Genomic DNA, 56,917 nt, shown 5'->3' on the forward strand with positions numbered 1-56,917 from the left:
TCGCGCTGGCCGTCGCCGCCCTGGGTCGATGGAAGCCCTACAAGGGCCGGGGTCAGCGCGAACGCATACATCTTGATGCTGTTGAAGTGGGCATGACGCTGGATCTGATCGACGACAGCTACAACGCCAACCCCACGTCGATGGCGGCGGCGCTGGACGTGCTGGCCGCAGCCCCGGTGACCAACGATATCGGGCGTGTCTCGCGCGGGCGGCGGATCGCTTTTCTGGGCGACATGAAGGAATTGGGGCCGGATGAGATTGCCCTGCATGCTGGTCTCGCGCACTTGCAGGCGATGCAATCGCTGGACGTTGTGCATTGTATCGGACCCCTCATGCGATCGCTCTACAATGTTCTGCCCGAGGCGCAGCGCGGGGCGTGGTTCGAGACCGCCGAGGAGGCGCTGCCGGGTCTGAAACGCAGACTCGACAGTGGCGATGTGGTGCTGGCCAAGGGGTCGCTGAGCATGAAGCTGGGTCTCATCGTTGACGCCATCCGCAAAATGGGACATGCCCCGCTGGATGTGGAAGAAGGATAATCGATGCTTTACTGGCTCACGCTGCTGTCGGACGGGGGGGATTTTTACAACCTCTTTCGCTACATCACCTTCCGCGCTGGCGGCGCCTTTCTGACGGCCTTGGTATTTGGGTTCCTCTTTGGCAAACCGCTGATCGCCGTGCTGCGCAAGCGTCAGGGCAAGGGCCAGCCCATCCGCGACGACGGTCCCGAGACGCATTTCGCCAAGGCGGGCACGCCGACCATGGGTGGTCTGCTGATCGTTGGGGCGCTGGTGACCTCCACGGCGCTCTGGGCGCGGCTCGACAACCCCTTTGTCTGGATCGTGCTCTGCGTGACGCTCAGCTTTGCCGCTATCGGCTTTGCCGATGACTACGCCAAGGTGTCAAAGGGCAACCACAAGGGCGTTCCGGGCAAGGTGCGGCTGCTGTTGGGGTTCGTCATCGCCGGGATTGCAACCTATTGGGCCATGTCGATACATGCCTCAAATGATGTCGAACTTGCGGCGCGGGTGGCGGAGTATGATCCGCTCGCCGGGCGGCTTGCCCTGCCTGTGTTCAAGGATGTGTTGATCAATCTGGGGATGTTCTTCATCCCCTTCGGCATGATTGTAATCGTTGGGGCGGCCAACTCGGTGAACCTCACCGACGGGCTGGATGGGCTTGCCATCATGCCGGTCATGATCGCGGCCAGTACACTGGGTGTCATTGCCTATGCGGTGGGCCGGGTCGATTTCACCGAGTACCTCGATGTGCACTATGTGCCCGGCACCGGCGAGATCCTGATCTTCTGCGCCGGTCTCTTCGGCGGCGGCCTCGGGTTTTTGTGGTACAACGCGCCCCCGGCAGCCGTTTTCATGGGTGACACCGGCAGCCTTGCTCTGGGCGGTGCTTTGGGTGCCATCGCCGTCAGCACCAAGCACGAGATCGTGCTGGCCATCGTCGGCGGGCTTTTCGTGGTCGAGGCGCTGTCGGTGATCATTCAGGTCCTCTATTTCAAACGTACCGGGAAACGCGTTTTCCTGATGGCCCCGATCCATCACCACTATGAGAAAAAAGGATGGGCCGAGAGCACCATCGTGATCCGCTTCTGGATCATTTCCCTGATCCTGGCGATGATCGGGCTGGCCACGCTGAAAGTGCGTTGACCGACTCGTTATGAACAGAAGTCAGCCGCCGGCTGGGTCTTCTATATCGGCTTAGCGCTAGTAGCCTTGCGATATCCGCTGGCGTGCGGTGACCCCTGTCAGCCCAAAGCGGACCAATGTCCTCTGACGAGAAGTGTAGTCGCCGCCTACACTGTTCTGATCTTTTAAGCCAGAGTCCCTTGCTTAAGCGAATTGCGCGTCAGTCATTTCGCGCCAGTCTTTTAAATTTTGCTGGCTAAGGATTGAATAATCCAGTGTCAGGCACCTTTTGAGCAGTAAGCTTCGACGTAATCGCGTAAATCATTCGCGATAGTTTCTCGGTCAGGAAGCGGAATAAACAGGTTCAGTGTCAGGTTTTCGACCGATTCAAATTTTTTCCCATCCCGCCTTTCTGAGTATGTATGCGCTTTCATATCTTCGAGCGGACGAAAGATACTGCCAAAGCCATACGCATATAGTTCAACTAGATAAAGACCACGGAACTCGCTTTGCTCAATTCGCCCGACCCGAGTTAGATCGATTGTCAAGATCTGCAGCTTTACACCAATTGGCTGCGGGTCCGGAGAACTATATTCAGTTTCCATTTGGAGTTCACATCCATTAAGTGTGGTTGAAACTTCTTTGACACGTTCCAAGTCGACGCCAACGCGTTCGGTCCAAGACAGCATTTGTTCTATTCGTGCAACCTCATCGGCGGAGGCTCTTTCTAACGCAACGAATGTCGTGCAAACTATTAGTGCTGGAAAGGTCATCAGCCTGAGAGCTGATTTCAAAAAAGAACTCAATGACAGTGCGAATTGGCGAGACACGTTTGGACCAATTTTTCTCAAATGAAATCTATCCTGATGGCTCCAAGCTGGAACACACTCTTTTTGTAAGACTACAAACATTCGCTCAAGCAGTTGGCCTTGTACTTGGCATTTCAAAATCATAGTCGCCGTATCCCGATCCTCCGAAAAACCGATCTGCGTGGACTGTATCGTCTCCCGCTATCACATGACAGATTACACGTGTCGTCTCGCTCATACTTCCTGTTTGGCCAAGCTGAGCTTTAAGGTCTGCTGTCGGGAAATTGTACACACTTTGCAAAGTCTGCTTCCTGCGCAAGCCAGACATCGGTCTCGATAGGGCATCGGCTGTCCACCGCGTCATTCACTCCTTAGCGCCCCCGGCGTGCGCCGCGTTAACCGGCTTGCCCCCGGACGCTCCGGGCGGCAATGTCTCCGAAACGTGAAGGGAGAGCCGTGCGTGATTCCGGTTGTAGGTGTGCAAGGTCAGAAAGTTGCCGTTCTGGGGTTGGGTCGCTCGGGGCTGAGCGCCGCGCGGGCACTGGCGGCGGGCGGGGCGACGCCGCTTTGCTGGGATGACAACCCAGGCGCCAGGGAGCGCGCCGAGGCGGAGGGGTTCACGTGCCAGCCGTTTCGTACGGCGGCTGATTTTGACGATATCGCACGGCTGATCGTCAGCCCCGGCATTCCGCATCTCTACCCCACCCCGAACCCGGTTGTTGCGGCGGCGCTGTCGGCGGGGGTGCCGGTCGACAATGACATTGGTCTCTTCTTTCAGTCCTTTGCGACGCACGCGTGGAACGGGTTTGATGTGGCGCCACGGGTTGTGGCGGTCACCGGGTCGAACGGGAAATCCACAACCTCCGCATTGATCCACCATATTCTGTCGGAGGTTGAGCGTCCCTGTCAGCTGGCCGGGAACATCGGGCGTGGCGTCCTTGATCTGGAGCCGCCCATTGACGGCGAAGTTGTCGTGCTGGAACTCTCCAGTTACCAGACCGAGCTGGCGCGCAGCCTGACGCCGGACATCGCAGTGTTTACCAATCTCTCACCGGATCATCTGGACCGGCACGCGGGGATGGGGGGGTATTTTGCCGCCAAGCGGCGGCTCTTTTCCGAAGGCGGGCCGGACCGGGCGGTGATTGGCGTGGATGAACCCGAGGGACAGTATCTGGCCGGACAGCTCTCCGAGGGGCGCAGGGATGACCGGGTCATCCGCGTCTCTGTCGCTGGAAAGCTGACCGGGCCGGGGTGGCAGGTCTTTGCGCGCAAGGGTTTTCTTTCGGAGTACCGCAAAGGCAAACAGGTGGGGTCCATCGATCTGCGCGGGGTTCCAGGGTTGCCGGGGGCCCATAACCACCAGAATGCCTGCGCGGCCTATGCCGTTTGTCGGGCGTTGGGGTTGGCGCCGAAGGTGATCGACGCGGCCTTCCACAGTTTCAGCGGGTTGCCGCATCGCAGCCAGTTGGTTGGAGAAAAGGACGGCGTGCGTTTTGTCAACGACAGCAAGGCCACGAATGTGGACGCGGCGGCCAAGGCATTGTCGGCCTTCGAGCGGGTGCGCTGGATCTGCGGCGGGTTGGAAAAAGAGGGCGGGTTGGCGGAGCTTGGCACCGCGTCCTCGGTGCGCAAGGCCTATGTGATTGGTCGGGAAGCAGCGTCCTTTGCCATGCAGCTGCCGATGGAGGCCGAGGTTTGCACCACGATGGAAAAGGCGGTGGCCTGTGCCGTGGCCGAGGCGGAAGAGGGGGATGTTGTTCTTTTGGCGCCTGCGGCGGCCAGTTTCGATCAATATGACAACTTCGAGCAGCGCGGTGACGATTTTGTGGCTGCGGTTCGGGCTTATCTCTGAATTCTTTGCTTTTTTCGGACGTTGGGCTGCCTCCGGCGGGCATATTTTCAGAACAATGAAGGCTCAGGCATTGAGCGCCCGTGCTGCGGCCATGGCTGATGACCACGCCCATTGAAAGTTGTATCCACCCAACCAACCGGTGACATCGACCGCTTCGCCAATGAAATAAAGTCCGCGCACTGACTTTACCTCCATCGTCTGGGCGGAGAGCGCATCGGTATCGATACCGCCCAGCGTAACTTCCGCCGTGCGGTAGCCTTCGGTGCCGGTGGGTTTCAGCCGCCAGTCGGACAGGTTGTTGCAGATGCTGCCGAGGTGCTGGTCGGACTGGTCCGCGAGGTTGCCCGTCAGGTCGATTTCGTGCGCCAGATGCTCCACCAGACGCGCGGGCAGGTGGGCCGCCAGTTCCGTGGTCAGGTTGCGCCGCCCCGACTGTTTACGCTGACTGCGCAGTCTGTCCATGAGGTCAACATCCGGCAACAGATTGACGGAAACCTCGTCACCCTCCCGCCAATAGGAGGAAGCCTGCAATATGGCCGGGCCGGAGAGGCCCCTGTGGGTGAAGAGCAGGGCTTCGTCAAAGCTCTGGTGGCCAGCCGTCACCCGGGCCTTAGCGGACACCCCGGCAAGGTTGGTGAACCGCTCCTTGGCGAAGGTAAATGGGACCAGCGCGGGGCGGGTTTCGGTAACCGGCAGGCCGAATTGCGCCGCCAGATCATAGGCAAGGCCCGTGGCGCCCATTTTCGGGATGGATTTCCCGCCAGTGCAGACCACGAGGTTCTTGGCGGTGATCTGCGTTGTGGTGCCGTCTGTGTCCAGGATGAATGTGAACCCATCCGGGGATTTTGCAAAACCCTGTGCCGTGGTTTGCAACCGCAGATCGACGCCGTTTTGCTGCATCAATCCCCGGAGCATCGCGATGATCTCCTTGGCTGAGGTGTCACAAAAGAGCTGTCCCAGCGTCTTTTCATGCCAGGCGACGCCGTGACGATCCACCAGATCGATGAAGTCCCATTGCGTGTAGCGGGCCAGTGCGGATTTGGCGAAATGCGGGTTGCCGGACAGGAACGCGCCGGCGTCCGTATGGAGATTGGTGAAGTTGCATCTTCCGCCGCCGGAGATGCGGATTTTCTCCCCCGGTGACCGCGCGTGATCCACCAGCAGAATGCGCCCTTTTGCGTGGGCGGCACACATCATGCCAGCGGCACCCGCGCCTATGATTGCCGTATCAATCTGCATCGCCGCCAACTGGCGTGAAAACCGAGCAATGGCAAGCCTTGAGGCTGGCGTTGCGAATGATTTCGCGCTACTGTGACGCCAGCAGACCCCGAAAAGGGGCGCATCGAGGCAGTATAGTAAGTCAAGGCAGGCACCCATGACGGAAATGGTCTATGGCGCAGTTCCGGTTCGCGATGGTGAACCGATCCTTCCCAAATGGTGGCGGACAATCGACAAATGGGCGATGTCCTGCATTCTGATGCTCTTTGCCGTAGGGCTTTTGCTGGGGCTCGCGGCGTCCCCGCCACTTGCTGCTAAGAACGGGTTCGAGCCGTTTCACTATGTGCAGCGTCAGGCGGTTTTCGGCATGTTTGCCCTGGTGGCGATGATCATCACCTCCATGATGTCGCCCGTTCTGGTGCGGCGTCTGGCGGTCCTGGGCTTTATCGCCGCCTTTGTCGCCCTTGCTTTGCTGCCCTTTTTCGGCACCGATTTCGGTAAGGGGGCCGTGCGCTGGTACGGGCTCGGGTTTGCCTCCGTGCAGCCCTCTGAGTTCCTGAAACCCGCCTTCGTGATCGTGGCGGCCTGGATGATGGCCGCCTCGACGGAGCTGAACGGTCCGCCCGGCAAGACCTGGTCGCTGGCGCTCTGCGTCGCGATTGCGTCGATGCTGGTGCTGCAGCCTGATTTCGGTCAGGCCTGTCTGGTGCTGTTCAGCTGGGGTGTGATGTATTTCGTGGCCGGTGCGCCGATGGTGCTGCTGGTGGGCATGGCGGCGCTGGTCGTCTTTGGGGGCACGCTGGCCTATTCCGGGTCAGAACATTTTGCGCGGCGCATTGATGGGTTCCTGTCGCCGGAAATCGATCCGCGTACGCAGCTTGGCTATGCCACCAACGCCATTCAGGAGGGCGGCTTTTTCGGCGTCGGCGTGGGCGAGGGGCAGGTGAAATGGTCGTTGCCCGATGCGCATACCGACTTCATCATCGCGGTGGCCGCAGAAGAATACGGGTTGATCCTCGTGCTGGTGATCATCGCGCTTTACGCCACGGTGGTCGTGCGGTCGCTGCTGCGGCTGGTGCGCGAGCGGGACCCCTTCATCCGCCTTGCGGGCACCGGGCTTGCCTGCACGCTAGGCGTTCAGGCCATGATCAACATGGGTGTCGCGGTGCGCCTGCTGCCTGCCAAGGGCATGACATTGCCCTTCGTCAGCTATGGCGGGTCTTCGGTCATTGCCAGCGGCATCGCCGTGGGCATGCTGCTCGCCTTCACGCGGACACGACCGCAGGGCGAAATCAGCGATCTGCTGTCACGCGGGCGCGCCCCGTGAGCGCGCAACCGCTCCTGCTGATCGCCGCAGGCGGTACCGGCGGGCATATGTTCCCCGCCCAGGCGCTGGCCGAGGCGATGTTGCATCGCGGCTGGCGGGTGAAGCTCAGCACCGATGCGCGCGGTGCGCGGTATACCCAGGGCTTCCCGCATTCCACCGAGATCGAAGAGATCAGCAGCGCCACCTTTGCGCGGGGCGGGTTGCTGGCCAAGGCGGTGGTGGCCCCGCGCCTTGTGCTTGGGACGCTTGCCTCGATCTGGGGCTTCATGCGGGACAAGCCAGCCGTGGTTGTGGGGTTTGGCGGATATCCGACGATCCCGGCGCTCTCTGCGGCCCATCTGATGAAACTGCCCCGGATGATCCACGAACAGAACGGCATTCTGGGCCGGGTGAACAAGGTCTTTGCTCCCCGCGTCGATGCCATCGCTTGTGGGACGTGGCCCACCGACCTGCCCGAGGGCGTCGAGGGTCAGCACACGGGTAATCCGGTACGGCGTGCCATTCTTGATCGCGCGGAGGCCGGGTACATCGCGCCGGGTGACTATCCCATGGAACTTTTGGTGATCGGCGGCTCGCAAGGGGCGCGCATCCTCAGTGATGTGATCCCACCCGCCATCGCCGCGCTGCCAATGCAGATGCTGCGCAACATCCGGGTGAGCCATCAGGCGCGGGAGGAAGATCTGGAGCGGGTCGCGGGTTTCTACGCCGAACACGGGATCAACGCCGACGTGCAGGTTTTTTTCAACGATGTGCCGCGTCGCATGACCGAAGCACAGCTGGTGATCAGCCGGGCAGGGGCGTCATCCGTGGCTGATCTGTCGGTCATCGGGCGCCCGTCCATCCTCATCCCCTATGCCGCGGCAACAGGCGATCACCAGACCGCCAATGCCCGCGGATTGGTGCAGGCGGGCGGGGCGATCATGATCCCGGAAAGCCGTTTGAACGTAGATGCCGTTGCGGAACATATCCTGACGGTGCTGGACAATCCGGATGCCGCCATGCACATGGCGCGCGCCGCTGCCGGATTCGGCAAGCCGGACGCCACGGAGGCACTGGTGGAGATGGTCGAGCAGCTGGCAGAAAAAGGGCAAAGCACATGAGCGCAGCAACCAAACTGCCCGGCGACGTCGGGCCTATCCACTTTGTTGGCATTGGCGGCATTGGCATGTCGGGCATCGCCGAGGTGCTGCTGAATCATGGTTATACCGTGCAGGGCTCTGATCTCAAATCCTCCCCGATCACCCGGCGGCTCGAAGAGTTGGGCGCGCATGTCTTTGAAGGGCAGCGCGCCGAGAACATCGCAAATGCCGAGGTTGTCGTGATCTCCAGCGCGATCAAACCCGGCAATGCCGAACTTGATGCCGCGCGGTCGCAGGGTCTGCCAATTGTCAGACGGGCGGAGATGCTGGCGGAGCTGATGCGCCTGAAATCCAACATCGCCGTGGCGGGCACCCACGGCAAGACGACGACGACGACGATGGTGGCAACGCTGCTCGATGCCGGTCAATTCGACCCCACGGTGGTGAATGGCGGGATCATCCACGCCTATGGCTCCAATGCGCGGGCGGGCGAGGGCGAATGGATGGTGGTGGAGGCCGACGAGAGTGACGGCACCTTCAACCGGCTGCCCGCGACCATCGCCATCGTCACCAACATCGACCCCGAGCACATGGAGCATTGGGGCGATTTCGACACGCTGCGGCAGGGGTTTCTGGATTTCGTCTCCAACATCCCGTTCTACGGGGTCGCGGTCTGCTGCACCGATCATGCAGAGGTGCAGGCGCTGGTGGGCAAGATCACCGACCGCCGCGTCGTGACCTATGGGTTCAATGCGCAGGCCGACGTGCGCGCAACCAATCTCACCTATAAAAACGGCATCGCGCATTTCGATGTGGCGCTGCAGGCCGAGGATATCCTGATCGAAGGCTGCACCCTGCCGATGCCGGGGGATCACAATGTCTCCAATGCGCTTTCCGCGATTGCCGTGGCCCGACATCTGGGCATGAAAGGCGAGCAGATTCGCGACGCGTTAGCCAAGTTTGGCGGCGTTAACCGGCGCTTCACCCGCGTGGGCGAAGTTAGTGGCGTGACGATCATTGATGACTATGGCCACCACCCGGTTGAAATCGCTGCGGTGCTGAAAGCGGCGCGGCAGGCGACCGACGGCCGCGTGATTGCCGTGCACCAGCCGCACCGCTACACGCGGCTCTCTGGTCTTTTCGATGACTTTTGTGCCTGTTTCAACGACGCCGACGTAGTCGGCATTGCCGAAGTCTACGGTGCCGGGGAGGACCCCATCGAGGGCGCCAGCCGAGATGATCTGGTCGCAGGCCTTATTCGTCACGGTCACCGCCATGCCCGTGCCGTCGTCGGCGAAGACGATCTGGAACGGCTGGTGCGCGAACAGGCGCGGCCCGGGGACATGGTTGTCTGCCTCGGTGCCGGTACCATCAGCACATGGGCCAATGGCTTGCCCGACCGTCTGCGCAAAGGGGCCGCCTGATGCTGCTCTGGGTCTGCATCGCGTGGGTCTTCGCCTCCGCCCTGGTGGCGATGCTGCCGATGCGCCATCAATACATCCCCGGTGTGGCTCTCCTGATCGCCGCCCCTGGCCTGATCCTCTGGATCGGCTTTGACGTCAGCTGGTGGGCTGCGGCCCTCGCGCTTTTTGCTTTTGTATCCATGTTTCGTAATCCGCTGCGTTATTTTCTGGCCCGGGCCCGTGGCGAAAGACCGGAGATCCCGAAATGAGCTTCCCCCTCATTCTGGCCGCGCTCTGGGCCGTGGTGGCCAATGTACTGGCCATGACCCCCAGCAAGGACCACCATTGGCGCAACGCCTATATGTTGATCGCCATCGGCATTCCGATCGTGGGCTATGTCACGTGGTTGCATGGGCCCTGGCTCGGCTTGCTGGTCATGGCGGGCGGGGTGTCGGTGCTGCGCTGGCCGGTGATCTATCTGGGGCGCTGGATCAAACGCCGGACCTTGCGTTAGGCTCCCACCATGACAGATATGCCTGACGTCCGCGGCCGCCTGACGCCAAACCGGTCCCTGAGCGATCTGACATGGCTGCGCGTCGGAGGGCCGGCGGACTGGCTTTTTCAACCTGCCGACCTGCAGGACCTGAGCGACTTTCTGGCCGCCTTGCCACGTGAGATTAACGTTTTCCCCATGGGTGTCGGCTCCAACCTGATCGTGCGCGATGGCGGGTTGCGCGCCGTGGTGATCCGTCTTGGGCGTGGCTTCAACGGGATCGAGGTGACGGACGGCCTTGTGATCGCCGGGGCCGCCGCTCTGGATGCCCATGTAGCAAAAAAGGCTGCGGATGCCGGGCGCGATCTGACGTTCCTGCGGACAATTCCGGGCAGCATCGGCGGTGCAGTGCGGATGAATGCGGGCTGCTATGGCAGCTACACGGCGGATGTGCTGGTCGAAGCGCAGGCCGTGACGCGTGAGGGTGAGATCATCACACTGCGGCCAGACGATCTGCGCTTTGCCTACCGTCAGAGCCAGGTGCCCGAGGGCTGCGTCCTGACACAGGCCACGTTTGCCGCCCACAAGGGCGATCCCGCAGAATTACACGCGCGCATGGCTGATCAGATCGCCAAGCGTGACGCAACCCAGCCCACGAAAGACCGCAGCGCCGGGTCGACCTTTCGTAATCCGGCGGGGTTTTCGTCCACCGGGCGGGCGGATGACGTGCATGATCTCAAGGCGTGGAAAGTCATTGACGATGCTGGCCTGCGCGGGGCGCAGCTTGGCGGCGCCCAGATGAGCGAGAAACACTCCAATTTCCTGATCAACACCGGGGGCGCCACCGCGGCGGATCTGGAAGGATTGGGGGAAGCGGTGCGAAAAAAGGTTTACGCCCAAAGCGGTATCACGCTAGAATGGGAAATCATGCGCGTGGGCGAGAATTAAGGTTTCCTTAACCACGATCCCGCCAGACTGCATGCAGAAAAAACGACGGTGAACCGGCGCAAAAGTCGGACCAAAACAACGAAGAACGGGCCCCAGAGGTCTGGTAAAGAGGCACCAAGTGGGTCAGTCGAGCAGGACACCCCAACGTGTGGCGGTATTGATGGGCGGCCCTTCGGCTGAGCGCGAAGTGTCTCTGTCAAGTGGGCAAGCCTGTGCTGCCGCGCTGCGGGGAGAAGGATTTGAGGTGATCGAGGTCGATGCGGGCCGCGATCTCTGTACCGTTCTGGCGGAACTCAACCCGGATGCTGTTCTGAATTGCCTGCACGGGCGCTGGGGCGAGGATGGCTGCGTGCAGGGGCTGCTGGAGTGGATCGGCATGCCCTATTCCCATTCCGGTGTGCTGTCTTCTGCCCTGGCTCTGGACAAACAACGCAGCAAGGCGGCCTTTGCCGCGGCGGGTCTGCCGACGGTCCCCAGCATTCTGGTCCCCTCAGCCGAGGTGCGCAGCCGCCATGTCATGCCGCCGCCCTATGTGGTGAAGCCCAACAACGAAGGCTCGTCTGTCGGCATCTATCTTGTGCATGAAGACAGCAACGGCCCGCCGCAACTGGCAGCAGACATGCCGGAACAGGTGATGGTCGAGGCCTTCGCGCCGGGGCGTGAGTTGACGACCACCGTTCTGGGGGATCGGGCGCTGACAGTCACGGATATCCTGACCGATGGTTGGTACGACTACGATGCGAAATACAAACCCGGCGGGTCGCGGCACGTGGTGCCTGCGGACGTGCCGAAGGAGATTTTTGACCTCTGCATGGACTATGCCCTGCGGGCGCACAGCACGTTGGGATGCCGGGGCGTGAGCCGCACCGACTTCCGCTGGGATGAAAGCAAGGGCACGGCGGGGCTGATCCTGCTGGAAACCAATACGCAGCCCGGTATGACCGCGACGTCGCTGACACCGGAGCAGGCGCAGGCCTGCGGTATGAGCTTTGGGCAGCTTTGCACCTGGATGGTGGAGGATGCCTCATGCGATCGCTGATGTCTCGCAAGCCGGGACCTTGCGATCCCGCACCCTCCCGCTGGGCTTGGCGGATGCAGCGGCTGATGCTCACGCCCGCATTCCTGCTGATGTTGCGTGCAGGCGTGCCGATGGCGCTGACATTCGGGGCCGCCACATGGTGGCTGTCCGAGGACGCCAACCGCCAGATGATCCGCGACACGGTCGCCGAGGCCCGCGCCAGTTTCGAGACGCGGCCTGAATTCATGGTGCAGCTGATGGCGATTGACGGCGGCGACGATGCACTTGCACAGGACATTCGCGAGATCGTGCCGCTGGATTTCCCGATCAGCTCTTTCGACCTCGACCTGACCGATATCCGGAACACGATCGCCGGGCTCGCGCCGGTCAAGACGGTGGGCGTGCGCATCCGTCCCGGCGGGGTGCTGCAGGTCGATGTCACACCGCGTACGCCGGTTGCCATCTGGCGCAGCCGCGAGGGCCTGACCCTGATCGACATCACCGGCGCGCATTTGGGCAAACTTGACAAGCGCATGGATCGGCCTGACCTGCTGGTCATCGCGGGCGAGGGCGCGGAAGGCGACGTGAAAGAAGCGCTCAATCTCTACCGGGCGGCCGCCCCTCTTGGGGTCCGGTTGCGCGGCATCGTGCGCATGGGTGCGCGTCGCTGGGACGTGGTGCTGGACCGGGGTCAGCGGATTCTGCTGCCGGAGCAGGGGGCGGTTGAGGCGCTCGAACGGGTGATTGCACTGGACGCGGCCGAGGATGTGCTCGGGCGTGATGTGGTGCGGGTTGATATGCGCCTTGGCACGCGCCCGACGGTGCAGATGAGCGAACAGGCGGCCACGCTGTGGTGGGAAATAAAGAAGGTTTCGGGGCAGTAGGAATGATGGACTTATACGAAAGCCAGCGCCAGATGCGCAACATGCGCAAAGCGGCCATGCAGCGCGGTGTGGTGGCCATTCTGGACGTGGGCAGCTCCAAAATCTCCTGTCTTGTGCTGCGCTTTGACGGCACCGGCGATCTGGGTGAAGAGGGCGAAATCGGGTCGCTCGCCGGGCAGTCGCAGTTCCGGGTGATCGGTGCGGCCACCACCCGTTCGCGCGGCGTGCGTTTCGGCGAGATCCACGCCATGCAGGAGACGGAGCGGGCCATTCGCACCGCCCTGCAAGGCGCGCAGAAGATGGCGGGCATCCGGGTCGATCACGTCATCGCCTGCTTTGCCGGGGCCGATCCCCGGTCTTACGGGCTTGATGCTCAGGTCGATCTCGACGGGCAGGCAGTGGATGAACAGGACGTGGCGCGGGCGCTTGCTGCCTGCGATGTGCCTGACTACGGCGTGGGTCGTGAAGTGCTGCACGCGCAGCCGGTGAATTTCGCGCTGGATCATCGCTCGGGCCTCAGCGATCCGCGCGGCCAGCTGGGCAATGCACTGTCTGTCGATATGCACATGCTGACGGTCGATGGCTCGGCGGTGCAGCACCTGGCGCATTGCATCAAACGCTGCGATCTGGAACTCGCAGGCATCGCCTCGTCGGCCTATGTCAGCGGCATCGCGGCGCTGGTGGAGGATGAACAGGAGTTGGGTGCCGCCTGCATCGATCTCGGCGGCGGCGCCACGGGCGTGTCGATCTTCATCAAGAAGCACATGATCTTTGCGGATACCGTGCGGATGGGCGGGGATCATGTGACGGGTGACATTTCCATGGGCCTCCAGGTGCCCATGTCCATGGCCGAACGGATCAAGACCATGCACGGCGGTGTGCATGCGACCGGTATGGACGACCGTGAGATGATCGAGATTGGCGGCGACACCGGCGACTTCGAACATGACCGTCGCACCGCCAGCCGTGCCGAGGTCATCGGCATCATGCGTCCCCGTGTCGAGGAAATTCTCGAAGAGGTGCGGGCCCGTCTGGACGCGGCCGGGTTTGATCATCTGCCCAGCCAACAGATTGTGCTGACAGGTGGGGGCAGTCAGATACCCGGACTCGACGGGTTGGCCAGCAAGATCCTTGGGCAACAGGTGCGTCTGGGCCGTCCTCTGCGGGTGCACGGGCTGCCGCAGGTCGCGACCGGCCCCAGCTTTGCCTCGGTGGTTGGCCTCACACTTTTCGCCGCCCACCCACAAGACGAGTGGTGGGATTTCGATATCCCGGCGGAACGCTATCCGAACCGGTCACTCAAACGCGCGGTCCGCTGGTTTCGCGATAACTGGTAAGGGCACGGCAATACGAATCACGGTGACGTAGCCCATGCGCTATGGTACCTTTCAAGCAAGGCCCGCGAGAGGCCCCAAGGCGACCGAGCAGTCGTCAGACATTGTGAGAATTGGCGCGCGAGTCGCGCATCGGGTGCTTCGCACCCGACCGAATCCTTTACGCGTTTTCTAGTGTTGGTTGCGCGCTGTTGCGCGACATCTTGCCAAAGACTACCGCTAGCAGGGGTTTGACGCCGTTTTCAGCCCATATTTTGTGTCGAAATGATGTTTTTTACGTGACGCTTCGGCGCTCAAAGGGTAGTGTCAGCCCTGAATAGGCACCAAAAACACCCGTGAATGCGGGGCAGCAGCACAGGCGGATTGTATTATGACCCTTACTCTTTCGATGCCCGGACAGGCGGACCTCAGACCTCGTATTACCGTGTTTGGCGTGGGTGGTGCCGGTGGCAATGCGGTCAACAACATGATCGAGAAAGAGCTGGATGGCGTCGAGTTCGTCGTGGCCAACACCGATGCGCAGGCGCTGCAGCAAGCCAAATCCGACAATCGCGTGCAGTTGGGCATCAAGGTCACCGAAGGTTTGGGGGCCGGTGCGCGTGCTTCTGTCGGGGCTGCTGCCGCTGAAGAGAGCATCGAGCAGATCGTTGACCATCTTGCCGGTGCGCATATGTGTTTCATTACCGCCGGTATGGGCGGCGGCACCGGCACCGGAGCGGCACCGATCATCGCGCAGGCTGCGCGCGAATTGGGTGTGCTGACTGTTGGTGTTGTGACCAAGCCCTTCCAGTTCGAAGGCGCCAAGCGGATGCGCCAGGCCGAAGATGGCGTCGAAGCGCTGCAAAAGGTTGTCGATACGCTGATCATCATTCCGAACCAGAACCTCTTCCGTCTGGCGAATGAAAAAACCACCTTCACCGAAGCCTTCTCCATGGCGGATGACGTTCTGTATCAGGGCGTGAAGGGCGTGACCGACCTGATGGTGCGTCCGGGCCTGATCAACCTCGACTTTGCCGACGTGCGCGCCGTGATGGACGAGATGGGCAAGGCGATGATGGGCACGGGCGAGTCAGATGGCGAGGATCGCGCGGTTCAGGCGGCCGAGAAGGCAATTGCGAACCCGCTGCTGGACGAAATCAGCCTGCGCGGCGCAAAGGGTGTGCTGATCAACATTACCGGTGGTCACGACCTGACCCTCTTCGAACTGGACGAGGCAGCCAATCGCATCCGCGAAGAGGTGGACCCGGAGGCCAACATCATCGTCGGCTCCACGCTGGATACGGACATGGGCGGCCTGATGCGTGTGAGCGTTGTTGCCACCGGTATCGACGCAACGGATGTGAACACGGAAATTCCCGTGCCACGCCGGTCTTTGTCGCAGCCGCTGAAACCTGCCGTGGTTGCTGAAGAAGAAGCGCCCGCGCCAACAGCGGCGGTCATGGCCATGCCGGAGCCGCAGGAAAGTGTTGTAGCAGAGGCGGCGGAAGAGCCGATGCTGTTTGAGTCGCTCGAAGCAGAGCAGACGGCGGCTGAAGGCAGAGGCGAAGATATTTTTTCTCGCGATGACGACGATGATCTTCCGGCACCAGCCTATCAGCCTCAGGTCGCGGCTTTTGAGCCCAACCGCGTCGATACGCCAGCGGAACCAGAGGCCTTCGTTGCCCCGCGCGCACCGACACCCGGCACTCCGTCGCCCGAAGCAATGGCCCGTTTGCGCGCTGCGGCTCAGAAGGCGAGCCCACAGCAGGCACATCGCCCTGCGGAAGCGCCGGCTGCTGCACAGGAGGAGCGCCCTCGCTTCGGGATCAATTCGCTGATTAACCGGATGACGGGCCATGGTGAAGGCGGTGCACAGCCAGCCCCGCGTCAGCAGCCCCCGGTACAGCAGCGGACGGCAGAACCGGCCCCAATGCCGCAGGAGCAGGCCGATCCAGATCAGGAACGCATCGAAATTCCCGCGTTTTTGCGCCGTCAGGCCAACTGATCTCTTCACGAATTTGCAAAAACGGGTCGCTTCTTTGCGGCCCGTTTTCTTTTGTAATCAGCATCTTAACGTGGTGCAGGCGCCTTTGTGCCTAAATGTAACAGATGTGTTTCAGTCCGTTGCAAAGATTGAGTTGAGCCTCATAGGTTCAATCCATAGGTACGGGTTCAACAGGACCGGAGGGTCCGTGGGTTTTGTGGGGCTATTGTGCAGACTACGATCAAATCAGCGATCAGCTTTTCGGGCTGTGGCCTTCATACAGGTCACAAGGCGACGGTCACGATCAGACCGGCGACCGCAGAGCATGGCATCTGGTTTTCCCGCACAGACGTCGCCGTCGGGGATCGCCTGATCCCCGCACGCTGGGACGCCGTTCTGCGTTCCCCTCTCTGCACAAAGATTCAGAATGCAGCCGGTCTGCAGGTTTCTACTGTAGAACACATCATGGCGGCGCTCGCGGGTTGCGGCGTGCACAATGCGCTGGTTGAAATTGACGGTCCGGAAGTGCCGATCCTGGATGGTTCCGCCGTGCCCTTCGTGCGCGGCATCATGCAGCGCGGTCTGCGGACACTACCCGCACCGGTGCGGGCGCTGGAAGTTCTGAAAACTGTGACCGTAACTGATGGCGAAGCGTCTGCGACGCTGGCACCTGCGGACACGTTGCAAATCGACTTCGAGATTGATTTCGCCGATGCGGCAATCGGTCACCAGAAAAAGTCGCTGGTGATGAACAATGGCAGTTTCGCGCGCGAACTCTGCGATAGCCGCACCTTCTGCCGTCAGGCGGATGTGGACGCGATGCGCGCGAACGGTCTGGCGCTCGGTGGAGCACCAGGCGAGAACGCGGTTGTTTTCGATGGTGATCGTGTCTTGAGCCCGGGCGGATTGCGGCACAGGGATGAACCTGTACGCCACAAAATGCTGGATGCTTTGGGCGATTTGGCATTGGCCGGTGCACCACTGATCGGGCTGTATACCGGGGTGCGTGCAGGGCACTCTCTGACCAACACGTTGCTGCGCAACCTTTTCGCGACACCGGGCGCAGTGCGCATGGTGGTCTGCGACAAGACCGTGGCATCGCGCCTGCCGGGCTACGGCCTGATCTGGGACGAGATTCCAGCCGTCGCCTAACCCGATGACGCGCCTCTTCATTCCCGGTGGTGCCTTTTCTCAAGCAAGCTTTATAAGACGTGCGCGCACAAAGGGCGCAATGGGCGTTTTGCACAGGAAATTTCTGTGCTAGGACCTCTCAGAGTTCGCGCAAATTGCGTCGTGCGGGGGTACGGAATAAAGGTGGCAGAGCATGAGTAAGCTTGGGTCGCGAAAGCGGGTAATCACGGCACTGCTGGTGGCGGCAACGCTGGCGGCATGCGGCGGCAGGGACTCGGGGCGCTCGGGTGGTAACTTTTTCAACCCCGAAGAGATTCCGCTGGAGACCTATTCAGCAGAGCAGATTTTTGAACGCGGCGAGTTTGAATTGAACCGCAGCAGGCCTGATGATGCCGCCTTCTTCTTTTCCGAAATCGAAAGGCTTTATCCCTATTCCGACTGGGCCCGCCGCGCGCTGATCATGCAGGCGTTTTCCTATCATCGGGATCAGGACTACCCCAACAGCCGGTCTGCGGCGCAGCGGTTCATCGATTTCTACCCCGAGGACGACGATGCGGCTTATGCACAGTATCTTCTGGCGCTCAGCTACTATGACCAGATTGATGAGGTCGGGCGGGATCAGGGGCTGACGTTTCAGGCCCTGCAGTCGCTGCGCGAAGTGATCGAGCGTTACCCGGATAGCGACTATGCCCGCTCCGCAATCCTGAAATTCGACCTCGCCTTTGACCATCTGGCAGGTAAGGAAATGGAAATCGGGCGCTACTACCTGCGCCGGAATCACTATACGGCGGCGATAAATCGCTTCCGGGTGGTGGTTGAGGATTTCCAGACCACCACCCATACGCCCGAAGCTTTGCACCGGTTGGTGGAAGCCTATTTGTCGCTGGGGCTGACCGATGAAGCCCAGACGGCGGGCGCCATTCTGGGCTTCAACTACCGCTCCACCGACTGGTACGAGGACAGCTTTGCGCTGCTGACCGGGCAGGGGTTGACGCTGGAGGCCGCCGGAGACAGCTGGTTGCGGCAGGTGTATCGCCAGACGGTGAAGGGCGAATGGCTCTGATCCGACAGCCATGACAAGCGGGGCGATATATGCTGCGCGGGCTTGATATCTCCGACATGTTGATCATCGACCGGCTGGAACTGAGTTTCCAGCCGGGTCTGAACGTTCTGACCGGCGAAACCGGGGCGGGTAAGTCAATCCTCTTGGATTCCCTGGGCTTCGTACTGGGCTGGCGCGGCCGTGCCGATCTGGTCAGGCAGGGCGCGGCGCAGGGCGAGGTGACGGCCTGGTTCGATCTGCCTGACGGTCATCCTGCGCATGCGGTGCTCGAGGAGGCGGGATTGCCGGGGGGAGACGAGTTGATCCTGCGCCGGATCAATACCTCGGAGGGGCGCAAGACGGCCTGGGTCAATGACCGGCGCTGCTCGGGTGATGTGTTGCGGCAGCTCTCGGACACTTTGGTGGAACTGCATGGCCAGCATGACGATCGGGGGCTGCTGAACCCGCGGGGGCATCGACTGATCCTCGACAGTTTTGCCGGGCTGGAGGCGGCCATCACAAAATGTCGCGCGGCCTGGGCGGAGAAGGGCAAGGCAGCAAAGGCGCTGGCGGTAGCAGAAGCCGCCATGGCCGCAATCCGCGACGAAGAAGAGTTTTTGCGTCATGCAGTTGCCGAGCTGGATGCTCTGTCGCCCGAGCCGGGAGAAGAGGCCACGCTGGACGTGCGTCGCAGGACCATGCAGGGGGCCGAGAAAATCCGCAGCGATGTGATCCGCGCGCATGAAATCCTGGGCCAGCAGGGTGCGGAAGCGGCGCTCAGCGACGCGTTGCGGTGGCTGGATGGTGCTGCAGAGCAAGCGGAGGGAGCGTTGGAAGCCCCTATGGCATCGCTGTCCCGCGCCTTGGTGGAACTCGATGACGCGATGGGCGGGATTACCGCTGCTATTGACGGGCTGTCCTTTGATCCAACAGAGCTTGAGGACACCGAAGAACGGCTCTTTGCCATCCGGGCGCTGGCTCGCAAGCACGACGTCCTCCCCGATGATCTGGCCGGTTTTGCGGGAACCCTGCGGGACAAGCTTGCGGCCCTCGATGCCGGTGATGCCGATCTGGCGGCGCTGCGCCAACAATGCGAGGCAGCGGAAGCGCGCTATGCATCTGCTGCGGCAGGTCTGACCGAGGCGCGCCGCCGGGCGGCCAAAGAGCTGGACAAGGCCGTGAGCGCAGAGCTGGCCCCCCTCAAGATGGAACGTGCCGTCTTCGAGACGCAGATCTCCGAGGACACACCGGGACCCGAAGGCGCCGATGCCGTGGCCTTTACCGTGGCGACCAACCCCGGCGCGCCCTCCGGGCCGCTCAACAAGATCGCGTCAGGTGGAGAGCTCAGCCGGTTCCTGTTGGCGCTCAAGGTCTGTCTGACCAAGGGCCAAACTGGCTTGACGATGATCTTTGACGAAATCGACCGGGGTGTCGGCGGGGCCACGGCAGATGCCGTCGGGCGCAGACTGGCGGCTCTGGCCAGCGAGGGGCAGGTGCTGGTGGTGACGCATTCGCCGCAGGTCGCCGCCTTGGGCGCGCATCACTGGCGGGTGGAAAAACAGGTGTCGGGTGGCATGACAACCTCCACAGTGACGCCACTGCCGACGCCGGACCGGGTCGACGAAATTGCGCGCATGCTCTCCGGCGATACGATCACGGAAGAGGCACGTGGCGCTGCGCGTGCACTCCTCGCGGGATAGAGAGGTCAAGGGGCTTCCCCCCATCGGCGGCTTGGCCTAGACAGGATGTAGCCAGAGTACGAAGTGATGTCCAAGCGATCCATCTTATCCCAGCAGCTCGACGTAGCGCTGACCACCTGCCGGGATGGGTTGCGGTTGCTGCGTCACCGGGGCCCCAACCAAATCCAGTTCTGGTTCATCGCGCTGCTTATCGGGATCGCCGCGGGGTTTGCCGCGCTGTTTTTTCGCAAGGGCGTCAATGCCTTGCAAACCTATCTTTATGGGACCGAAGATGTCCGCCTGTTGCATAGTTTCGCGGAATCCCTGCCGTGGTATCTGGTGCTGATCATCCCGATTTGTGGCGGGTTGGTCGTGGGCGTGATCCTGCATGTTTTCACCAAGGACGGTCGGGCGCGGTCGGTGGCGGATGTGATCCACGGTGCCGCGATGCACAATGGCCGCGTGGAAACCCGCGCAGGCCTGGCCTCGGCACTGGCCTCGATGATCACGCTGGGGACTGGCGGCTCAACCGGGCGGGAAGGGCCGGTTGTCCACCTCGCTGCCGTGATCTCCACCTGGGTCAACCGGCGCATGCACGCGAATGGGATCACCGGGCGCGATCTTCTGGGATGTGCCGTGGCCGCGGCCGTGTCGGCCAGTTTCAACGCACCAATTGCCGGGGCGCTCTTTGCCCTTGAGGTGGTGCTGCGTCACTTTGCGGTGCACGCCTTTGCCCCCATCGTGATCGCCAGTGCAGCGGGGACGGTGATCAACCGGCTGGAATTTGGCGGGGTGACCGAATTCACCCTCACAACCGTGAACGAAGTGCAATTCTATCAGGAAATGCCGGCCTACCTGATCCTGGGCCTGGTTTGCGGGCTTGTCGCCGTGGCCTTGATGAAGGCGATTTTCTGGGCAGAGGATTTCGGCAACCGCCTGCAGGATCGGACGGGCTTGCCGCGCTGGCTGCGTCCTGCCGTCGCGGGTGCCATGCTTGGGACAATCGCTATTTGGTTCCCGCATATCATTGGCGTCGGGTATGAGACGACGTTCCTGGCCATGGACGGTCAACTGCTGCTGCACGAGGCCGTGATCTTCGCGGTTCTGAAGGCCGTCGCCGTGGCGATCACCATGGCCGGGCGCATGGGGGGCGGCATCTTCTCACCCTCACTGATGGTCGGCGCGCTCACGGGGTTGAGTTTCGGGCTGATCGCAACCAGCATTTTCCCCGATGTCTCAGGCTCCATATCCCTCTATGCGCTGGCAGGGACAGGCGCGGTTGCGGCAGCCGTCCTGGGTGCCCCTATCTCGACGACATTGATCGTCTTCGAGCTGACCGGGGACTGGCAGACCGGGCTCGCCGTGATGGTGGCCGTTTCGATGTCCACCGCGCTGGCTTCGCGCCTCGTTGACCGTAGTTTCTTTCTGACGCAGCTTGAGCGCCGGGGCATTCATCTGGCTGCGGGACCGCAAGCCTACCTGTTGGCGATGTTCCGGGTCGGCACGGTCATGCGCCCGATGGATGACGAACGGGCCGCCAGCGAAGATGCCTGCTGGGAAATGATCGGCGATGGGGTCTACATCGATACCAACGCCACGCTGGAATCCGCCATGCCCATTTTCGAGACTGGCGTGCGGTTCATCCCCGTGGTCACACTGAGCGCGGATGCGTCACCCCCTGAGTTACAAGGGGCGTTATTCCACGTGGATGCGCTGAAGGTCTACAATCGCGCTCTGGCGGCCACGGCGGCGGAAGAGCACTCCTGATCAGATCTGCTCTACCGTCACATCTCCATTTGCATAAAATGCAAGGTGATCCTTGATCCGCGCCACCCCGTCCTTGGGTTGCTCATAGGACCAGGCGACATCCGTCAGCGTCGTGCTCTTGGTCACCACGGAATAGTAGCTGGCATCGCCTTTGTGCGGGCAATGGGTGGATTTCTCTGTTCGGTCCAGAAAGGCCATTGCGATATCGCCACGCGGGAAATAGATCACCGGCGGGTAGTCGCCCTCGACCAGTTCCAGCGCCTCAGTGCTTTCCCCCAGCACGGCACCGCCAGCGCGCACGCTCCACGTGCCTTCCGCCTTCCGTATGGTGATATGATCTGCCATGGCCAGCGTCTCCCCCTCTTGACGTCAAACTCTATCCGCGCCGCCTGTAACAGGACGATGACGCCGCAACGGGCGTCAGATGGGCGCAGTTGCGGCATCCAACCACGTTTTCGCAGCGGGCGATAGGCGGGGCCCGATTTTTTCTGAAACCTCAGCGTGATAGGCATTGAGCCAGTCGCGCTCGGCCACAGTCAACCGGTCAGCGACGATCAGGCGCCGGTCGATCGGCGCAAAGGTCAGCGTGCGCCAGTTCAGCATCTTGCGGTGATTGTCGCCGCCGGGTTTGTCCGGCGCCTCCTGGGCCACGATCAGGTTTTCAATGCGGATGCCGAATGCGCCCTCCCGGTAGTATCCGGGCTCATTGGACAGGATCATTCCGGCCTCAATGGGCACATGGCTCACCCGGCTGAGGCGCTGCGGTCCTTCATGCACGCTGAGATAAGCGCCAACGCCATGGCCCAGCCCATGGTCGAAATCCTGCCCCGCCAGCCAAAGCGGCATCCGCCCGATGGCCTCGATGTCGCGCCCGGCGAGCCCTATAGGCCAGCGCAGGCGGCTCATCGCGATCATGCCCTGCAATACGCGGGTGAAAGCCTCGCAGGCCTCCTCAGGCGGGGCACCAATGGCGATGGTACGCGTGATATCCGTGGTGCCGTCCAGATATTGCCCGCCGCTGTCCAGCACGATCAGCTGACCGTCTTCGAGAAGGCTGTCGGTCTCTTCGGTCACGCGGTAATGCATAATCGCGCCATTGGGCCCGGTGCCCGCGATGGTCTCGAAACTGATATCCTGCAGCGCGTTGTCCGTGCGGCGCAAGCCTTCCAGCTTGGTCACCACCTGAGTTTCACGCAGGCTGCCCACAGGTTGCGCGTCAAGCCAGGCCAGCAGTTCCACCACGGCCGCGCCGTCGCGCAGGTGGGCGGCAGCGGCGCCCTCGATCTCGGCATCATTCTTGCGCGCCTTGGGCAGGGCGCAGGGGTCCCCGTCAAAGACCGCGCGGTCTCCCAGAATTTCCGCCAGCGCAAAGGGCAGGGTGCCGCGATCCACGCGGATCTGCCCGTCGAGCGCATCCACCGCCGCCGTCAGATCGCCTGGCGTGTGCTGCGTCACATCCGGGCCCAGATGATCGCGCACATCCGTGAGCTTCTCTGCCGCCATGAACAAATCCACCGCGCCGGTATCGTGCAGGATGGCAAAGCCCTGCGCCACCGGGTTGCGTGGAATATCCGACCCACGAACATTGAGCAGCCAGCACAGCGAATCCGGCAGCGTGATCACCGCCGCCTTGTGCCCATCCGCGCGAAGCTCTTCGGACAGCCGGGCGCGCTTCTGATCATGGCTCTCCCCGGCAAACTCAAGCGGATGCACCTTGACCGCGCCCAAAGGCGCCTCGGGCTGATCCGACCAGATGCGATCGACGAGATTGTCGCAGGCCCGCATCTCCACGCCGGTATCCTGAAGCGCCTTGCGCAGGGTCTCGATCTGCCCGGCGCTATGCAACCAGGGGTCAAACCCGACCACACCCCCCTCTGGCAGCTGCTCCGGCAACCACGCTCCCAGCGACGTCTCGGGCCAGGGCACCGGCGTGAATACCTCCGCCACCTGCGCCTTGACCTGCGTCCGGTAGCGCCCATCAATGAAAACCCCGGCCACCTCCGCCAGTGCCGCGCAAAATCCGGCAGACCCTGTGAACCCGGTCAACCAGGCCAGCCGCTCATCACGCGCAGCTACGTATTCGCCCTGATGCGCATCTGCGCGCGGCACCAAAAACCCATCGAGCCCTTCGCCCGCGATCATCTCCCTCAGGGCCTTCAGCCGGGGCGGCCCTTGCTCGGGCCGTGCGGTGACTTCAAAGCTCTGAAACATGGATGCCCTTTCATTGTTCCGATCAATATGCCCCCCGGAGGGCCGGGATCAGCTTGCGCGCTTTATCCCCATGACACGCGCCCGCGCTCGGGGATCGCTGTCAAAAAGGGCCGCCAACTGCTCGGTCATGGCACCCGCCAGCTGATCCACATCGGTGATCGTCACGGCACGGTCATAGTACCGCGTCACGTCATGCCCGATCCCGATGGCCAGCAATTCGACCGCCCGGCGTTTCTCCACCATGGCAATCACATCGCGCAGGTGTTTCTCCAGATAATTCGCAGGGTTCACCGACAGGGTGCTGTCATCCACAGGCGCCCCGTCCGAGATCACCATCAGTATCTTGCGCGCCTCGTGCCGCATCAACATCCGTCGGTGCGCCCATTCCAGCGCCTCACCGTCGATATTCTCCTTCAACAGCCCCTCTTTCATCATCAGCCCCAGATTGGGCCGGGTCCGCCGCCACGGCGCGTCTGCGGATTTATAGATGATGTGGCGCAAATCGTTGAGCCGCCCCGGTTGCTGTGGGCGTCCGTCGTTGAGCCAGGCCTCGCGCGCCTGTCCGCCTTTCCACGCCCGTGTGGTAAAGCCGAGGATTTCAACTTTCACGTTGCAGCGCTCCAGCGTGCGCGCCAGCACATCGGCACAGATTGCGGCAATCGAAATCGGTCGCCCCCGCATGGAACCGGAATTGTCCAGCAGCAGGGTCACAACCGTATCCCGGAACTCGGTGTCCTTCTCGACCTTGAAGGAAAGCGGCGTCGTCGGGTTGGCCACCACCCGCGCCAACCGCCCGGCATCCAGCATGCCTTCTTCCAGATCGAACTCCCAGGACCGGTTCTGTTGCGCCTGCAGACGGCGCTGCAGCTTGTTGGCCAACCGGCTCACGGCGCCTTTCAAAGGCTCAAGCTGCTGATCAAGGTAAGCCCGCAGCCGCTCCAGCTCGACGGGCTCGGCAAGCTCTTCGGCACCGATCTCTTCATCATGATCGTTCAGGTATACAAGGTAATTCGGGTCTGCGTCCGAGGCAGGGGGCGGGGCTGGCGGCTCCATCGGAGCCTCCCCTTCCGGCATTTCCGCCTCATCGCCCATTTCCTGATCGGCCATGTCATCCATGGAAACCTGGGCCTGGCTGGCGTCCTGCTGCTCTTCCTGGCTCTGCTCGGGCGACCCCTCCGCTTCCTCTTCGTCCTGATCGTCCTGTCCGGTGCTGTCAGGCTCGCTGTCGTCTTCGGAACCTTCTTCAGCCTCGTCTTCCTGATCCTCGTCGATCTGGTCGGGATCGTCACCCAGCTGATCGCCATACCCCAGATCGGAAATCATCTGGCGGGCAAATTTCGCAAAGGCCGACTGGTCGCTCAGCGTCTCATCGAGATTATCCAGCGTCCCGCCGCATTGATCCTCGATGAACCCGCGCCAAAGCTCCATCACGTTCTGCGCGCCCGCCGGCAGGTCACGGCCCGTCGCAAGATGACGGATCAGATATCCCGCCGCCGTTGCCAGTGGCGCATCCGCCGCCTGCGTGACCTGATCATAACCCTTGCGCATCGCCTCATGGGCGATCTTGGCATCGATATTGCCCGCCGTCCCCGGCATATCGCGCGCGCCCATCGCCTCGCAGCGGGCGGTCTCCATCGCTTCGTACAGATCGCGCGCCATGTCGCCCTGCGGCTGATACTTCGCATGGGTCTGACCGTTGTGATACCGCCGGTTCAGCGCCAGCGCATCCGCTGTGCCCCGCGCCAGCATCACCTCGTCCCGCGTCATCCGGCGGCTGACCTGCGGCAGGCGCATGGCATCGCCCGACAGGCCCGCGGGGTCCACGGAATAGGACACCGTCAACTCCGGGTCATGCGCCATCACCTTGGTCGCCTCGGACAGCGCTTTCTTGAACGCGTCTGCCGGATTGTCTGACGGTTTGCTCATCCTTGGGTGCCTCCCGTTGGGTGCGGCAGGGCCGCCTTGCCCGTGGCCAGATCGGCCAGGAGCGCAACATGCACATCCAGCGCATCAATCACTTTATACCCCGGATCGTGCCCGTCAAATGCCAGGTTCAAATCCGTCCCGGCCAGAACCACGGCATCGGCACCCTGGTCCGCAACCATCCGGCGTCCGGCCTCGAAGAAGAGCGCGCGATCCTCTTCGGCGCAGTCGCCGCGCACGGCCATGTTCCGGTAAGCGGTGCCGACCTCTTCCATGTTGCCGTCGGGCGCCACGGCATGTGTCTGGTTCAACTGCCCGTAGAGCCTTGTGCGCATGACGACCTCGGTGCCCAAAAGCCCAATCGTCTTGACACCTTGCTCCGCAAAATACGCATCAAGAGGGGCCACGCCGCTGATCAGAGGCAGGGACGAGAGCGCTTCGGTCTCGGCGAAACAGAAATGCCCGCCCAAAGAGGTGATCGCCGCGCAATCGGCTCCCGCTGCCTTCAACCGATCAATCAGAACCGCATAGGCCTGTGCCTGTTCCTGCCGCAGATCGGCAAGGTTGTTGCGGACCAATTCATCCACATCCGCATGCACAATCGTCAGCTCCAGCCGATGCCCCCTAGATCGCACAAGAGAGGTCAGCCGCTGATAATAAACGACGGTCGCGGCGGGGCCGATGCCTCCGATCAGCCCCAGGTGCATGGTTCTGATCCCCGCATGCAGATCACCCCAGACTGACGCTGGCCGCGCTCTCCGGCAGCTCCTCATCAAAGAGACGCTGGTAGAATTCCGCGACGGTTTGTCGCTCCAGCTCGTCACATTTGTTGAGAAAGCTCAGACGGAACGCATAGCCGACATTGCGGAAAATCTCAGCGTTCTGCGCCCAAGCAATCACCGTCCGCGGCGACATTACGGTCGACAGATCGCCGTTCATGAAGGCGGTGCGCGTCAGGTCCGCCACGGTGACCATCTGCTTGACGATCTTGCGGCCCTTCTCGGTGTTGTAGTGCGGGTTCTTCGACAGAACGATGGCGGTTTCGGCATCGATGCTGAGGTAGTTCAGCGTGGCGACCAGCGACCAGCGGTCCATCTGACCCTGGTTGATCTGCTGGGTGCCGTGATAGAGGCCGGTGGTGTCGCCGAGGCCCACGGTGTTGGCGGTTGCAAAGATGCGGAAGTATGGGTGCGGCGTGATCACCTGATTCTGGTCGAGCAGCGTCAGCTTGCCGTCCACCTCCAGCACCCGCTGGATCACGAACATCACATCCGCCCGGCCCGCATCATATTCGTCAAAGACAATTGCCGTGGGGTTTCGCAGGGCCCAAGGCAGGATACCTTCCTGAAAATCAGTGACTTGCTTGCCGTCTTTCAACTTGATCGCATCCTTGCCGATCAGGTCAATCCGGCTGATGTGACTATCGAGGTTCACGCGCACGGCGGGCCAGTTGAGGCGCGCGGCCACCTGTTCGATATGCGTGGACTTGCCCGTGCCGTGGTAACCCTGGATCATCACGCGGCGGTTGTGCGCAAAACCTGCCAGAATCGCGAGCGTCGTGTCGGGGTCGAACTTATATGTCGTGTCCAGATCAGGCACACGGTCGCTGCGGTCTGCAAAGCCTTTGACGACCATATCCGTATCAATGCCAAAGACGTCGCGGACGTGGATCTCTTCGGTGGGCTTTGTGTTGATGTCCAGTGCGCCGTCGGCCATGAGGTCATACCCCTTTACAAAAATGCGAAAAGCGGGCCGCGCAGGCCCGGATCATCTGGTGCAACATATATTGCGCAGGTGCAAGGGGAAGGGGCGGTCCAGTTGGGCGAAAGTGATGGTGCCATCAATCCTTGAAGTTGCGGCTGCCCTTGATCTGATCCCAGGCCCAGACAACTTCCTGAAGCTGTTCTTCCTGGCTGCGGTCACCGCCATTCATATCCGGGTGCAACACCTTGATCAGCGCCTTGTAAGCCTTGCGCACTTCCGGCTTGGTCCAGGTGTCCTTGGCCTCAAGAATCTCCAGCGCGCGCCGTTCGGTGGGCGGCAGGCGGCGGCCCGCCTGTGCGCCGCGTCCCGGGTTTTGCGTGGCATTCGCGCCCAGCACCTGATGCGGGTCTTCGATGCCCAGACGCGCCCAGGCGCGTGCCTCCGGGTCGCCCATCGGTTTTGTATTCCGTTCCCAAACCTTGTCCTTTGACATCTGGGCGTTGAGCTCGGCCTCGGTGGTGCCGTCAAAGAAGTTCCACTTCAGATTGTACTCACGCACATGGGCCTGACAGAACCAGAAGAAGTCATCCAGAACATCGGGTGCTTTTGGCGCGCGATACTTGCCCGGCTCGTTGCATCCCTCGTGATCGCAGACGCGTGTCGACGTCTCCGAGGCACCGGACATGCCACGCCGACCACGTGGGTTTTTCTTCTTGGAAGAAGAGACGGACATATCGAATCCAAAGGGATCTTGTTTTGGCATATTGGCACCTATACGAGTCGAGGCCGCTTAGTTTAGACTGCACACGGAAAGAGTGAAGGGGTCTGGGCAAAAAAATGTCGAAACGACAAGAGATTGAAGATCGGTTGCGTGAAGCTTTTGCGCCCCACATGTTGGAAGTTGTCGATGACAGCGAGAGCCACCGCGGCCACGCAGGGTATCCGGAGGGTGGTGAAAGCCATTTTAACGTGGCGATCCGGGCAGATCAGTTCAAGGGCATGACCCGGGTGGCGCGCCATCGGGCGATTCATGCAGCGCTCGGGCCACAGCTTATCTCGGAAATCCACGCCCTGGCGATTGACGCAGACGTTTAAGGTCGCCGGTCAGCTATCTGATTTTTCTTCTTTTCTGACGGCTGCCAGTTTTTTCAGCGAGCTGGTCATACCAGAGACTTCACTGGCCTCCTCAACGCCATTGTCGCTGAGCATCCGGCTGGCGCCTGCGCTTTGAGAGGCGTCGTCTTCCGGTGTCTGGGGCGTGGCGAGCGGCGGTTCCGCGCGTTCTGCCGCGACTGGCACAATGATGCTGGCGGGGTCGGGCAAAGCTTCGTCCAGCGGTTTGCGGAAGACCAGGACATTGCGCCAGTTCGTGGTGGTCGAGGCCAGCCCGGAGCGTTCGACAGAGGGCAGGGTTTCGGCACGCTGATATTCCCAGCCCTCGGCGGCCATCTGGTTCATGACGTCTTCCAGCGCATGGGAAAACCGGTCCTCTGGAGACTTGATCCCCTTTGCCTTCACGCCCCGGTTAGGGGCGCTGATCACCCGGTACTGATACTGTGGCATTTGGCCGGTCTCCCGCATTGTGATCTGTTTTATAGCAAGTCGGTCCGGCGCCGCCAATTGAATGTCGGCGGGCGCCCATTTGGTCACTGATTTTTAGTGGTACCGCGTCGCGTTTGCGCAGGTCGCGATCAGCCCTTCAGTTTCTGCGCCACCAGTTGGTTCACGGCTTTGGGATTGGCCTTACCGCCCGTGGCCTTCATCACCTGTCCCACGAACCAGCCCGCGAGCTTGGGGTTTTCCTGTGCCTTGGCAACCTGGTCTGGGTTGGCCGCGATGATCTCATCCACGGCGGCTTCGATGGCACCGGTATCGGTCACCTGCTTCATGCCGCGCGCCTCGACGATCTCTGCCGGGTCGCCCCCTTCGGTGTAGACGATTTCAAAGAGGTCCTTGGCAATCTTGCCGGAAATCGCGTCAGACGCGATGAGGTCGATGACCCCCCCAAGCTGCGCTGGGGAGACAGGGCTGTCGGTGATGTCGGTGTCGTCTTTCTTGAGGCGACCAAAAAGCTCGTTGATCACCCAGTTCGCCGCCATCTTGCCGTCACGGCCTGCAGCTACGGCTTCGAAGTAACCTGCGGAGTCGAGATCGGCAGTCAGTACTGACGCGTCATAATCCGACAGACCGAAATCGCTGATAAATCGCGCCTTCTTGGCGTCCGGCAGTTCCGGCAGATTTGCGCCGATCTCATCAACCCAGGCTTGTTCGATCACCAGGGGCAGTAAATCGGGGTCCGGGAAGTACCGGTAGTCATGCGCCTCTTCCTTGGACCGCATGGAGCGCGTTTCGTTCTTGTCCGGATCATAGAGTCGGGTTTCCTGATCCACGGTGCCACCCGCTTCGACAATCGCGATCTGGCGGCGTGCCTCTACGTCGATTGCCTGCTGGATGAAGCGCATGGAGTTCATGTTCTTGATCTCGCAGCGGGTGCCCAGATGGCTGAAATCCTGTGTCGCCTGATATTTTTCATACTGGCCCGGACGGCAGATCGATACGTTCACATCCGCACGCATTGCGCCTGATTGCATGTCACCGTTGCAGGTGCCGAGATAGCGCAGGATCTGGCGCAGCTTGCTTAAGTAGGCGGCGGCCTCTTCGGGGCCGCGAATGTCAGGGCGGCTGACGATCTCCATCAGCGCAACGCCGGTCCGATTGAGGTCCACAAAGGACATATTCGGGTCCATGTCGTGGATGGATTTGCCTGCGTCCTGTTCGAGATGGATGCGTTCGACGCGGACCAGCCGCGCGGTACCGTCACCCATTTCCACCAGCACTTCCCCTTCGCCCACGATGGGGTGATAGAGTTGCGAAATCTGATAGCCCTGCGGCAGGTCGGGGTAGAAATAGTTCTTGCGATCGAAGGCGCTCTCCAGATGGATTTCCGCTTTCAGCCCCAGCCCGGTGCGCACCGCCTGTTCGACGCAGTATTCATTGATCGTGGGCAGCATGCCCGGCATGGCCGCGTCGACGAAGGACACATTGCTGTTGGGCTCCGCGCCGAACCTGGTGGAGGCTGCGGAAAAGAGTTTCGCCTTGGACGTGACCTGCGCATGCACCTCCATGCCGATGACCAGCTCCCAGTCGTGTTTCGCGCCGGAAATGACTTTGGGTTTGGGGGTGTCGTAGGTCAGATCCAGCATCGTGGTCCCTCATGCGGCAGGTCTCGGTGTGGAACCGGGTTTAGGCCAGCATGCGCAGTGCTGCAAGCCCCCGTCGCGGGTGTCCATCAATGGGTGCTTGGGAGATCGCGCCAGCGCAGTTGCACGGTATCTCCCGCGCTGTCTGGCAGGGCGTCGGCTGGCACCATGCGGGCTTCGCTGGTAAAGTTATCCTTGATCCGTACGACAATCAGACAACAAAACGGGAGCGACATATCAACACTGACGACATCGTGGGGTCCGTGTGGTGCGATGGTGATCAGTTGAGCAGGTTTGCAGTCATCGTGACAACGAACCGGTCCTCGCGTCGGCAAATCAAAGGCGATGGCGACGTGCAGGCGGGCGATGCCCTCGTATATCGGCAGATGCTCGCCCGTTAGCTCGAAATAGGCGCGGGCAGACTGTAGCAGGCGCATGTACAATGTGTGCAGCCGGGCCGCAGGGTCATCGGAGGGCGCGGTGCACGTATCTCCATGCGGCGGCGTGCCCTTGCGATGCCAGTCAATCCAGTCTCCACTGTCCCAGTGGGTGGCGTCTGCGGGTATCGTGCCCATGATGCTTCCTTTCGACGGGTTCAGGTTGGTTCGGTCACGGGACCGTTGGCGGTGAAAATGATGCGTTTGCCCTGCGCGATCTCCCGGCGAAAGAGATCGGCGATGATGCGCAGAGCTTCGGCTTGGCCTGCCGCCGCGAAGCCACGCGGGGAATGCACCCGCAGATTGTTGTCGAAGCCGGTCGCGGCGTGGGCCCATATCAGCGGATGCAATTCGGTCATATGCGTGCGCACGATCCAATCGGCACAGGCCGCGATTTGTGATCGCGCCTGATCGGCGGGATCGTAGCCGCTGAAATTGCTGCCGACGGTATTGGCGCAATAGGCGGCGAGCAGGTTGACGGTGTATTGATGTGGCTTGCGATCCAGGATGTCGTGCAGCCCTTCAACGAAAAACTCGAGATCCAGTTCCGCGCAGGCTGTGTCATCCCCTGAGAGAGCGTCAAACATAACCCAGGTGTAAGCCCCTGCGCCCCAGGTCGCCTGGGTACGGGCCGCAGTCCGCCGGGCTTCAAGCTCAAGCCGGGCATGGGTGCCGAACCAGCGTGGGCTGAGGTAGTTGCCAAGCGCCCGCATTGGGCCAGGGTTGCCCGGATCAAGATCAATCAATGTTTCGTAGTCGCGGGCCAGATCATCCGGCGTGCCGCGCCCGGCACCATGCAGCGCACATTTTGCGGCGGCCAGAACAGGCGAGAATATCTCTCGCATATCGAACGGCATAAGGATGTCACGTGCACGGTCGAAATGCGCATTAAAGGCCTCGCGGTTGCGATGCGGTATCTGGCTGTCCCATCCCGTGCCACGCCACGCCCATGCGATGTCCATATGCGCCTGGGCCACGATAGTGGCTAGGGTCACGTCATTCTCAGCGTCCGAGAGCATCAGCTCCAACGCTTCGATCCCGCTCAACAACGGGGCGCCGCGCGCAGGCCGTCCATCGAAGAGGGCATGCTCCACCGCGAGCACAACATCCGAGCGCGCGCCATAGCTCAGTAGATCGGCAACCGGCATGCCGCCCGGCGTGGCCCGCCGCACGGTTTCGGCGAGGCGAATGCCCTCGGCCAATTCCATCCATCGATCCTGACGTGCGAGAAACTGGCCGCGCAACTGATGCGTGTCGCGGGCATTCTCTTCTTCGGTCGGATTCGGACAGGCGATCATGAGAGCACTTTCCGGGCGGGTAGGTCTTTGCAGGCCCGCATGGATCGGCCTGTCCATACTCTGTTCAGCAGGGGTAGGCGCAGATCGACGCAAATGGGCCAAGGCAGTTTTGGCGTAACGGTGCAGCAGCGACATTTAAAACTTCCAACTTGGTACGCTGTGAAGGATGCCGGTTGTTTGGGGCTGAAACATGGCACCGGCACGGAGATATCTCGTTGATTGCGCCGGGACGCAGAGACAATGAAGTGCGGTTGTTTATCATTTGGTAACGATGATTTTGTCTGGTTTCACGCGGGGGTTGAGCGGATTTGTGACTGCGCTGTTTGATGCACGGCAGAGGTGCTTGCACCTTGGGCCAGTCTCGTCGCATAGAGGCTGAATGAAGATGATCCTGACCTTTGTTGCGGGCCTGATGTGCCTGCCGACGAGCCCGGTCTTTGCACAAGCTACCCAGGCGGCAGAGGCGCGTGAACCACTGCCAAGTATGCGGTGGAGCCACATGGAAAACCACACCCTGTGGAACGCGGCGGCCCTGCGCGCATTGCAAAGTCATGGCCAGGCGCTGGTGAATATGGTGCCTGCGGATATCGCCGACTGGTGTCCTTATTATGAAGTGGCAGGTACCGCTGGGCGCGAGGCTTTCTGGGTAGGGTTCATGTCCGCGCTTGCGAAACATGAAAGCACCTACAAACCCTGGGCCGTCGGGGGCGATGGCAAGTGGTATGGGTTGTTGCAGATCGCCCCGGCGACTGCACGTGGCTACGAATGCCGCGCTGGCAGCGGTGAGGCGTTGAAGGATGGCGGTGACAACCTCAGCTGCGCCATCCGCATCATGGCGGTTACGGTACCGCGTGACGGGGTGATTGCGGGCCGGGATACCAAATGGCGCGGCGTGGCAGCGGATTGGGGTCCGATGCGGGTGCCGTCCAAACGCCGCGACATCGCCGCCTGGGTCAAGGAGCAGCCCTATTGCGCGGCGCCGCCAACACCGGTCCGGGCCGCGCGCAGCAGGCCCCGTCAAACCCACGGGGAAGATCGCTAGATCAGCCGATCAGCGAAAAATGATGCCGTTCGGTTCGGATGCCAAACGCCTGCAGGGCGTCCTCGAAACGCTGGTGAGGTGGCGTGCATTCATAAGGCAGACGGATTTTGCGCCCCGAGGTCAGCACCGCCGTTGCCCGGACCGAAAAATCGAGACGGGTGTCGAGCCTCATGTGATCCACCTCCGACCAGCTTAGTGCAGCCTCTCGCCTGCCGGTGGACCAGTAGATGCCCTCCGTGTCCATGGTCAGCCCGGCGGCGGGGTTGGCGTAAAGCTCCCAGAGCGCGGGCAGTGTAAAAAGCGCCACGATCCCCATCAGCCAGGGCGCGGCCTCGACCCAGAGGATGGCGAGCAGCAAGACCGTCCAGACGCCAAGAACCGCCCAGAGCGTTGCCCGATTGCGGCCCTGACGTTGATAGCTGAACGGCTCAGCGGCCACCCGTGACGTCCAGCGTCGATCCGGTGACATAGCTGGCCTCATCCGTGAGCAGCCAGACGGCTGCCTGCGCCACTTCTTCGGCGGAGCCCTTGCGCTTCATTGGCACCATATGCGCCAGCCGGTCCGCACGGCCCGGTTCGCCGCCCTTGGCGTGCAATTCCGTTTCGATCAACCCGGGACGGATCGCCATGACGCGGATGTTGTCCGCTGCAACTTCGTCGGACAAGCCCTTGGTAAAGCAGTCAATTGCGGCCTTGGAGGCCGCGTAGTCCACATATTGGTTACCCGACCCCAGACGTGCGGCGGCGGAGGAGATGTTGACGATCACACCGCCGTCGCCCTGCGCCTGCATCCGCAGCACCGCCTCCTTGGCGACCAGCATCGCGCCGATCACATTGATGTCGAACATCCGTCTCAGCCGGGCGTGATCCATATCGGTCAGCTTGGCGGTTTGATCGACCACACCGGCGTTGTTGATCAGCGCGTCGAGACGACCGAATTCGGCATCAACCTTGGTATAGACATCCGCGATGGCCTCGGGGTCCGACACATCGCCGGGGCACAGGATGACCTTTGCGCCTGCCGCACGGCACTCTGCGGAGACGGCTTCGGCCCCGGTGGTATCGGTGCGGAAGTTCAGTGCCAGATCATAACCTTTTTGGGCCGCGATACGCGCGCAGGCGGCACCAATGCCGGCAGAGCCGCCGGTAATGAGCAGGACAGGTTTCATAGGTCAGGATCCTCGAATTCGGGTCAGCATTTCGGTGGTGTCGCGGGAGAGGTCGGGCAGGGCCAGAATATGATCAAGTTCGGTCGCAATCAGCGCCTGACGGTCGGCATCATAGCGTTTCCACGTCTGGAAGGCGGAACACATGCGCGCGGTCGTCTGCGGGTTCAGCGGATCCAGTTTGATCAACCAGTCCGCCAGCAGCCGGTAACCAGCGCCACTGGCATGGTGGAACCCGGCGTGATGTGTGGCAAGCGCGCCCAGAACAGCGCGGAACCGATTGGGGTTTTTCCAGTTGAAATCCGCGTGACCGGTCAGCGCTGCGGCGGTCGATGCCACGGCGTCCGGTTCGGCCTGCATCACCTGCAGACCGAACCATTTGTCCATCACCAGCCTGTCGTCTTTCCATTGAGCTTCAAAGGATTGAAGGGCGCTCTTGCCAGCTTTTTGGCGCAGCAGCACGGCAAGGCCCGCAAGCTGCTGGGTCATATTGTCAGCGGCATCGAATTGCCCCTGCGCGCGTTCGGGACCCTCCAGACGGCCAAGCAGCGAGAGCGTGGCATTGGCGAGGCTGCGGCGGCCCGATTGTGCGGCACTGGGCGCGTAGCTCTCCGTGACCTGATGGTCGGCGTAGAGCCCTGGCAAGAGATCGGCGAGGTGCTGCGCAAGCGTGTCCCGCATCGCCTCGGAGGCCGCCCAGATTGCGGCCGGGTCCGGGGTCTCGCCTGCATCGTGCAGCGCCGTCGCAAGATCGGATTGGCTGGGCAGGCTCAGCATCAGCGCGCGATAGGCCGGGTCAAGCTCTGCTTCCCCAAGGACCGCCCGAATGCCATCGAGGTATTTGTGATCGGGGGTGCTGTCCTCGCGGATCATCGCCAGCAGGCTGGCCCTTGCCAATCCGCGCCCGGCCTCCCATCGGTTGAATGGGTCGGTGTCATGGGCCAGCAGGAAGGCCGCGTGATCATCCGACAGCTCACTTTCCAGCACCACCGGCGCGGAAAATCCGCGCAGAACCGATGGGATAGGCCGTTCCGGCAGCCCTTCGAAGGTGAAGGATTGCGTCGCCTCCGTCAGCTCCAGCACCTGACTGGGCACCAGTTCCTCGCCCGATGGCGACAGCAGTCCGGTCACGATCGGGATCACCTGCGGCTGCGGGTCGGGCGTGGTTGCCGATGGTTTAAGAGTTTGCGTGAAGGTCAGGATGTAATTTCCCGCATACCAAGCATCTTTTACGGTCACACGCGGCGTGCCAGCCTGGCTGTACCAGCGTTTGAACTGGGTTAGATCGCGCCCGGTGGCATCCTCGAACACCTGTAACCAGTCTTCGATGGTACAGGCCTGACCGTCGTGGCGGTCGAAGTAGAGATCAAGCGCCTTGGCGTAGGCATCAGCGCCCACCAGCCGGCGCAGCATGCCGATGACCTCGGCGCCTTTTTCATAAACCGTTGCCGTATAGAAATTGTTGATCTCCTGAAAGCTCTCAGGCCGGACGGGATGCGACAGCGGACCCTGATCCTCCGGAAACTGCCGTCCGCGCAAATCAATCACGTCTGATATGCGTTTCACCGCAGCAGAGCGCATGTCGGAGGTGAACTGGCTGTCGCGGAAGACGGTCAGCCCCTCCTTGAGGCAGAGCTGGAACCAGTCGCGGCAGGTGATGCGGTTGCCGGTCCAGTTGTGGAAGTATTCGTGCGCGATGATTGCCTCGATCCGCTCGAAATTTCCATCCGTGGAGGTCTCGGGTGAGGCCAGCACGGCGGCGGAGTTGAAGATGTTCAGCCCCTTGTTCTCCATCGCGCCCATGTTGAAATCGTCCACGGCCACGATGTTGAAGATGTCCAGATCGTATTCGCGCCCGTAGACGTCCTCATCCCACTTCATCGAATCCTTGAGCGCCTGCATGCCGAAGGCGCATTTGCCCTCATCCCCGGGACGGACGTAGAGATTGAGATGCACGGTGCGCCCAGATTGCGTGGTAAAGGTGCCGGGGTGCGCCACCAGTTCACCAGCAACGAGAGCAAAGAGATAGGCGGGTTTGGGCCAGGGATCGTGCCATTCGGCGTGACCGTCGGACGCGCTGACCGGATTGCCATTGCTCAGCAGCACCGGATGCGGGCCGTTTATGGTAACAGTGAAGACACTCATCACGTCCGGGCGATCGGGGTAGTAGGTGATCTTGCGGAACCCTTCGGCCTCGCATTGCGTGCAATACATGCCATTCGACATGTAGAGCCCTTCGAGGGCAAGGTTGTTCTGCGGGTCGATCTCCACCTCGGCTTCCCAGGTGAAAGGTGCATCCGGAACGGCGCAGGTCAGACCTTCGTCACTCAGTTCCGGCGTAACAGACGCCCCGTCTATCTTGGCAGATATCAGTTTCAACTTTTCACCGTGCAGGAACATGCGGCCCCCGGCGTCCGGCTTTGGCACAAAGGCAATGCGGCTTTTCACGCGGGTTGCGGTCGGATGCAGGTCAAAGGTCAGGGAAACGGAGGTGACCTCAAGCCCGAATGGCTTGTAGTCGCTCAGATAGATGGTTTGCGGGGCGGCGTCTGGCATGGGTCACTTCATCTTTCATGGAACGGAACAGACAGCGCAGACGTTAGGAGGATGAGAAGCAAGTCGCAAGTCGGCTTGCACAGCCGTGAAAAGGAGAGACCATGTCCGCGCCTGACACAAACATCGAACGCCAGAAGAAACGCCATAAACCGGCCATTTGGGGCCTGTGGGGTGGGCTGTTTCTGGCGGTGATCGTGATTGCCATCTTCGTTTGGCTGATGAGTGGAGACGAGGTCGCTGCCGCTGTTGAAGCGCTGCATCTGGTCATCTGAGTTATGCGCCGCAAAGGGGATCTGCCGCAAAAGATTTGCGTGGTCTGCGGGCAGCCCTTTGCGTGGCGCAAGAAGTGGGAAAAGGTCTGGGCAGAGGTCCGCTATTGCTCTGAACGGTGTCGCCGCGACCGGTCTCGCAGCGCAGGCCGCTGATTGGTAAAATAACATTACCAACTTTGTTGCCTATCGGAAACATTCCTCTTACACCTTCCGGCATAAGCCAGAATGTCGAGAGCGAGGAGTGTAACGCATGACCGGTTTTCAGCAAAAGGGTGACCTGAGTGTCGCCGATACACTTGTCGCATTTCTCGAGGAGCGGGCATTGCCCGGCACCGGTGTTAATGCGGCAGCATTCTGGTCAGGGTTTTCCGACCTCGTACACGAGACGGCGCCCGGGAATCGCAAGCTGTTGACCCTCCGCGAAGAAATTCAGGCCAAAATCGATGCATGGCATATAGAGCGGCGTGGCAGCCCGCATGACCATGAGGCCTATTGCGCCTTCCTGCGCGAGATTGGCTATCTGGTTGAAGAAGGGGACGCTTTCGAGATCGACACGGCACATGTCGATGACGAGATCGCCCATGTGCCCGGGCCGCAGCTGGTCGTGCCGATCACCAACGCACGCTATGCGCTCAACGCGGCAAACGCCCGGTGGGGCAGCTTGTATGACGGGTTTTATGGCACCGATGCCATGGGCAGTGCTGCGCCGAAAGGCGGCTATGATCAGGGCCGCGGTGCGCGGGTCGTTGCCCGAGCCCGCGTTTTCCTGGATGAAGCCTTCCCGGTTGAGAAAACCAGCCACGCCGATGCGCGGCGCTACTATATTCACAATGGCGCTTTGCTGATTGACGATCAGCAGTTGATGCAGCCCGAGAAATTCATCGGCTACACCGGCCACCCGAAGGCACCGGACAGTGTGGTTCTGCGGAACAACGGCCTGCATGTGGTGCTGGTCTTTGACCGGACACATGCGATCGGCAGCCGGGATCAGGCGGGGCTTGCGGATGTGCAGATGGAGAGCGCGGTCTCCGCGATCATGGATTGTGAGGATTCAGTCGCCTGTGTCGATGCCGAGGATAAGGTCGTTGCCTATGCCAATTGGCTGGGTCTGATGAAGGGCGATCTGCAGGACACCTTCGAGAAAGGTGGCCAGCAGGTGATCCGCGCGCTGAACCCGGACCGGGTCTTTACCGGGCCGGATGGGGCGGAGGTCACGCTCAAGGGGCGCGCGTTGATGCTGGTGCGCAACGTTGGCCACCTGATGACGAACCCGGCCATTCTGGACAAGGACGGTAATGAGGTTTTCGAGGGCGTGATGGATGCGATGATCACCACGCTGATCGCGATGCATGATCTGCAAAGGGATGGGGGGAATTCGCTGAAGGGCTCGGTCTATGTGGTCAAACCCAAGATGCATGGGCCCGAAGAAGTGGCCTTTGCCGACCGGACGTTTGCGCGGGTTGAGAAGATTCTGGGGCTGTCGCAATACACGGTGAAGCTAGGGATCATGGATGAGGAGCGGCGCACCTCCGTCAATCTCAAGGAATGCATCCGGGCGGCGAAATCGCGGGTGGCGTTTATCAACACCGGGTTTCTTGATCGGACGGGTGACGAAATCCACACCTCGATGGAGGCGGGACCGTTCAGCCGCAAGGATTTCATCAAGCGCAAGGCCTGGATCGGCGCCTATGAGAACCAGAACGTGGATATCGGTCTGGAATGCGGCCTCTCGGGACGGGCGCAGATCGGCAAGGGCATGTGGGCGATGCCCGACCTGATGGCTGCGATGCTGGAGCAGAAGATCGAACACCCCAAATCCGGTGCCAACTGCGCCTGGGTCCCGAGCCCGACGGCTGCGACCCTGCATGCGCTGCACTATCACAAGGTCGATGTCTTTGCGGTGCAGGAAAAGCTGAAGGCGGGCGGGCGGCGCGCTTATGTGGATACGGTGCTGAACATCCCGCTCGCTGAATACCAGAAGTGGAGCGACGATCAGAAGACCCGCGAAGTGGAGAATAACGCGCAGGGCATTCTGGGCTATGTCGTGCGTTGGGTCGACCAGGGCGTGGGCTGTTCCAAGGTGCCGGACATGAACGATGTGGGCCTGATGGAAGACCGCGCCACCTGCCGGATTTCGGCGCAGCATATTGCCAACTGGCTGCACCACGGTGTTGTGGATGCCCAGCAGGTGATGGCGGTGATGCGCAAGATGGCCGCTGTGGTGGACGGGCAGAATGCGGATGATCCGCTCTACCGTCCGATGGCACCGGGTTTTGACGGGATCGCTTTCCAGGCGGCGTGTGATCTGGTGTTCAAGGGGCGTGTTCAGCCGTCAGGCTATACGGAGCCGGTCCTACATGCGCGACGTCTGGAATTGAAAGCCAGCGGGTGACACCGGCGCGGATCACGGGGCTGTCCGGCACTTTGCCGGCGCCGCACCAGAGCATACTTTTAGGAACAATGAAACGAGGAGGTGTCATGACCATCAGCCTTAGAAAAGCCCGTACCATCGTCCACAAGACTTTTGAGAAGGGGCGCGAACTGGACTTGAAACCGCTGTCCGTGGTGGTGCTGGATGCCGGTGGCCATGTGCAGGCGTTCGAGCGTGAGGATGGCGCCGCACCCGGGCGGTTCGAGATTGCCTTTGGCAAGGCCTACGGGTCCGTCATGTTGGGTATTCCGGGCTCGGCGCAAATGGCGCGGGCGGAACAACAGGCCTATTTCATGACCTGTGTGAACGGCGCCTATGGCGGCAAGGTTATCCCGGTCCCGGGAGGTATCCTGTTGCGCGACAAGAAGGGCGTGGTGATTGGTGCGGTTGGCGTGACAGGTGACACATCGGACAACGATGTGATTGCGGGGCTTGCGGGGATCGAGGCCGCGGGGCTGAGTGCCGAAAGTTGAGGCATTTTGCAATTCTGCACAGGTTTCTGCGCGGTCATGGACTGTTAACCTGCGCCATGCAAAGCTATATCTGCGGGAAGTGAACCGAAGGGAACATCCATGGCGCGGCCGGTCATTGGCATCATTTGCAATCAATATCTGATCAATGATGAATACCCGGTGCATGCGGGTGGCAAGATGAATTCGGACGCGGTCTCCGCTGTGTCAGATTGCGTCCCGATGATCATTCCATCTGACCCGGATTATGTGTCCATCAATGATCTGCTGGAGACATGCGACGGTTTCCTGTTGACCGGCGGGCGCCCGAATGTGCATCCCGAGGAATATGGGGAAGAGGCAACGGAGGCGCATGGCGATTTCGACCGTGCCCGTGATGCGATTGCCTTGCCTCTGGTGCGGGCCTGCGTTGAGCGCGGTCAGCCGTTTCTGGGCATTTGCCGCGGGTTTCAGGAAGTGAACGTGGCGATGGGCGGCTCTCTGCATCCCGAGATCAGGGATTTGCCGGGGCGGATGAACCACCGCATGCCGCCTGACGGGACTCTGCAGGAAAAGTTCGAGAACCGACATACTGTTTCCTTTACCAAGGGGGGCGTCTTTCATCGTTTGATGGGCGCGCAGGAGGTAGTTACCAATACTCTGCACGGGCAGGGGATCAAGGTCGCCGGACCGCGGGTGGTTGTCGACGGGGTTGCACCCGACAACACGCCGGAGGCGATTTTCATCAAGGACGCTCCGGGGTTCACTCTGGCGGTTCAGTGGCACCCTGAGTACGAAGCAGCCAAGGACCCGGTGTCGCAGCCGCTGTTCTCAGCCTTTGGCCGTGCGGCGCGTGCGTGGTCGAATGGACGTAAGCTCACGCCCGCTCAGGTCGCTTAGGCGTCGGCGGGCGTTATTGTCTTGAGGCCCATCGTGCTGAAGCGCACGGGTTGCGACGCATTCTCACTTGCATTTGATGTGGCCAATTCCCGGTGCAGCGACGTCCAGCTCCAGTCCGACGGCCGGTCCACGAGACCTGCCTGAACCGGGGCTGTGTGAATCAGCGTGCGGTGCAAGGCAAGATCATGTGCAGAGCGGATGCGGTGTTCCCAGAAGCGGCGCTGCCATATCCCTTTTTCGCTGCGTTTGAATTGTGTCGCTGTACGACCGGGTGGCTCCGGAAGTGCGCGTGAGAACCGCGATTTGAGAAAACTCCACCGCGTACTGAAATCCGCATCGCCCTCCGGCAGCGTCCAGAGGGTATGGATCGCGGCAGGCAGGATCACGATTGCGTCGATTGCGAAGGGGTAGCGCGTGATGGTCTCTCGCACACAGCGCCGCAGTAAGTCGACCTCATCCGTCAGCAAGGTGCTGCGGCTGTCTGCTAGGCGCGCGGTGAAGAAATACGTGGCGCCGGGTGTTTGGGACCGGATGTATTTGGACATAGGGCAAGCGTATCAACCCTATGGTTAAGAAATCCCAAACAAAGGTGGCCTGAAAGCCCACCTTACCTGCTGGGCGCACCGGTTGAGATAGGCAGGTAGGGTGGGCTTTAGGCCACCCGGCTACATTTGCCCGCCGGCGATTTCAATCGCTTGTCCGTTGACGCTTTCCGATCCCGGCGATACCAGCCAGCGCACTGCGGCGGCCACCTCCTCGGGGGAAATCAACCGGTTATGACGGTTGGCGGAGATCATCATGGCGCGCGCCTTTTCTTCACTCACGCTCGCGCGTTTCGCGATGGAAGAAGTGTTGCGTGCGATGATCGGCGTGTCCACATAGGCGGGGCACAGGGCGTTGAACGTGATGGGTTTGCCCAAGTAGTCCTCGCTCAGCGCGCGAATGAGACCTATCATCCCGTGTTTCGACGCCGTGTAGCAAGACGCCCCCTGCAATCCGCGGAGCCCGGCAATCGAGGATACTGCAATCACCCGGCCCCAGTCTGTCGTGCGCATGGAGGCCAGAGCTTCCCGGATGGTCAGGAAGGCACCGTCGAGATTGGTGGACATCATGTCGCGCCAGAATGCCAGATCGGTTTTGTGCAGGGCGCGACCCTCGGCGATCCCGGCGTTGGCCACGCATATCTGTACCGGTCCGCGCGCAGCGACTGCAGCGCTGATGGTCTCCACCACCTGGGCCTCGTCCCGCACGTCCATGGCCATGCCGAAAATCCCGTGACCGGCCACCTCGTCCAGAACCGCCTGCCGTCTGCCGGTGATCGTGACTTGGCATCCTTCTGCCGCCAACATCTTGGCGATCGCCAGACCGATCCCCGTACCACCGCCCGTGACCAATGCGTGTTTCCCTGCAAGCGTCATCCCGTCTCTTTCCTTGTGCCACCTCTGATCAGCTTAGCTGCGGCACGGGGCAGCACAAGGGCGGCGGGTGATTGTCTTGGACGCAGCATCGGCGTAATCTGTCTCTGTCCAATGTGATTGGAGGGGCTCATGCAGCGCATTACAGGGTTTGGTGGCTTCTTTTTTCGTGCCGAAAATCCCGAAAACCTGGCGGCATGGTATGCGCGCCATTTCGGAATTTTAGAAGTGCCCAAGGACTACGAAACGCCGGTCTGGACGCAAGATCAGGGGCCTACCGTTTTTGCGCCCTTTGCTCAGGACACGACATACTTCGGCAATTCTGAAAAGCGGTGGATGCTGAATTTCCGCGTCGATGATCTCGATGCGATGGTTGCCCAATTGCGCGATGCAGGTGAAGAGGTGGAAATGCACCCTGAAGAACTGCCTAACGGACGTTTTGCGCGGGTCTACGATCCGGAGGGAAACCCGATCGAGCTTTGGCAGCCGCAAGAGGTCGAAACCAAAGTATGAAATGGCTTGATCTGCCGCCAGTCTGGCTGGTCTGCTTTGCAGTGCTGGCCTGGCTCCAGAGCCAGTATTTCTCGTTCGGCCTGAGCCTTACGCATCCTGTCACCCTGCTTCTGGCCGGGCTTCTTGTCGGTGCGGGCATCGTGCTGACCTTGCTGGCGGTGATGGAGTTCCGGCGTCACAAAACCACGATCATCCCCCATGAAACCCCGGACAGTCTGATCCAGTCCGGGGTGTTTGGCCGCTCGCGCAACCCGATTTATCTGGCCGATGTGCTGATCCTCGCAGGGCTTTGCCTCTGGTGGGACGCCATACTTGCGCTGGCGCTTGTGCCCATTCTGGTCTGGGTGCTGGAAAGGCGCTTCATCGTGCCTGAGGAGAACAGGATGCGCCGCGTCTTTCGGGTTGACTTTGCACGATATGAGCAAAAAGTGCGCAGGTGGCTCTGATTTCTTTGCGTTTATTGCGCGACCCTCTGGGCCAAGTGCTTGTACCTCGCCGCAGCGCGCGGTAGTGGACAAATTACCTTTGCGCGTGATCGCGCCGAAACGAACCAGAACGGGGGAGCTTCAGTTGAAGATCGGGACACCAAAAGAGATTTTTGAAGGCGAAGCACGGGTGGCCATGACGCCCGAGAGCGCCGCCCAGCTTCAGAAATTGGGTCATGAGTGCATCATCGAGACAGGCGCTGGGGCGAAGGCCGGGTTTGCAGATGCCGACTACAAGGCCGCGGGCGTGGAGATTGCCAAAACGGCCGCCGCGCTCTGGAAGGCCGCGGATGTGGTCGCCAAGGTACGGGTGCCCGATGAGACGGAGATGAAGCGCCTGCGTGCAGATCAGACGCTGATTTCCTTCTTCAGCCCGGTGGCGGATGAAGCCAAGATGAAGCAGGCCGCCAAAAAGGGCGCAACAGTCGTCGCGATGGAAATGATCCCGCGCATCAGCCGCGCCCAGAAGATGGATGCGCTCAGCTCCATGGCCAATATTGCCGGCTACCGTGCGGTGATTGAGGCGGGCAACAACTTTGGCCGCTTCTTCACCGGTCAGATTACGGCGGCGGGCAAGGTGCCCCCTGCAAAGGTTCTGGTGGTCGGCGCCGGTGTGGCCGGTCTGGCGGCCATTGGTACCTCAACCTCGTTGGGCGCGATCACGCTGGCCTTTGACGTGCGGCCGGAGGTGGCCGAGCAGGTTGAATCCATGGGCGCTGAATTTGTCTATCTCGATTTCGAGGAAGAGCAGCAGGATGGCTCCGCCTCGGGCGGTTATGCCTCCGTGTCTTCGCCGGAGTTCCGCGAGGCGCAGCTGGCCAAGTTCCGGGAACTGGCGCCGGACGTCGATATCGTGATCACCACGGCGCTGATCCCGAACCGCGAAGCGCCGGAGCTCTGGACCGAGGACATGGTTGCTTCCATGAAGCCGGGGTCGGTCATCGTGGACCTCGCCGCAGAGAAAGGCGGTAACTGCAAGCTGACCGTCGCGGATGAGAAAATCGTGACCGACAATGGCGTCACGATCATCGGCTATACCGATTTCCCCAGCCGCATGGGCACGCAGGCATCAAGCCTTTATGCCACGAACATCCGGCATCTTATGACCGATCTGACGCCGGAAAAGGACGGCGTGATCAACCACGACATGGAAGATGACGTGATCCGGGGCGCCACGATTACCCATGCCAAGGAGGTCACCTTCCCGCCGCCGCCGCCCAAGGTTGCCGCGATTGCGGCAGCGCCCAAGAAAGAGGCGCCGAAGGAATTGACGGCGGAAGAGAAGCGCGCCCAAGAGGTGGCCGCGTTCAAGAAACAGACACAGACGCAGGTCGGTCTGCTGGCCATCGGCGGCGCGTTGGTGCTGGCGGTGGGTCTGGTGGCCCCGGCGAGCTTCATGCAGCATTTCATCGTCTTTGTGCTGTCGGTCTTTATCGGCTTCCAGGTCATCTGGGGTGTGGCGCATTCGCTGCATACGCCGCTGATGGCGGTCACGAATGCGATCTCGTCTATCATCATTCTGGGCGCGCTCATCCAGATTGGGTCAAGCTCGATGTTGATCACGCTGCTGGCCGCGCTTGCGGTCTTCATGGCGTCGATCAACATATTTGGCGGCTTCCTCGTGACACGGCGCATGCTCGCCATGTTCCAGAAATCGTAAGGGGTTAGGGGACAATGGAATACGGATTTACGATTGCGGCCTATGCGGTCGCGGCAGTTCTCTTCATCCTCAGCCTGGGCGGATTGAGCGGGCAGGAAAGTGCGAAACGCGCGGTCTGGTACGGGATTGCCGGGATGGCGATTGCGGTTCTGGCCACGCTGATTGGGCCCGGTTGGGGCCTGTCTGGTGTCTCGATCATCCTGATCGGTCTGGGGGCGGCGGTTGGCTATCAGCTGGCCACCAAAGTGCAGATGACGCAGATGCCGGAACTGGTGGCGATCATGCACAGCCTGGTGGGGCTTGCAGCGGTGTTCGTCGGTTTCAACGCGGACATCATGATCAACAATATGAGCGCGCTCTTTGTTGAAAACGGCGGTGTTCTGGGCGCGGTGGCCGCCGATGGTTATACGGCCGTGGGCCTGCCCAAGGACATCTATGAGGGGCTGTCGTCCTTCGGTCAGCTGATTGCCAAGAAGACCTCCGTAGAGATCAACATCTTGCGCATTGAATTGGTGCTGGGCATCTGGATCGGGGCGGTAACCTTTACCGGGTCCGTGATTGCCTATGGCAAGCTGGCGGGCAAGGTGGATACATCCGCCAACAAGCTGCCCGGTGGACACTTGCTGAACGCGGGCGCTGCGGTGCTGTCGTTGCTCTTTACGATCATGTATCTGAGCGGGGCGGGCAGCTGGACACTGGTCCTGCTGACACTACTGGCGCTGTTCATCGGCTACCATCTGATCATGGGGATCGGCGGCGCGGATATGCCGGTCGTGGTTTCCATGCTGAACAGCTATTCCGGCTGGGCGGCGGCGGCGATTGGTTTCAGCTTGGGCAATGATCTTCTGATCGTTGTGGGCGCTCTGGTGGGTTCGTCCGGTGCGATCCTGAGCTACATCATGTGCAAGGCGATGAACCGCTCCTTCGTATCTGTGATCCTCGGGGGCTTTGGCGGCCCGGCGGGCGAGCAGATGGCCGTGGAGGGCGAGCAGGTGGCGATTGAGGCCGATGGCGTGGCCACGGCGTTGAACGAGGCGGAGTCTGTCATCATCATCCCCGGCTACGGGATGGCGGTGGCCCAGGCGCAGCAGGCCGTGAGCGAGCTGGTCAAGAAGCTGCGCGCCAAGGGCAAGAATGTGCGCTTTGCCATTCACCCGGTTGCGGGGCGTTTGCCGGGGCATATGAACGTGCTGCTGGCCGAGGCGAAGGTGCCTTATGACATCGTTATGGAAATGGATGAGATCAACGAGGACTTTCCGGAGACGGATGTGGCCATCGTGATTGGGTCCAATGACATCGTGAACCCGGCAGCCCAGGACGATCCGAACTCGCCCATTGCGGGCATGCCGGTGCTGGAGTGCTGGAAGGCCAAGCAGGTGTTTGTCTCCAAGCGCGGACAGGGCACCGGGTATTCGGGCATCGAGAACCCGCTGTTCTTCAAGGAGAATACGCGGATGTTCTACGGAGATGCCAAGGCATCGCTCGACAAGCTGTTGCCGATGATCGACTGAGCAGAGGTAAAATTTACTGGAAAACGCCGTCCCGAGGGGCGGCGTTTTTTTGTGGGAAAGGTGGCCCAAGGCCCACCCTACCTGTCGGATTGGATGGTGCCGCGCTTTGGAGAATGCTGGTGGCTTTGTGAGGTATGGATGGGGCAATTGCATCCGCCGCCCATCCATGTATACGATTGTACTCGGTTAACGCATTGAAAAATATTCATAAAATAATTTGACATCGCGTGGTCGGGCATTAAGCCTTGAGGGAGAAACTGGAGCGAACCATGTCATCGATTTCTGATCATCCCTTGCGGTACAAACTGGCGAATGAACTGCACGCGCGGCCTTTTCCGTCAATGACGGCACCCTGTTCTGCAGCTTATGTCGCGATCAAGCAACCTGAGGATGCTGTGAGCCGGGACCGTGCGCAGGATCTGGCGCATCTGACGGCGCTGCTGGATCGGCATGGTGCACCGCATCCGCAACCGGGGGCGACACACTATTATGGCCAGATCGGAAAATACTGGCTGAAGTGGGAGCAGCACACGGAATTCGTTACCTATACGGCGTTTTCCGAAGGGGCGGTGGCGCGACCGTTTGATCCGGCTGAATTCGATGTCTTTCCGTCGGACTGGCTGGCGGACGCGCCGGGCCAGCGGATGACGTCCATCCTGCTCAACGTCGTGCCGCGGCCTGCGGAGGATTCTGCTGTGGCGGGGCTGTTGGATGAGTGGTTTGTCTCGGAGAGTCTGGCAGCGTCGGAGGTTCTAGACGGCGCTGCGATCATGGCCGGGGATTTCAGGATCGATCTGAACGGTCATCTGCGTTTTGCGGTTTTTGCGGGGGCGCAGACTGGCGCGCGGCGCATTGGCCGGATCGTGCAGCGTCTCTGCGAGATCGAGACGTATAAGACCATGTCCATGCTTGGGTTTGCGCGGGTGCGGGCATTGCAGCCGGGGTTGAACGAACTTGATACCAAGCTGACCGGGCTGATGGGCACGATGAGTGATGAGCGTGCGTCTGCGGAGGAGACATTGCACGATCTGCTGAGCATTTCGGCGGAGCTGGAGACACTGTCGGCGCGGTCGTCCTTTCGGTTCGGGGCGACGGGGGCCTATGAGGCGCTGGTCGATCAGAGGATCGCGGCGCTGCGCGAAGAGCGGTTCCAGGGGCGGCAGCAGTTTGGCGAGTTCATGATGCGGCGCTATGCGCCGGCGATGCGCACGGTGCATTCGGCGGAGGCGCGGCTGGAGGCCATGTCGAGCCGGTCGATCCGGGCGTCGAACCTGCTCAGGACACGTGTGGATGTGGAGCGGTCGGCCCAGAACCAGACGCTTCTGGAGAGCATGGACAAACGGTCCGATCTGCAGCTGCGGTTGCAGCGTACGGTCGAGGGGCTGTCAGTCGTGGCGATCAGTTACTACGCGGTGTCGCTGGTAGGGTACCTGCTTTATCCGCTGACTCAGACCACGGGGTTGAGCAAGGGGATGCTGACGGCGCTGGTGACGGTGCCGGTTGTGCTGTTGGTCTGGTGGATGGTGCGGCGGCTAAGGAAGAGTGTGGAATAGGTCGATCTTTTCGCAGAAAAGTCGACCTGTGTGGACAAGTGGGTTTGAGCCGCAAACCTGCGGTCCAGCACCCGGTTCAGTATGTATGGGACAGCGGGACGGCGCTCTTTCTCCTTGCGCGAAAGACGCCCCGCCCGCCCTCCCATGTCTGTTATCCGGAATTGAGACGGGGTGCCGGACTCAGCAAAAATCCTGCGGATTTGCGCTCTGTCCGTAAGCGGATCCGCGGTCTACCGACCGCGGATCCGGGGGTCCAAGGCATCCCTCAGCCCGTCACCGAGATAGTTCACCGAGAGCACCGTCAGTGAGATCAGAATGCCGGGCAACATCACACGTTCGGGGAATTCCTCCATGCGCGGCACCGCGTCCGACAGCAGCTTGCCCCAGGTCGGGAAGTCCGAAGGGAAGCCCACACCAAGGAAGCTCAATGCGCTTTCGGTGATGATCGCTGTGGCAAGGCCCAGCGTGGCCGAGACCATGATCGGCGAGACCACATTGGGCAGCAGGTGCCGCCTTATGATGGCGAAAGGCGTGGTGCCGATGGAGCGGGCAGCGAGGATGAACTCGCGTTCCTTCAGGGCAAGGACCTCGCCGCGTACGATGCGGGCGGTCTGCATCCAGGAGGTGATGCCGATGACGCCAACGATCAGGATGAACATGCCTGTTTCAGGTCCGAAGCTGGCCCTGAGCGGTTGGCGGAATAGGGTCACGGCGACCAGCAGGAGCGGCAGGATGGGCAGGGAAAGAAACAGATCCGTCAGGCGCATGAGCGGTCCGTCTAGCCGCCTGAAGTACCCGGCAGAGACGCCCACCGCCGTGCCGATGAACAGCGCGAGGATCATCGCGGTCCAGCCCACGGCCATGGAGGCGCGTCCGCCCGCGATCAGCGTCGCGAGGATGTCGCGGCCGAGGTTATCGGAGCCCAGCGGCTTGGCCCAGCTGGTGCGCGCATCCCCGTCCCAGAGCAGGGTGTAGAGCGGGCGCATGTCCTTGTTGCGGATGTCCAGCTGTTTGGCGTCGACCGTCCAGATCAGGGGGCCAACCAGAACAGCCAGCGTGATGAACAGCAGGAAACCGCCCCCGATCAGCGCGCCCTTGTGCCTGCGGAACTGGTCCCAGACGTCGCGCCACTGGCTGCGGGGTTCCTTGGGCGGTTCCTTGTCCTTGAGGGCGCCGTACATCTCGATTTCGGCGGCTGCGGCATTCACATTTTGATCAGTCATAGCGAATCCTCGGATCCAGAATGCCGTAGAGCACGTCCGCGATCAGGTTGAAGAGCACGATGAGGATGGCGAAGATGAAGGTCAGCGTCATCACCATCGGCAGGTCATTGGCAAAAAGGGCCGTAAGCAACAGTTGCCCGATGCCGTTCACCTTGAAGAGCGTCTCGGTGATGATGGCGCCCCCGAAGATGGAGGGGATGCCGAGGGCGATCACGGTGATGATTGGGATCATCGAGTTGCGCAGCACGTGGACCAATACCACAACGCTTTCCTTGAGGCCCTTGGCGCGGGCGGTGCGCACATAGTCCTGGTTGAGGTTGTCGAGCATGGAGGCGCGCATGAAGCGGCTGATCTGGGCGGTGGTCTGCAGGGCGAGCACCATGACGGGCATGACCATCTGCTGCAGCTGAATTTTGAAGCTGGCCCAGTCGGTGACCACATGGGTGGTGTCATAGATCGACGGGAACCAGCCGAGATTGACCGAAAAGATGACAATGACCAGCACGCCGGAGAAGAAGGGCGGGATCGAGAAGCCGATCATCGACACGAAGGTACCCGCCTGATCGAAGAGCGAATACTGCTTGTAGGCGGAGTAAATGCCAATGGGCAGGGCGATCAGGATGCCCACCACGTAGGACATGCCCACGACCCAGAGCGTCTGCGGCATGCGCTGGACCACGATGTCCATCACGGGCGAGCGGGTCTGCCAGGAGATCACGCGCAGCTTGCCCTCGGCCAGCCCGGTGCCGAACCAGTGGTCGATCAGCACCTGCGGCTCAATCCAGAAGAACTGGACCAGCCACTTCCAGTATTGCACGTGGATTGGCGCACCAAGCCCAAGGGCATCGCGCATCTTTTGTTTCACATCGGGGGGAACTGTAAGAGGCACCTGGGCCATCGGGTCGCCCGGGGCCAGTTGCAACAGCAGGAAGATCACGACGCTGATGAACAGCAAAGTCGGGATCGACAGAACCAGCCGTCGGATGGTGTATGTCAGCATGCGCTACGCCTTTATGCGTCAGTCTTGTTATTGTCTGGAAACAGACGGCTTTTGATCAAGGCCGCAATAGGTATCTGGGGGACGGGGCGCAAGAATTAATGCGCCCCGCCACATTTCTCATCAGTTGCCGATGCGGTACCAGTCAGCGACATTCCAAAGCTCGGAATCCCATGTGTTCAGGATCACGCCACCCAGAGAGTTGGAGCGTGCCGATACCCGGCCACGGTCCACCAATGGCACGATTGTCATGGTTTCCTTGGTGATGATATCGTTCAGACGTTTGCCGATCTCGCCGCGCTTGTCGAGTTCGCCGGTGCGGGCCAGCTCATCGAGCAGCGCATCGTACTCCTCGTTGCAGAAGCGGTTGATGTTCTCACCCTGCCACTGGCTCGACGGTTTGGGCTCGAACCCGCAGCGATAGCCGGACAGGTAAGACTGCGGATCGGTGCCGTCGAAGTTATTGGCGTACATTTCAACGTCCGCATAGAACTTCTGGAACGTGTCCGGGCTGCCGGGATCACCGCCGAAGAAGACCGAGGCGTCGATGTTGCGCAGTTCGGTTTCGATGCCGATCTGGTTCCACCAGTCCTTGATCAGCGCCTGGAAATCCTGACGCACGGCATTGGTCGAGGTCTGGTAGAGGATCGACAGCTTAACGCCATCCTTGTCGCGGACACCATCACCGTCACTGTCCACCCATCCGGCTTCGTCCAGCAGCGCGCGGGCGCCGTCGAGATCCTGCGTCAGGCATTCGGTGTTGTCCGAGGCGTAGAGCGCCGGGGCAGGGACCAGATTACAGGTCGGGCGACCCGCCTGACCATATCCGATCTCGACCAGCAATTCGCGGTCAATGGCCATGGACAGCGCTTTGCGCACTTTGAAATCCGACAGGAACGGGTGCGGATGCGCGACAGTGGAGCGTTCACCTTCGGGCAGATCCGGCGACGGGTTCGTCAGGTTCATTTCCAGACGTTCCACCAATGTGCCAAAGGCCGAGATCGGTTCCCCCTTACCGGCTTCGGCCATTTTCGCCAACACGTCGGGCGCCAGTTGCAGGTTCCACGCATAGTCGAATTCGCCGGTCTCCAGGACCGCGCGGCCGGCGGCTGTGGCATCACCGCCGCCCTTTAGGGTCACGCTGGCAAAAGCCGGTTTGTTGGGGTCGCGGAAATTGGGGTTCGCTTCCAGCTGGATCACGTCATTGGGGCGGAAATCCGTGACCACGAAGGGTCCTGTCCCAACCGGATTGAAGTTCGCCTCGGTGCACTCTGGCGCCTTGGCGCCGAGACAATCCGCGAATTGCGCTTTTTGAATGATTGGCGAGGTGCCGCCGGTGAACGGCCCGTAAGGGTTTGGCTTGGCGTCGACGAAATTGACCTTGACCGTCAGATCATCGATCACCTCGACATTGTCAACGCCGTCGAACTTGCCCGCATAGGCGCAACCGCCTTCGGGGTGCATGCAGTACTCGGCGGTGAACGCAATATCCGCAGAGGTGACGGGGCTGCCGTCGGACCAGATCAGGCCTTCGGTCAGCTTCCATGTGATGGACTTGAGGTCAGAGCTGACACCGCCATTCTCAACCGTCGGGATTTCGTCAACCAGCCAAGGGGTCAGCGTGCCGTTTTCATCGTAGCGCGCGAGGGGTTCGATCACAAGCGACGCGGCTTCGAGATCCTTGGTGCCGCCGGACAGGTAAGGCGTCATGATCGACGGGGCCTGCCAGTAAAGAATGCTGACCTGACCGTCTCTGCCACGCTCGCCTTCGTGACCATCTGCATAGACAGCAGGTGCGAAAGCGGTTGTTGCGATTGCCCCCATCAATAGGGTTCTGATTTTCATTTTATACTCCATGTTGGACACGTGAATGCCTTTGCACGCCTCGTTTTTTTACATGCGCGCAGCGGTGCTGACCGGGAGCAGTGCGCCTGCACTGGCCTAACGTTGCGGAAAGACGCAATTTTTGAGCCGAACCCCGGATGCATGTGACCATCGAAGCATCTTTTGTGGAAAAAGCAACCCTTGTGATGGATGACTTTGTGGCAACTGCCGCGGACGGGTTTGACACCGCCCGCTGGATGGCTTTAGCGTCCTGCAACAACGACAATAGGGGCGGCAATGCTGGATCAGGATCAACAGAGCGCTAGGCTGCAGCCAATCGCGCAGCTCAAGGGGTTGCGTGTTGAATTTCAGACCAAGGATGGTCCCGTGGTGGGCGTGGAGGATGTCTCTTTCGACATCAATCCCGGCGAGACCGTTTGTGTGGTTGGCGAAAGCGGCTCGGGCAAGTCTGTATCTTCGTTGTCGCTGATGCGATTAGTGGAGTTCGGCGGCGGCGAGATCACCGGCGGGCAGCTGCTGTTTGACCGGCCCGGCACGGATGATGTTGATCTCGCCAAAACTGATCCGGAGATGATGCGCTCCATTCGCGGCAACGAAATCGGTATGATCTTTCAGGAGCCGATGACCGCGCTGAACCCGGTGTTCACGGTCGGGCGACAGCTGACCGAAGGGCTGCGTTTGCACAAGAAGATGGGCAAATCCGAAGCCCGCGAACGGGCGCTGGAGCTGCTGCGCGAGGTGCGTATCCCGGAACCCGAACGACGGCTCGACCAATATCCACACGAGCTTTCAGGTGGCATGCGTCAGCGGGTCGTGATCGCCATGGCGCTGGCCTGCAAGCCGCGACTGCTGATCGCGGATGAGCCTACCACCGCGCTCGACGTGACCATTCAGGCGGAGATCCTGGCCTTGATGGACCGACTCAAGCGGGAGACCGGCACGGCGGTGATGTTCATCACCCACGACATGGCCGTGGTGGCGCAGATGGCCGACCGCGTGGTGGTCATGTTCCGTGGCAACAAGGTCGAGGAAGGGCCGGTCGCCGAGATTTTCGAGAACCCGCAGCATCCCTACACAAAGGCGTTGCTGGCCGCGGTGCCGAAACTGGGCGAGATGCGCGGCAAGGCCTATCCCGAACCGATGAAGCTGCTCGGGACACAAGGCGACGAGATCAAGCCGATCAAGGGCACGGATGAGGTTCTGCTGAGCGTCAGGAACCTGACCACGCGCTTCCCGGTCAAGGGCGGTTTCTTTCGCCGCACGGTTGCGAATGTGCACGCTGTCGAGGATCTGTCCTTTACGCTGAACAGGGGGCAGACCCTCAGCCTTGTAGGGGAAAGCGGCTGTGGCAAGTCGACGGCGGGACGGTCGATTTTGCGACTGGTCGATCCGCTCTCGGGCGAGATCAATCTTGATGGCGTCGATGTCATGGCGCTGGACCAGACGCAGCTGCGCAAGGCGCGGCTTGATATGCAGATGATCTTTCAGGATCCCTTTGCGTCGCTGAACCCGCAGATGCAGTTGAGCGATCAGGTGGCCGAACCGATCCACAATTTCGGCACGCTCAAAGGGCAGGAGGTGCAGGACCGCGTGGCGATGCTCTTTGACCGGGTGGAACTGCCGCGCAGCTTCATGCGCCGGTTCCCGCATGAGCTTTCGGGCGGCCAACGCCAACGCGTGGCCATCGCGCGCGCCCTGGCGTTGAACCCCAAGTTGATCATCGCCGATGAGGCAGTGTCTGCGCTCGATGTCTCCGTGCAGGCGCAGGTGCTGAACCTGATGCTGGAATTGCAGGCGGAGCTTGGCCTGTCCTTCCTTTTCATCAGCCACGATATGGCGGTGGTGGAACGGGTGAGCCATCAGGTGGGCGTCATGTACCTGGGCCGGATCGTGGAGCTGGGACCGCGCGCGCGGGTGTTCGAAAATCCGCAACATGCCTATACGCAGGCGCTGATGAAGGCCGTGCCCATCGCCGATCCGCGCCAGCGCAAGGATGAGCGGGACCTGAATTTCAAACCGATCCCGTCCCCCATCCATCCCGCCGACTACGTGCCCGAACCATCGCGATATGATGAAGTTGAGCCCGGCCATTTCGTTCTGCAAGGCGATTGGGGCGGCTACAAACGCGACGCGACTCTGGTGCGGACCGAAAACAAGCTGCGCGAAGGGCAGGATGCCCCGGAAGGCCTGAGCGGACGTCGCCTTTATGACTGAAAGACTGAGCCCGCTGGAGCTGATGACACAGCTGGTCCGCTTTCCCACCGTCAGCCGGGACAGTAATCTGCCCCTGATCGACTGGGTCGAAAACTATCTGGCAGACCATGGCATTTCCGCCCACCGCTACACCGATCCTGATGAGCCCAAGGCCGCGCTCTTTGCCCATGTCGGCCCTTGGGAAGAGGGCGCCGTTGTGCTCTCCGGTCACACGGACGTGGTGCCGGTGGACGGCCAGCCCTGGGACACTGACCCCTTTGATGTCGTGCAAAAGGATGGTCGCTATTTCGGGCGCGGCACCTGCGACATGAAGGGCTTTGATGCGCTGGCGCTCTGGGCCATGGTCGAGGCGCATCACGCGGGTGTCAAACGCCCTTTGCAGATTGCCCTGAGCTTTGATGAAGAGATCGGCTGCACCGGGGCGCCGCCGATGATTGCGGCGATGCAGCCGGTGCTGCCCAAGGGCGCGTCGGTGATCGTGGGCGAACCGTCGTCCATGCGCGTGGTCTCCGGTCACAAGGGTGGGACGGGCTTTGACACCCATGTGCAGGGGTTTGAAGTGCATAGTTCGTTGCTGGATCGCGGTGTGAACGCCATCATGTTCGGCGCGAAACTGATCGACTGGGCCAACCAGATGAACGCCATCAATCAGGCGGCAGAGCCCGATGATCTGGCAGCGATGTTCGATCCGCCCTTCACCACGCTGCATGTGGGGCAGATTTCGGGCGGCACCGCGCATAACATCACGGCCAAGGATTGCCACTTTGCCATGGATTTCCGCGTGGTGCCGGGTGAGGACAAGAGCGCATGGGAAGCCCGCTACCGTGCACGCGTGGCCGAGGTCGAAGCCGAGATGCAGGCGATTGTCCCGGACACACGGATCACAATTTCGCCGCGTTTTGACGTGCCCGCCTTGCAACCGGAACAGGATGGTGCGGCAGAAAATCTCGTCCGCGGCGTCACCGGCGACAACGCCAGCAACGTGGTCAGCTATGGCACTGAGGCCGGACAGTTTCAGGAGGCCGGGTATTCGGCGGTGATCTGCGGTCCGGGTGACATTGCACAGGCGCACCAGCCCAATGAGTTCATCTCGGTGGTGGACTTTGAGGCAGGACACGGCTTTATGCAGCGTCTCGTCGACCGCCTGCGGCAATGATCTACAGGAGTTCCGGACCGCTCCCCTTACGTCCGGCAGGTAGGGTGGGCTTCAGGCCACCCGGATCGCGCGATGGGGACAGTCTGCGGTGACGCCCTTTCCGATCTCTGAACAGACATCTGTTCGTTTCACTGACCCGCTGCCCGCAGAGGCAGACGTGGTGGTGATCGGCGGCGGTGTCATTGGTGTCTGCACGGCGCTTTTTCTGGCGCGTGCCGGGCAATCGGTTGTCCTGCTCGAAAAAGGCCGGATCGCCGGAGAGCAATCCAGCCGCAACTGGGGCTGGATTCGTCAACAGGGCCGCGACCCCGACGAGCTTCCCATCATGGTGGAGGCCAATCAGCACTGGCGCAACCTCGCCACGCAGACCAACCGGGACATCGGTCTGACTGAGGGCGGCGTCACCTATCTTGCCGACAATGACGCGCAGATGGCGCGCTACGCCGACTGGCTGCCGGTTGCGCAGGCGCAGGGCGTCGACACACGCCTGCTGACCGCCGCCGAGACCCGCGCACTGCTGCCCGGCACCGGTAAATCCTACGCAGGTGCCCTGTACACGGCCTCTGACATGCGCGCAGAACCATGGGTCGCCGTACCGGCGCTCGCGGAACTTGCCGCGCGGGCGGGCGCGCAGATTCGCGAGGGTTGCGCTGTGCGGTGCCTTGATCTGGCGGCGGGGCGTGTGGCAGGCGTTGTCACCGAAGCCGGACGCATCGCCACGTCGGAGGTGGTTCTGGCGGGGGGCGCCTGGTCATCGCTCTTCCTGCGCAACCACGGCGTCGCCCTGCCACAGCTCTCTGTGCGGGCGACGGTTGCAAAAACGACCGAACTGCCCGCAGTGGCAACGGGCGGTGTGGCGGATAACCGGATTGCCTTCCGTCACCGCGCGGATGGCGGCTACACCCTGGCCCCTGGCGGGTTTCACGAGCTGTTCCTCGGGTGGGACGCTTTGCGCGCCCTGCCGAAATTCCTCACCCAATTGCGGGCCGATCCTTTTGGCACCCGTTTCCTGCCGATAGCGCCCAAAGGGTATCCGGATGCCTGGGGCACAGCGCGCCGCTGGTCCGGTGATGCGCCAAGCCCTTTCGAGAAACAGCGGGTGCTGAACCCCCAACCAAACACCGCGAAGGTCCGCGATCTGAAACGCAAATTCGCGATGCTTTTTCCGC

53 protein-coding genes (2 of these 53 only partly in view) are annotated in these 56,917 nt (G+C 61.3%); 33 read left to right on the forward strand and 20 right to left on the reverse strand.

The genetic code is table 11. The features are described from left to right. Positions 1-536, forward strand: partial view of a UDP-N-acetylmuramoyl-tripeptide--D-alanyl-D-alanine ligase gene (murF, locus tag Q1A07_RS15020; RefSeq protein WP_299782728.1) — the 3' end only. 901 nt of this gene lie to the left of the window's left edge; the window shows 536 of its 1,437 coding nt (coding positions 902-1,437); the start codon falls outside the window, past its left edge; the stop codon is at positions 534-536. A 3-nt stretch (positions 537-539) separates the two neighbouring features. Continuing rightward, positions 540-1,661: a phospho-N-acetylmuramoyl-pentapeptide-transferase gene (gene mraY / locus Q1A07_RS15025; RefSeq protein WP_299782729.1), complete on the forward strand. Its 1,122-nt coding sequence runs from the start codon at positions 540-542 to the stop codon at positions 1,659-1,661. A 257-nt stretch (positions 1,662-1,918) separates the two neighbouring features. Here the strand turns inward: mraY and Q1A07_RS15030 are convergent, their stop codons facing one another. Beyond that, entirely contained in the window at positions 1,919-2,551 is a 633-nt protein-coding gene (locus Q1A07_RS15030; protein WP_299782731.1) for a hypothetical protein, read from the reverse strand. A gap of 358 nt (positions 2,552-2,909) precedes the next feature. On the opposite strand from Q1A07_RS15030, the gene murD reads away from it, so the two are divergent. After that, a complete protein-coding gene (murD, locus tag Q1A07_RS15035; protein ID WP_299782733.1) occupies positions 2,910-4,301 on the forward strand; it encodes a UDP-N-acetylmuramoyl-L-alanine--D-glutamate ligase in 1,392 nt (463 codons plus the stop codon). 63 nt (positions 4,302-4,364) lie between these two features. Here murD and Q1A07_RS15040 read toward each other — a convergent pair whose 3' ends face one another. Then, the gene (locus Q1A07_RS15040) at positions 4,365-5,540 is read right to left on the reverse strand and encodes an NAD(P)/FAD-dependent oxidoreductase (RefSeq protein ID WP_299782735.1); all 1,176 of its coding nucleotides are present in this window, start codon (positions 5,538-5,540) and stop codon (positions 4,365-4,367) included. 136 nt (positions 5,541-5,676) lie between these two features. On the opposite strand from Q1A07_RS15040, the gene ftsW reads away from it, so the two are divergent. From ftsW to Q1A07_RS15110, 14 genes are all read left to right on the forward strand, one after another. Beyond that, positions 5,677-6,846 (forward strand): putative lipid II flippase FtsW, encoded by a 1,170-nt coding sequence (gene ftsW / locus Q1A07_RS15045; RefSeq protein ID WP_299782737.1) that lies wholly within the window; start codon positions 5,677-5,679, stop codon positions 6,844-6,846. Then, positions 6,843-7,946 carry a UDP-N-acetylglucosamine--N-acetylmuramyl-(pentapeptide) pyrophosphoryl-undecaprenol N-acetylglucosamine transferase gene (locus tag Q1A07_RS15050; RefSeq protein WP_299782739.1) on the forward strand — a complete coding sequence of 368 codons (1,104 nt, stop codon included), beginning with the start codon at positions 6,843-6,845 and terminating at the stop codon, positions 7,944-7,946. The genes ftsW and Q1A07_RS15050 overlap by 4 nt, the downstream gene beginning before the upstream one ends. After that, a complete protein-coding gene (murC, locus tag Q1A07_RS15055; RefSeq protein WP_299782741.1) occupies positions 7,943-9,349 on the forward strand; it encodes a UDP-N-acetylmuramate--L-alanine ligase in 1,407 nt (468 codons plus the stop codon). Before Q1A07_RS15050 ends, murC begins: the two co-directional genes overlap by 4 nt. Beyond that, positions 9,349-9,597: a DUF2484 family protein gene (locus tag Q1A07_RS15060; RefSeq protein WP_299782743.1), complete on the forward strand. Its 249-nt coding sequence runs from the start codon at positions 9,349-9,351 to the stop codon at positions 9,595-9,597. Before murC ends, Q1A07_RS15060 begins: the two co-directional genes overlap by 1 nt. Next, positions 9,594-9,842, forward strand: coding sequence for a DUF2484 family protein (locus Q1A07_RS15065; protein ID WP_299782745.1), 249 nt, complete (start codon positions 9,594-9,596; stop codon positions 9,840-9,842). Before Q1A07_RS15060 ends, Q1A07_RS15065 begins: the two co-directional genes overlap by 4 nt. A gap of 9 nt (positions 9,843-9,851) precedes the next feature. Next, positions 9,852-10,769, forward strand: a complete 918-nt coding sequence (gene murB, locus Q1A07_RS15070; RefSeq protein ID WP_299782747.1) for a UDP-N-acetylmuramate dehydrogenase — start codon at positions 9,852-9,854, stop codon at positions 10,767-10,769. A gap of 160 nt (positions 10,770-10,929) precedes the next feature. After that, entirely contained in the window at positions 10,930-11,808 is an 879-nt protein-coding gene (locus tag Q1A07_RS15075) for a D-alanine--D-alanine ligase (protein WP_299783551.1), read from the forward strand. Beyond that, a complete protein-coding gene (locus Q1A07_RS15080; RefSeq protein ID WP_299782749.1) occupies positions 11,796-12,671 on the forward strand; it encodes a cell division protein FtsQ/DivIB in 876 nt (291 codons plus the stop codon). The genes Q1A07_RS15075 and Q1A07_RS15080 overlap by 13 nt, the downstream gene beginning before the upstream one ends. A 2-nt stretch (positions 12,672-12,673) precedes the next feature. Next, entirely contained in the window at positions 12,674-14,008 is a 1,335-nt protein-coding gene (ftsA, locus tag Q1A07_RS15085) for a cell division protein FtsA (protein WP_299782751.1), read from the forward strand. A gap of 367 nt (positions 14,009-14,375) precedes the next feature. Beyond that, on the forward strand, positions 14,376-15,989 hold the full coding sequence (gene ftsZ / locus Q1A07_RS15090; protein WP_299782753.1) for a cell division protein FtsZ: 1,614 nt from the start codon (positions 14,376-14,378) through the stop codon (positions 15,987-15,989). 207 nt (positions 15,990-16,196) lie between these two features. Then, entirely contained in the window at positions 16,197-17,120 is a 924-nt protein-coding gene (lpxC, locus tag Q1A07_RS15095) for a UDP-3-O-acyl-N-acetylglucosamine deacetylase (RefSeq protein WP_299782755.1), read from the forward strand. Between the two features lie 172 nt (positions 17,121-17,292). After that, on the forward strand, positions 17,293-18,162 hold the full coding sequence (locus tag Q1A07_RS15100) for an outer membrane protein assembly factor BamD (RefSeq protein WP_299782757.1): 870 nt from the start codon (positions 17,293-17,295) through the stop codon (positions 18,160-18,162). Positions 18,163-18,191: 29 nt separating this feature from the next. Continuing rightward, positions 18,192-19,841, forward strand: coding sequence for a DNA repair protein RecN (recN, locus tag Q1A07_RS15105; RefSeq protein WP_299782759.1), 1,650 nt, complete (start codon positions 18,192-18,194; stop codon positions 19,839-19,841). Between the two features lie 66 nt (positions 19,842-19,907). Further along, complete coding sequence (locus Q1A07_RS15110; RefSeq protein WP_299782761.1) at positions 19,908-21,587, forward strand: chloride channel protein; 1,680 nt, start codon at positions 19,908-19,910, stop codon at positions 21,585-21,587. Here Q1A07_RS15110 and Q1A07_RS15115 read toward each other — a convergent pair whose 3' ends face one another. The 6 genes from Q1A07_RS15115 to Q1A07_RS15140 all read right to left on the reverse strand — a co-directional run bounded on the left by Q1A07_RS15115 (position 21,588) and on the right by Q1A07_RS15140 (position 28,188). Further along, entirely contained in the window at positions 21,588-21,932 is a 345-nt protein-coding gene (locus Q1A07_RS15115) for a DUF427 domain-containing protein (protein ID WP_299782763.1), read from the reverse strand. Positions 21,933-22,007: 75 nt separating this feature from the next. After that, entirely contained in the window at positions 22,008-23,798 is a 1,791-nt protein-coding gene (locus Q1A07_RS15120; RefSeq protein ID WP_299782765.1) for an aminopeptidase P family protein, read from the reverse strand. 48 nt (positions 23,799-23,846) lie between these two features. After that, on the reverse strand, positions 23,847-25,724 hold the full coding sequence (gene cobT / locus Q1A07_RS15125; protein ID WP_299782766.1) for a cobaltochelatase subunit CobT: 1,878 nt from the start codon (positions 25,722-25,724) through the stop codon (positions 23,847-23,849). After that, on the reverse strand, positions 25,721-26,428 hold the full coding sequence (locus tag Q1A07_RS15130) for an aspartate/glutamate racemase family protein (RefSeq protein ID WP_299782768.1): 708 nt from the start codon (positions 26,426-26,428) through the stop codon (positions 25,721-25,723). Before Q1A07_RS15130 ends, cobT begins: the two co-directional genes overlap by 4 nt. A gap of 22 nt (positions 26,429-26,450) precedes the next feature. Next, entirely contained in the window at positions 26,451-27,437 is a 987-nt protein-coding gene (gene cobS / locus Q1A07_RS15135; RefSeq protein WP_299782770.1) for a cobaltochelatase subunit CobS, read from the reverse strand. Between the two features lie 124 nt (positions 27,438-27,561). Continuing rightward, positions 27,562-28,188 (reverse strand): J domain-containing protein, encoded by a 627-nt coding sequence (locus Q1A07_RS15140; RefSeq protein WP_299782772.1) that lies wholly within the window; start codon positions 28,186-28,188, stop codon positions 27,562-27,564. A 74-nt stretch (positions 28,189-28,262) separates the two neighbouring features. On the opposite strand from Q1A07_RS15140, the gene Q1A07_RS15145 reads away from it, so the two are divergent. Beyond that, complete coding sequence (locus Q1A07_RS15145) at positions 28,263-28,520, forward strand: BolA family transcriptional regulator (protein WP_299782774.1); 258 nt, start codon at positions 28,263-28,265, stop codon at positions 28,518-28,520. A 9-nt stretch (positions 28,521-28,529) separates the two neighbouring features. Here the strand turns inward: Q1A07_RS15145 and Q1A07_RS15150 are convergent, their stop codons facing one another. The 4 genes from Q1A07_RS15150 to Q1A07_RS15165 all read right to left on the reverse strand — a co-directional run bounded on the left by Q1A07_RS15150 (position 28,530) and on the right by Q1A07_RS15165 (position 32,417). Then, complete coding sequence (locus tag Q1A07_RS15150; protein ID WP_299782776.1) at positions 28,530-28,988, reverse strand: DUF4177 domain-containing protein; 459 nt, start codon at positions 28,986-28,988, stop codon at positions 28,530-28,532. Positions 28,989-29,116: 128 nt separating this feature from the next. Continuing rightward, entirely contained in the window at positions 29,117-30,628 is a 1,512-nt protein-coding gene (gatB, locus tag Q1A07_RS15155; protein WP_299782778.1) for an Asp-tRNA(Asn)/Glu-tRNA(Gln) amidotransferase subunit GatB, read from the reverse strand. Positions 30,629-30,714: 86 nt separating this feature from the next. Further along, positions 30,715-31,200 carry a hypothetical protein gene (locus Q1A07_RS15160; RefSeq protein ID WP_299782780.1) on the reverse strand — a complete coding sequence of 162 codons (486 nt, stop codon included), beginning with the start codon at positions 31,198-31,200 and terminating at the stop codon, positions 30,715-30,717. 20 nt (positions 31,201-31,220) lie between these two features. Further along, positions 31,221-32,417 carry a hypothetical protein gene (locus tag Q1A07_RS15165; protein WP_299782781.1) on the reverse strand — a complete coding sequence of 399 codons (1,197 nt, stop codon included), beginning with the start codon at positions 32,415-32,417 and terminating at the stop codon, positions 31,221-31,223. Positions 32,418-32,739: 322 nt separating this feature from the next. On the opposite strand from Q1A07_RS15165, the gene Q1A07_RS15170 reads away from it, so the two are divergent. After that, entirely contained in the window at positions 32,740-33,402 is a 663-nt protein-coding gene (locus Q1A07_RS15170) for a transglycosylase SLT domain-containing protein (protein ID WP_299782783.1), read from the forward strand. Position 33,403: 1 nt separating this feature from the next. Here the strand turns inward: Q1A07_RS15170 and Q1A07_RS15175 are convergent, their stop codons facing one another. The 3 genes from Q1A07_RS15175 to pepN are packed head-to-tail and all read right to left on the reverse strand — an operon-like array spanning position 33,404 to position 37,124. Continuing rightward, positions 33,404-33,871, reverse strand: coding sequence for a hypothetical protein (locus Q1A07_RS15175; protein ID WP_299782785.1), 468 nt, complete (start codon positions 33,869-33,871; stop codon positions 33,404-33,406). Further along, on the reverse strand, positions 33,831-34,571 hold the full coding sequence (locus Q1A07_RS15180) for an SDR family oxidoreductase (RefSeq protein WP_299782787.1): 741 nt from the start codon (positions 34,569-34,571) through the stop codon (positions 33,831-33,833). The genes Q1A07_RS15175 and Q1A07_RS15180 overlap by 41 nt, the downstream gene beginning before the upstream one ends. Before the next feature lie 3 nt (positions 34,572-34,574). Then, entirely contained in the window at positions 34,575-37,124 is a 2,550-nt protein-coding gene (gene pepN, locus Q1A07_RS15185; RefSeq protein WP_299782789.1) for an aminopeptidase N, read from the reverse strand. 101 nt (positions 37,125-37,225) lie between these two features. Here pepN and Q1A07_RS15190 point away from each other — a divergent pair, with 101 nt between their 5' ends. The 5 genes from Q1A07_RS15190 (at position 37,226) to Q1A07_RS15210 (ending at position 41,176) form a co-directional block, all read left to right on the forward strand. Next, positions 37,226-37,396 carry a hypothetical protein gene (locus tag Q1A07_RS15190; RefSeq protein ID WP_299782791.1) on the forward strand — a complete coding sequence of 57 codons (171 nt, stop codon included), beginning with the start codon at positions 37,226-37,228 and terminating at the stop codon, positions 37,394-37,396. Positions 37,397-37,399: 3 nt separating this feature from the next. Then, the gene (locus Q1A07_RS15195) at positions 37,400-37,549 is read left to right on the forward strand and encodes a DUF2256 domain-containing protein (RefSeq protein WP_299782793.1); all 150 of its coding nucleotides are present in this window, start codon (positions 37,400-37,402) and stop codon (positions 37,547-37,549) included. Between the two features lie 97 nt (positions 37,550-37,646). Beyond that, positions 37,647-39,788, forward strand: a complete 2,142-nt coding sequence (locus tag Q1A07_RS15200) for a malate synthase G (protein WP_299782795.1) — start codon at positions 37,647-37,649, stop codon at positions 39,786-39,788. Between the two features lie 86 nt (positions 39,789-39,874). Beyond that, positions 39,875-40,300 carry a heme-binding protein gene (locus Q1A07_RS15205; protein ID WP_299782797.1) on the forward strand — a complete coding sequence of 142 codons (426 nt, stop codon included), beginning with the start codon at positions 39,875-39,877 and terminating at the stop codon, positions 40,298-40,300. Between the two features lie 99 nt (positions 40,301-40,399). After that, the gene (locus Q1A07_RS15210; protein ID WP_299782799.1) at positions 40,400-41,176 is read left to right on the forward strand and encodes a gamma-glutamyl-gamma-aminobutyrate hydrolase family protein; all 777 of its coding nucleotides are present in this window, start codon (positions 40,400-40,402) and stop codon (positions 41,174-41,176) included. Here the strand turns inward: Q1A07_RS15210 and Q1A07_RS15215 are convergent. Both Q1A07_RS15215 and Q1A07_RS15220 read right to left on the reverse strand, forming a co-directional pair. Next, positions 41,173-41,721 carry a transposase gene (locus Q1A07_RS15215; protein WP_299782801.1) on the reverse strand — a complete coding sequence of 183 codons (549 nt, stop codon included), beginning with the start codon at positions 41,719-41,721 and terminating at the stop codon, positions 41,173-41,175. The two genes, Q1A07_RS15210 and Q1A07_RS15215, sit on opposite strands and share 4 nt — an antisense overlap. Before the next feature lie 120 nt (positions 41,722-41,841). Then, the gene (locus Q1A07_RS15220; RefSeq protein WP_299782802.1) at positions 41,842-42,594 is read right to left on the reverse strand and encodes an SDR family oxidoreductase; all 753 of its coding nucleotides are present in this window, start codon (positions 42,592-42,594) and stop codon (positions 41,842-41,844) included. Positions 42,595-42,723: 129 nt separating this feature from the next. Here Q1A07_RS15220 and Q1A07_RS15225 point away from each other — a divergent pair, with 129 nt between their 5' ends. From Q1A07_RS15225 to Q1A07_RS15245, 5 genes are all read left to right on the forward strand, one after another. Beyond that, complete coding sequence (locus Q1A07_RS15225; protein ID WP_299782804.1) at positions 42,724-43,104, forward strand: VOC family protein; 381 nt, start codon at positions 42,724-42,726, stop codon at positions 43,102-43,104. Further along, on the forward strand, positions 43,101-43,550 hold the full coding sequence (locus Q1A07_RS15230; protein WP_299782806.1) for an isoprenylcysteine carboxylmethyltransferase family protein: 450 nt from the start codon (positions 43,101-43,103) through the stop codon (positions 43,548-43,550). Before Q1A07_RS15225 ends, Q1A07_RS15230 begins: the two co-directional genes overlap by 4 nt. Positions 43,551-43,674: 124 nt before the next feature. Further along, a complete protein-coding gene (locus tag Q1A07_RS15235) occupies positions 43,675-45,249 on the forward strand; it encodes a Re/Si-specific NAD(P)(+) transhydrogenase subunit alpha (protein ID WP_299782808.1) in 1,575 nt (524 codons plus the stop codon). A 14-nt stretch (positions 45,250-45,263) separates the two neighbouring features. Continuing rightward, positions 45,264-46,760 carry an NAD(P)(+) transhydrogenase (Re/Si-specific) subunit beta gene (locus Q1A07_RS15240; RefSeq protein ID WP_299782810.1) on the forward strand — a complete coding sequence of 499 codons (1,497 nt, stop codon included), beginning with the start codon at positions 45,264-45,266 and terminating at the stop codon, positions 46,758-46,760. A 269-nt stretch (positions 46,761-47,029) separates the two neighbouring features. Continuing rightward, on the forward strand, positions 47,030-48,313 hold the full coding sequence (locus Q1A07_RS15245) for a DUF3422 family protein (protein ID WP_299782812.1): 1,284 nt from the start codon (positions 47,030-47,032) through the stop codon (positions 48,311-48,313). 230 nt (positions 48,314-48,543) lie between these two features. Here Q1A07_RS15245 and Q1A07_RS15250 read toward each other — a convergent pair whose 3' ends face one another. The 3 genes from Q1A07_RS15250 to Q1A07_RS15260 form a co-directional block, all read right to left on the reverse strand. Next, on the reverse strand, positions 48,544-49,536 hold the full coding sequence (locus tag Q1A07_RS15250) for an ABC transporter permease (protein ID WP_299782814.1): 993 nt from the start codon (positions 49,534-49,536) through the stop codon (positions 48,544-48,546). Next, complete coding sequence (locus Q1A07_RS15255) at positions 49,529-50,536, reverse strand: ABC transporter permease (RefSeq protein WP_299782816.1); 1,008 nt, start codon at positions 50,534-50,536, stop codon at positions 49,529-49,531. Before Q1A07_RS15255 ends, Q1A07_RS15250 begins: the two co-directional genes overlap by 8 nt. Before the next feature lie 120 nt (positions 50,537-50,656). After that, positions 50,657-52,378, reverse strand: coding sequence for a peptide ABC transporter substrate-binding protein (locus tag Q1A07_RS15260; RefSeq protein WP_299782817.1), 1,722 nt, complete (start codon positions 52,376-52,378; stop codon positions 50,657-50,659). A gap of 143 nt (positions 52,379-52,521) precedes the next feature. On the opposite strand from Q1A07_RS15260, the gene Q1A07_RS15265 reads away from it, so the two are divergent. The 4 genes from Q1A07_RS15265 to Q1A07_RS15280 form a co-directional block, all read left to right on the forward strand. Next, positions 52,522-52,683: a hypothetical protein gene (locus tag Q1A07_RS15265; RefSeq protein ID WP_299782818.1), complete on the forward strand. Its 162-nt coding sequence runs from the start codon at positions 52,522-52,524 to the stop codon at positions 52,681-52,683. After that, a complete protein-coding gene (locus Q1A07_RS15270) occupies positions 52,655-54,592 on the forward strand; it encodes an ABC transporter ATP-binding protein (protein WP_299782819.1) in 1,938 nt (645 codons plus the stop codon). The genes Q1A07_RS15265 and Q1A07_RS15270 overlap by 29 nt, the downstream gene beginning before the upstream one ends. Further along, on the forward strand, positions 54,585-55,748 hold the full coding sequence (gene argE / locus Q1A07_RS15275; protein ID WP_299782820.1) for an acetylornithine deacetylase: 1,164 nt from the start codon (positions 54,585-54,587) through the stop codon (positions 55,746-55,748). The genes Q1A07_RS15270 and argE overlap by 8 nt, the downstream gene beginning before the upstream one ends. An 88-nt stretch (positions 55,749-55,836) precedes the next feature. Next, on the forward strand, positions 55,837-56,917 hold the 5' portion of the coding sequence (locus Q1A07_RS15280; RefSeq protein WP_299782821.1) for an FAD-binding oxidoreductase. 266 nt of this gene lie beyond the right edge of the window; the window shows 1,081 of its 1,347 coding nt (coding positions 1-1,081); the start codon lies at positions 55,837-55,839; its stop codon lies off the right edge, out of view.

This window comes from uncultured Roseobacter sp. (assembly GCF_947492555.1).
GTDB lineage: Bacteria > Pseudomonadota > Alphaproteobacteria > Rhodobacterales > Rhodobacteraceae > Roseobacter.

Excerpts from the sequence above, each read along its gene's own strand:
- mraY (WP_299782729.1), top strand. The coding sequence starts at position 540 with ATGCTTTACTGGCTCACGCTGCTGTCGGACGGGGGGGATTTTTACAAC.
- Q1A07_RS15030 (WP_299782731.1), bottom strand. The coding sequence starts at position 2,551 with ATGTTTGTAGTCTTACAAAAAGAGTGTGTTCCAGCTTGGAGCCATCAG.
- Q1A07_RS15040 (WP_299782735.1), bottom strand. The coding sequence starts at position 5,540 with ATGCAGATTGATACGGCAATCATAGGCGCGGGTGCCGCTGGCATGATG.
- ftsW (WP_299782737.1), top strand. The coding sequence starts at position 5,677 with ATGACGGAAATGGTCTATGGCGCAGTTCCGGTTCGCGATGGTGAACCG.
- murC (WP_299782741.1), top strand. The coding sequence starts at position 7,943 with ATGAGCGCAGCAACCAAACTGCCCGGCGACGTCGGGCCTATCCACTTT.
- Q1A07_RS15060 (WP_299782743.1), top strand. The coding sequence starts at position 9,349 with ATGCTGCTCTGGGTCTGCATCGCGTGGGTCTTCGCCTCCGCCCTGGTG.
- Q1A07_RS15065 (WP_299782745.1), top strand. The coding sequence starts at position 9,594 with ATGAGCTTCCCCCTCATTCTGGCCGCGCTCTGGGCCGTGGTGGCCAAT.
- murB (WP_299782747.1), top strand. The coding sequence starts at position 9,852 with ATGACAGATATGCCTGACGTCCGCGGCCGCCTGACGCCAAACCGGTCC.
- Q1A07_RS15075 (WP_299783551.1), top strand. The coding sequence starts at position 10,930 with ATGGGCGGCCCTTCGGCTGAGCGCGAAGTGTCTCTGTCAAGTGGGCAA.
- Q1A07_RS15080 (WP_299782749.1), top strand. The coding sequence starts at position 11,796 with ATGCGATCGCTGATGTCTCGCAAGCCGGGACCTTGCGATCCCGCACCC.
- ftsA (WP_299782751.1), top strand. The coding sequence starts at position 12,674 with ATGATGGACTTATACGAAAGCCAGCGCCAGATGCGCAACATGCGCAAA.
- ftsZ (WP_299782753.1), top strand. The coding sequence starts at position 14,376 with ATGACCCTTACTCTTTCGATGCCCGGACAGGCGGACCTCAGACCTCGT.
- Q1A07_RS15100 (WP_299782757.1), top strand. The coding sequence starts at position 17,293 with ATGAGTAAGCTTGGGTCGCGAAAGCGGGTAATCACGGCACTGCTGGTG.
- recN (WP_299782759.1), top strand. The coding sequence starts at position 18,192 with ATGCTGCGCGGGCTTGATATCTCCGACATGTTGATCATCGACCGGCTG.
- Q1A07_RS15110 (WP_299782761.1), top strand. The coding sequence starts at position 19,908 with ATGTCCAAGCGATCCATCTTATCCCAGCAGCTCGACGTAGCGCTGACC.
- Q1A07_RS15115 (WP_299782763.1), bottom strand. The coding sequence starts at position 21,932 with ATGGCAGATCATATCACCATACGGAAGGCGGAAGGCACGTGGAGCGTG.
- Q1A07_RS15120 (WP_299782765.1), bottom strand. The coding sequence starts at position 23,798 with ATGTTTCAGAGCTTTGAAGTCACCGCACGGCCCGAGCAAGGGCCGCCC.
- cobT (WP_299782766.1), bottom strand. The coding sequence starts at position 25,724 with ATGAGCAAACCGTCAGACAATCCGGCAGACGCGTTCAAGAAAGCGCTG.
- Q1A07_RS15130 (WP_299782768.1), bottom strand. The coding sequence starts at position 26,428 with ATGCACCTGGGGCTGATCGGAGGCATCGGCCCCGCCGCGACCGTCGTT.
- cobS (WP_299782770.1), bottom strand. The coding sequence starts at position 27,437 with ATGGCCGACGGCGCACTGGACATCAACACAAAGCCCACCGAAGAGATC.
- Q1A07_RS15140 (WP_299782772.1), bottom strand. The coding sequence starts at position 28,188 with ATGCCAAAACAAGATCCCTTTGGATTCGATATGTCCGTCTCTTCTTCC.
- Q1A07_RS15145 (WP_299782774.1), top strand. The coding sequence starts at position 28,263 with ATGTCGAAACGACAAGAGATTGAAGATCGGTTGCGTGAAGCTTTTGCG.
- Q1A07_RS15150 (WP_299782776.1), bottom strand. The coding sequence starts at position 28,988 with ATGCCACAGTATCAGTACCGGGTGATCAGCGCCCCTAACCGGGGCGTG.
- gatB (WP_299782778.1), bottom strand. The coding sequence starts at position 30,628 with ATGCTGGATCTGACCTACGACACCCCCAAACCCAAAGTCATTTCCGGC.
- Q1A07_RS15160 (WP_299782780.1), bottom strand. The coding sequence starts at position 31,200 with ATGGGCACGATACCCGCAGACGCCACCCACTGGGACAGTGGAGACTGG.
- Q1A07_RS15165 (WP_299782781.1), bottom strand. The coding sequence starts at position 32,417 with ATGGACAGGCCGATCCATGCGGGCCTGCAAAGACCTACCCGCCCGGAA.
- Q1A07_RS15170 (WP_299782783.1), top strand. The coding sequence starts at position 32,740 with ATGAAGATGATCCTGACCTTTGTTGCGGGCCTGATGTGCCTGCCGACG.
- Q1A07_RS15175 (WP_299782785.1), bottom strand. The coding sequence starts at position 33,871 with ATGTCACCGGATCGACGCTGGACGTCACGGGTGGCCGCTGAGCCGTTC.
- Q1A07_RS15180 (WP_299782787.1), bottom strand. The coding sequence starts at position 34,571 with ATGAAACCTGTCCTGCTCATTACCGGCGGCTCTGCCGGCATTGGTGCC.
- pepN (WP_299782789.1), bottom strand. The coding sequence starts at position 37,124 with ATGCCAGACGCCGCCCCGCAAACCATCTATCTGAGCGACTACAAGCCA.
- Q1A07_RS15190 (WP_299782791.1), top strand. The coding sequence starts at position 37,226 with ATGTCCGCGCCTGACACAAACATCGAACGCCAGAAGAAACGCCATAAA.
- Q1A07_RS15195 (WP_299782793.1), top strand. The coding sequence starts at position 37,400 with ATGCGCCGCAAAGGGGATCTGCCGCAAAAGATTTGCGTGGTCTGCGGG.
- Q1A07_RS15200 (WP_299782795.1), top strand. The coding sequence starts at position 37,647 with ATGACCGGTTTTCAGCAAAAGGGTGACCTGAGTGTCGCCGATACACTT.
- Q1A07_RS15205 (WP_299782797.1), top strand. The coding sequence starts at position 39,875 with ATGACCATCAGCCTTAGAAAAGCCCGTACCATCGTCCACAAGACTTTT.
- Q1A07_RS15210 (WP_299782799.1), top strand. The coding sequence starts at position 40,400 with ATGGCGCGGCCGGTCATTGGCATCATTTGCAATCAATATCTGATCAAT.
- Q1A07_RS15215 (WP_299782801.1), bottom strand. The coding sequence starts at position 41,721 with ATGTCCAAATACATCCGGTCCCAAACACCCGGCGCCACGTATTTCTTC.
- Q1A07_RS15220 (WP_299782802.1), bottom strand. The coding sequence starts at position 42,594 with ATGACGCTTGCAGGGAAACACGCATTGGTCACGGGCGGTGGTACGGGG.
- Q1A07_RS15225 (WP_299782804.1), top strand. The coding sequence starts at position 42,724 with ATGCAGCGCATTACAGGGTTTGGTGGCTTCTTTTTTCGTGCCGAAAAT.
- Q1A07_RS15230 (WP_299782806.1), top strand. The coding sequence starts at position 43,101 with ATGAAATGGCTTGATCTGCCGCCAGTCTGGCTGGTCTGCTTTGCAGTG.
- Q1A07_RS15240 (WP_299782810.1), top strand. The coding sequence starts at position 45,264 with ATGGAATACGGATTTACGATTGCGGCCTATGCGGTCGCGGCAGTTCTC.
- Q1A07_RS15245 (WP_299782812.1), top strand. The coding sequence starts at position 47,030 with ATGTCATCGATTTCTGATCATCCCTTGCGGTACAAACTGGCGAATGAA.
- Q1A07_RS15250 (WP_299782814.1), bottom strand. The coding sequence starts at position 49,536 with ATGACTGATCAAAATGTGAATGCCGCAGCCGCCGAAATCGAGATGTAC.
- Q1A07_RS15255 (WP_299782816.1), bottom strand. The coding sequence starts at position 50,536 with ATGCTGACATACACCATCCGACGGCTGGTTCTGTCGATCCCGACTTTG.
- Q1A07_RS15260 (WP_299782817.1), bottom strand. The coding sequence starts at position 52,378 with ATGAAAATCAGAACCCTATTGATGGGGGCAATCGCAACAACCGCTTTC.
- Q1A07_RS15270 (WP_299782819.1), top strand. The coding sequence starts at position 52,655 with ATGCTGGATCAGGATCAACAGAGCGCTAGGCTGCAGCCAATCGCGCAG.
- argE (WP_299782820.1), top strand. The coding sequence starts at position 54,585 with ATGACTGAAAGACTGAGCCCGCTGGAGCTGATGACACAGCTGGTCCGC.